This is a genomic window from Nonomuraea sp. NPDC052129 (assembly GCF_040680095.1).
Classification (GTDB): Bacteria; Actinomycetota; Actinomycetes; order Streptosporangiales; family Streptosporangiaceae; genus Nonomuraea.
In genome coordinates this window covers 112,273-169,943 of record NZ_JBFAVX010000027.1, presented here as the reverse complement: position 1 = coordinate 169,943, position 57,671 = coordinate 112,273, and the positions used below count along the sequence as shown (strand labels likewise).

The 57,671-nt window shown below is 69.9% G+C and carries 39 protein-coding genes and 4 pseudogenes (2 of these 43 only partly in view); 17 read left to right on the top strand and 26 right to left on the bottom strand.

Features of this window, described 5'->3' with window-relative positions; genetic code table 11:
• On the bottom strand, positions 1 to 858 hold the 5' portion of the coding sequence (locus AB0L53_RS41910) for a Gfo/Idh/MocA family oxidoreductase (RefSeq protein ID WP_364006835.1). Its footprint begins 228 nt before the window's first position; the window shows 858 of its 1,086 coding nt (coding positions 1–858); it begins with the start codon at positions 856 to 858; the stop codon falls past the left edge of the window.
• 148 nt (positions 859 to 1,006) lie between these two features.
• Between AB0L53_RS41910 and AB0L53_RS41905 the strand changes: the two genes are divergently transcribed.
• Positions 1,007 to 1,264: a hypothetical protein gene (locus tag AB0L53_RS41905; RefSeq protein ID WP_364006832.1), complete on the top strand. Its 258-nt coding sequence runs from the start codon at positions 1,007 to 1,009 to the stop codon at positions 1,262 to 1,264.
• Between the two features lie 135 nt (positions 1,265 to 1,399).
• Positions 1,400 to 2,413: a LacI family DNA-binding transcriptional regulator gene (locus tag AB0L53_RS41900; RefSeq protein WP_364006830.1), complete on the top strand. Its 1,014-nt coding sequence runs from the start codon at positions 1,400 to 1,402 to the stop codon at positions 2,411 to 2,413.
• Between the two features lie 49 nt (positions 2,414 to 2,462).
• Here AB0L53_RS41900 and AB0L53_RS41895 read toward each other — a convergent pair whose 3' ends face one another.
• Positions 2,463 to 4,493, bottom strand: coding sequence for a glycoside hydrolase family 44 protein (locus AB0L53_RS41895; RefSeq protein WP_364006827.1), 2,031 nt, complete (start codon positions 4,491 to 4,493; stop codon positions 2,463 to 2,465).
• Between the two features lie 393 nt (positions 4,494 to 4,886).
• On the opposite strand from AB0L53_RS41895, the pseudogene AB0L53_RS41890 reads away from it, so the two are divergent.
• Positions 4,887 to 6,140 (top strand): annotated as a pseudogene (locus AB0L53_RS41890) (alpha/beta hydrolase domain-containing protein); the annotation flags it as partial.
• A gap of 138 nt (positions 6,141 to 6,278) precedes the next feature.
• On the opposite strand, the gene AB0L53_RS41885 reads toward AB0L53_RS41890, so the two are convergent.
• The 4 genes from AB0L53_RS41885 to AB0L53_RS41870 all read right to left on the bottom strand — a co-directional run bounded on the left by AB0L53_RS41885 (position 6,279) and on the right by AB0L53_RS41870 (position 11,329).
• The gene (locus AB0L53_RS41885; protein ID WP_364006825.1) at positions 6,279 to 7,133 is read right to left on the bottom strand and encodes a carbohydrate ABC transporter permease; all 855 of its coding nucleotides are present in this window, start codon (positions 7,131 to 7,133) and stop codon (positions 6,279 to 6,281) included.
• Complete coding sequence (locus AB0L53_RS41880) at positions 7,130 to 8,089, bottom strand: sugar ABC transporter permease (RefSeq protein ID WP_364006822.1); 960 nt, start codon at positions 8,087 to 8,089, stop codon at positions 7,130 to 7,132. Before AB0L53_RS41880 ends, AB0L53_RS41885 begins: the two co-directional genes overlap by 4 nt.
• A gap of 67 nt (positions 8,090 to 8,156) precedes the next feature.
• Complete coding sequence (locus AB0L53_RS41875; RefSeq protein WP_364006819.1) at positions 8,157 to 9,431, bottom strand: sugar ABC transporter substrate-binding protein; 1,275 nt, start codon at positions 9,429 to 9,431, stop codon at positions 8,157 to 8,159.
• Positions 9,432 to 9,517: 86 nt separating this feature from the next.
• Positions 9,518 to 11,329, bottom strand: coding sequence for a beta-L-arabinofuranosidase domain-containing protein (locus tag AB0L53_RS41870; protein WP_364006871.1), 1,812 nt, complete (start codon positions 11,327 to 11,329; stop codon positions 9,518 to 9,520).
• 503 nt (positions 11,330 to 11,832) lie between these two features.
• Between AB0L53_RS41870 and AB0L53_RS41865 the strand changes: the two genes are divergently transcribed.
• The 4 genes and pseudogenes from AB0L53_RS41865 (at position 11,833) to AB0L53_RS41850 (ending at position 15,303) form a co-directional block, all read left to right on the top strand.
• A complete protein-coding gene (locus AB0L53_RS41865; protein ID WP_364006816.1) occupies positions 11,833 to 12,849 on the top strand; it encodes a LacI family DNA-binding transcriptional regulator in 1,017 nt (338 codons plus the stop codon).
• Between the two features lie 200 nt (positions 12,850 to 13,049).
• A pseudogene (locus AB0L53_RS41860) lies at positions 13,050 to 13,151 on the top strand (helix-turn-helix domain-containing protein); the annotation flags it as partial.
• Between the two features lie 58 nt (positions 13,152 to 13,209).
• Complete coding sequence (locus tag AB0L53_RS41855; RefSeq protein WP_364006813.1) at positions 13,210 to 14,097, top strand: helicase-related protein; 888 nt, start codon at positions 13,210 to 13,212, stop codon at positions 14,095 to 14,097.
• A 54-nt stretch (positions 14,098 to 14,151) separates the two neighbouring features.
• On the top strand, positions 14,152 to 15,303 hold the full coding sequence (locus AB0L53_RS41850) for a hypothetical protein (protein ID WP_364006810.1): 1,152 nt from the start codon (positions 14,152 to 14,154) through the stop codon (positions 15,301 to 15,303).
• Positions 15,304 to 15,591: 288 nt separating this feature from the next.
• On the opposite strand, the gene AB0L53_RS41845 is transcribed toward AB0L53_RS41850, so the two are convergent.
• The 5 genes from AB0L53_RS41845 to AB0L53_RS41825 form a co-directional block, all read right to left on the bottom strand.
• Entirely contained in the window at positions 15,592 to 16,032 is a 441-nt protein-coding gene (locus tag AB0L53_RS41845; protein WP_364006807.1) for a hypothetical protein, read from the bottom strand.
• 110 nt (positions 16,033 to 16,142) lie between these two features.
• Positions 16,143 to 17,468 (bottom strand): AAA domain-containing protein, encoded by a 1,326-nt coding sequence (locus AB0L53_RS41840; RefSeq protein ID WP_364006804.1) that lies wholly within the window; start codon positions 17,466 to 17,468, stop codon positions 16,143 to 16,145.
• Positions 17,469 to 17,484: 16 nt separating this feature from the next.
• Positions 17,485 to 18,312, bottom strand: a complete 828-nt coding sequence (locus tag AB0L53_RS41835; RefSeq protein WP_364006801.1) for an alpha/beta hydrolase — start codon at positions 18,310 to 18,312, stop codon at positions 17,485 to 17,487.
• A gap of 126 nt (positions 18,313 to 18,438) precedes the next feature.
• Positions 18,439 to 20,154 (bottom strand): ABC transporter ATP-binding protein, encoded by a 1,716-nt coding sequence (locus tag AB0L53_RS41830; protein ID WP_364006798.1) that lies wholly within the window; start codon positions 20,152 to 20,154, stop codon positions 18,439 to 18,441.
• Positions 20,151 to 21,971 (bottom strand): ABC transporter ATP-binding protein, encoded by a 1,821-nt coding sequence (locus tag AB0L53_RS41825; protein WP_364006796.1) that lies wholly within the window; start codon positions 21,969 to 21,971, stop codon positions 20,151 to 20,153. The genes AB0L53_RS41830 and AB0L53_RS41825 overlap by 4 nt, the downstream gene beginning before the upstream one ends.
• Before the next feature lie 482 nt (positions 21,972 to 22,453).
• On the opposite strand from AB0L53_RS41825, the pseudogene AB0L53_RS41820 reads away from it, so the two are divergent.
• Positions 22,454 to 23,539, top strand: a pseudogene (locus tag AB0L53_RS41820) (transposase); the annotation flags it as partial.
• A gap of 79 nt (positions 23,540 to 23,618) precedes the next feature.
• On the opposite strand, the gene AB0L53_RS41815 reads toward AB0L53_RS41820, so the two are convergent.
• On the bottom strand, positions 23,619 to 24,698 hold the full coding sequence (locus AB0L53_RS41815) for a hypothetical protein (RefSeq protein WP_364006793.1): 1,080 nt from the start codon (positions 24,696 to 24,698) through the stop codon (positions 23,619 to 23,621).
• 780 nt (positions 24,699 to 25,478) lie between these two features.
• Here AB0L53_RS41815 and AB0L53_RS41810 point away from each other — a divergent pair.
• Positions 25,479 to 26,201 (top strand): dienelactone hydrolase family protein, encoded by a 723-nt coding sequence (locus tag AB0L53_RS41810; protein WP_364006790.1) that lies wholly within the window; start codon positions 25,479 to 25,481, stop codon positions 26,199 to 26,201.
• 315 nt (positions 26,202 to 26,516) lie between these two features.
• Positions 26,517 to 27,104, top strand: a complete 588-nt coding sequence (locus tag AB0L53_RS41805) for a recombinase family protein (protein WP_364006787.1) — start codon at positions 26,517 to 26,519, stop codon at positions 27,102 to 27,104.
• Positions 27,105 to 27,528: 424 nt separating this feature from the next.
• On the opposite strand, the gene AB0L53_RS41800 is transcribed toward AB0L53_RS41805, so the two are convergent.
• Positions 27,529 to 28,104: a dihydrofolate reductase family protein gene (locus AB0L53_RS41800; RefSeq protein WP_364006784.1), complete on the bottom strand. Its 576-nt coding sequence runs from the start codon at positions 28,102 to 28,104 to the stop codon at positions 27,529 to 27,531.
• Between the two features lie 132 nt (positions 28,105 to 28,236).
• Between AB0L53_RS41800 and AB0L53_RS41795 the strand changes: the two genes are divergently transcribed.
• Complete coding sequence (locus AB0L53_RS41795) at positions 28,237 to 28,983, top strand: TetR/AcrR family transcriptional regulator (RefSeq protein ID WP_364006781.1); 747 nt, start codon at positions 28,237 to 28,239, stop codon at positions 28,981 to 28,983.
• Positions 28,984 to 29,282: 299 nt separating this feature from the next.
• On the opposite strand, the pseudogene AB0L53_RS41790 reads toward AB0L53_RS41795, so the two are convergent.
• The 4 genes and pseudogenes from AB0L53_RS41790 to AB0L53_RS41775 all read right to left on the bottom strand — a co-directional run.
• Positions 29,283 to 29,510, bottom strand: a pseudogene (locus AB0L53_RS41790) (Tn3 family transposase); the annotation flags it as partial.
• Between the two features lie 573 nt (positions 29,511 to 30,083).
• Positions 30,084 to 30,989 carry an NAD(P)H-binding protein gene (locus AB0L53_RS41785; RefSeq protein WP_364006778.1) on the bottom strand — a complete coding sequence of 302 codons (906 nt, stop codon included), beginning with the start codon at positions 30,987 to 30,989 and terminating at the stop codon, positions 30,084 to 30,086.
• Between the two features lie 191 nt (positions 30,990 to 31,180).
• The gene (locus tag AB0L53_RS41780; RefSeq protein ID WP_364006775.1) at positions 31,181 to 32,608 is read right to left on the bottom strand and encodes a coniferyl aldehyde dehydrogenase; all 1,428 of its coding nucleotides are present in this window, start codon (positions 32,606 to 32,608) and stop codon (positions 31,181 to 31,183) included.
• 93 nt (positions 32,609 to 32,701) lie between these two features.
• Complete coding sequence (locus AB0L53_RS41775; RefSeq protein WP_364006772.1) at positions 32,702 to 33,529, bottom strand: SDR family oxidoreductase; 828 nt, start codon at positions 33,527 to 33,529, stop codon at positions 32,702 to 32,704.
• Positions 33,530 to 33,602: 73 nt separating this feature from the next.
• Here AB0L53_RS41775 and AB0L53_RS41770 point away from each other — a divergent pair, with 73 nt between their 5' ends.
• Entirely contained in the window at positions 33,603 to 34,193 is a 591-nt protein-coding gene (locus AB0L53_RS41770) for a helix-turn-helix domain-containing protein (RefSeq protein ID WP_364006769.1), read from the top strand.
• A gap of 259 nt (positions 34,194 to 34,452) precedes the next feature.
• A complete protein-coding gene (locus AB0L53_RS41765) occupies positions 34,453 to 35,331 on the top strand; it encodes a recombinase family protein (RefSeq protein ID WP_364006766.1) in 879 nt (292 codons plus the stop codon).
• A gap of 355 nt (positions 35,332 to 35,686) precedes the next feature.
• Here the strand turns inward: AB0L53_RS41765 and AB0L53_RS41760 are convergent, their stop codons facing one another.
• Together AB0L53_RS41760 and AB0L53_RS41755 are read right to left on the bottom strand one after the other, a co-directional pair.
• The gene (locus AB0L53_RS41760; RefSeq protein ID WP_364006763.1) at positions 35,687 to 36,169 is read right to left on the bottom strand and encodes a hypothetical protein; all 483 of its coding nucleotides are present in this window, start codon (positions 36,167 to 36,169) and stop codon (positions 35,687 to 35,689) included.
• A gap of 159 nt (positions 36,170 to 36,328) precedes the next feature.
• Entirely contained in the window at positions 36,329 to 36,757 is a 429-nt protein-coding gene (locus AB0L53_RS41755) for a DUF4267 domain-containing protein (RefSeq protein WP_266435123.1), read from the bottom strand.
• A 487-nt stretch (positions 36,758 to 37,244) separates the two neighbouring features.
• Here AB0L53_RS41755 and AB0L53_RS41750 point away from each other — a divergent pair, with 487 nt between their 5' ends.
• Positions 37,245 to 37,931, top strand: a complete 687-nt coding sequence (locus AB0L53_RS41750) for a transposase (RefSeq protein WP_364006760.1) — start codon at positions 37,245 to 37,247, stop codon at positions 37,929 to 37,931.
• A gap of 21 nt (positions 37,932 to 37,952) precedes the next feature.
• Here the strand turns inward: AB0L53_RS41750 and AB0L53_RS41745 are convergent, their stop codons facing one another.
• Complete coding sequence (locus AB0L53_RS41745; RefSeq protein ID WP_364006757.1) at positions 37,953 to 38,528, bottom strand: TetR/AcrR family transcriptional regulator; 576 nt, start codon at positions 38,526 to 38,528, stop codon at positions 37,953 to 37,955.
• Between the two features lie 94 nt (positions 38,529 to 38,622).
• Between AB0L53_RS41745 and AB0L53_RS41740 the strand changes: the two genes are divergently transcribed.
• From AB0L53_RS41740 to AB0L53_RS41730, 3 genes are all read left to right on the top strand, one after another.
• Complete coding sequence (locus tag AB0L53_RS41740; protein WP_364006754.1) at positions 38,623 to 39,369, top strand: enoyl-CoA hydratase/isomerase family protein; 747 nt, start codon at positions 38,623 to 38,625, stop codon at positions 39,367 to 39,369.
• Between the two features lie 13 nt (positions 39,370 to 39,382).
• Entirely contained in the window at positions 39,383 to 40,267 is an 885-nt protein-coding gene (locus AB0L53_RS41735; protein WP_364006751.1) for an NmrA/HSCARG family protein, read from the top strand.
• A 287-nt stretch (positions 40,268 to 40,554) separates the two neighbouring features.
• Positions 40,555 to 40,803, top strand: a complete 249-nt coding sequence (locus AB0L53_RS41730) for a hypothetical protein (RefSeq protein ID WP_364006748.1) — start codon at positions 40,555 to 40,557, stop codon at positions 40,801 to 40,803.
• Between the two features lie 77 nt (positions 40,804 to 40,880).
• Here the strand turns inward: AB0L53_RS41730 and AB0L53_RS41725 are convergent, their stop codons facing one another.
• The 6 genes in view from AB0L53_RS41725 to AB0L53_RS41700 are tightly spaced (at most 17 nt apart) and all read right to left on the bottom strand, a layout consistent with a single transcriptional unit that may run on beyond the window.
• Positions 40,881 to 42,677 (bottom strand): hypothetical protein, encoded by a 1,797-nt coding sequence (locus tag AB0L53_RS41725; RefSeq protein WP_364006745.1) that lies wholly within the window; start codon positions 42,675 to 42,677, stop codon positions 40,881 to 40,883.
• Complete coding sequence (locus AB0L53_RS41720) at positions 42,670 to 47,898, bottom strand: hypothetical protein (RefSeq protein WP_364006742.1); 5,229 nt, start codon at positions 47,896 to 47,898, stop codon at positions 42,670 to 42,672. The genes AB0L53_RS41725 and AB0L53_RS41720 overlap by 8 nt, the downstream gene beginning before the upstream one ends.
• Positions 47,895 to 50,978, bottom strand: coding sequence for a hypothetical protein (locus AB0L53_RS41715; RefSeq protein ID WP_364006739.1), 3,084 nt, complete (start codon positions 50,976 to 50,978; stop codon positions 47,895 to 47,897). Before AB0L53_RS41715 ends, AB0L53_RS41720 begins: the two co-directional genes overlap by 4 nt.
• Positions 50,975 to 52,159 carry a kelch repeat-containing protein gene (locus AB0L53_RS41710; protein ID WP_364006736.1) on the bottom strand — a complete coding sequence of 395 codons (1,185 nt, stop codon included), beginning with the start codon at positions 52,157 to 52,159 and terminating at the stop codon, positions 50,975 to 50,977. Before AB0L53_RS41710 ends, AB0L53_RS41715 begins: the two co-directional genes overlap by 4 nt.
• Complete coding sequence (locus tag AB0L53_RS41705) at positions 52,156 to 56,703, bottom strand: DUF6603 domain-containing protein (protein WP_364006733.1); 4,548 nt, start codon at positions 56,701 to 56,703, stop codon at positions 52,156 to 52,158. The genes AB0L53_RS41710 and AB0L53_RS41705 overlap by 4 nt, the downstream gene beginning before the upstream one ends.
• Positions 56,704 to 56,720: 17 nt before the next feature.
• Positions 56,721 to 57,671, bottom strand: the end of a protein-coding gene (locus tag AB0L53_RS41700) for a S8 family serine peptidase (protein WP_364006730.1). 1,011 nt of this gene lie beyond the right edge of the window; 951 of the gene's 1,962 nt are visible here — the last part of the coding sequence; the start codon falls outside the window, past its right edge — the gene reads right to left on this strand; it ends in the stop codon at positions 56,721 to 56,723.

Sequence of the window (57,671 nt, the reverse complement as noted above, 5' to 3'; positions counted from 1 at the left end):
CGACGCAACGGGCGCCAGCGAACCGGCGAAGTCGCCCACGTGCAGAGCCGAGTCGAAGTCGTGCCAGCTTTCTAAGAGCAGCGAGCCGGTATCGCCGTGGAACTCCACGCCACGCTGCCGGGTGAGGTCATTGCCGACGTAGAAATCGCAGGTGAGGCGGAGCAGGGCGCCGCCGTCGAACTCCACGTTGGCCACCACGTAGCTGGGGGTTGAGATCGTGAAGGGCCGGCCGTCCAACCGCGTGCGCTCCGGCTTGACCACCGACGCGAAGGCCGTCACCGCCCGGGCCGGGCCAAGCGCGGTGGTCACGATGGTGAGCGGGTAGACGCCCACGTCGAACAGGGGGCCCACGTCGTAGAAGCCTTCGGGGTCGGGGTGCCAGCTCTCGATCCTGCCCCAGTTGACTTCGGCGAAGACCAGCCGTACCGGGCCGATCCGCCCGTCGCGGAGCAGCTTGAGGCAGGTCTGCTGTGCTTCCCCGAGGAAGGTGGCGGGAGCGCAGCCGAGGCGCACCCCGACTTCCTCGGCCATCCCCACGAGCTCCGCCGCTTCTTCGTGGGTAAGCGCGAGGGGCTTCTCGCTGTGGACGTGCTTGCCTGCCCGCAGGCAGCGGCTGGTGATCTCATGGTGCGCACGGTGCGCGGTCAGGTTCACCACGATGTCCACCGCGTCGTCGGCAAGCAGTTCCTCCAGCGAGGTGTAGACGCGCGCCCCGGAGGCGGCGGCCAGCGCGGCGCGCCGTTCGGAGGAGAGGTCAAAGACCCCTCGCAGGTTCAGGTCGGGATAGGCGGCAAGGTTGTCGGCGTAGGACTTGGCGATGTTGCCGCAGCCGACGATGGCCACGGTCTGGGGGTTCACGATGGCAAGCTCCTCGGGGTGAGGGGGGCATCCAGGAACCTGGTTTTCACTGCACCACAGGATTTTCAGTGAACTATTGCGCGACCGTGGACTCAGGTCAACCTCTCCGGACCCAAGTTCTGAGAGATTCGTGGGCTGTTGACGCCAAATGTCCGATGCATTAGCGTCCAGACTCGGGCGCTGTTTACTGAAGTTCAGTGAAAGGGCATCGCGTCAATGCGCGGACCGGATCTTCACCGAGGTCGAGCAGGGCGACGCCGGCCTGGACCTGCCGGCCTTTCCCGCGCTGGAGCGGGACGGCTACGCGGGCTGGCTGGTCATCGAACGCGACCGGCCCAGGCCGCCCGCGTACGAATCGGCCAGGATCCGCCGCGAACACCTCGACCCTGTCACCAGCGCGGCCTGAGGCGCGCCGCCATACCTTGGTGGCCCCCGGCCTCCACTTGATGGACAATCTCAGAGCCCTCACGGAAGGGCGCTGCAGCCTATGTTTCAGTGATTCGGCGGGAGGACGATGGGGCGGTCGGTAGAACGGCCTACCATGCGAGAGGTCGCGGAGCTGGCCGGCGTGTCGATCGGCACGGTGTCAGCGGTGTTCACCGGTAAGCGCTGGGTGTCCCCCGACACCGACGCCGGGGTACGGCAGGCGGCCGGGCAGCTCGGATACGAGCCTCGTGTCCGCAAGACCGCGGCTCCTCCCCCCCGCGAGCCTCGCATGGTCGGCTTCGTGTCCTGGGGCAGCGACATGTCCACCGGAGCCAGCCCGTACTTCGCCCCCGTCCTGGCGGGCGCGCAGCAGGCGTGCGCGGAGCTGAGGCTGTCGATCAGCTTCGAGACGGTCGACCCGGAGGCCGGTGAGCTGCCGCTGTGCGTGCAGCGGGGAGAGGTCAGCGGGCTGGTCGTGCTGAGCGTCGGCAGCGACCCCGGCTATCTGCGCCGGATCCACGAGGCGGGGGTCAGCTGCGTGCTGCTCGAGCACGCGGTCAAGGGCCTTCCCATGGACTTCGTCCGGCACGACGACGAGATCGGCGGCTACCTCGCCACCCGCCACCTGCTCGACCTCGGGCACACCAATCCCCCGCCGGCCATCATCACCGCCAAGGATCGCATCGCGCCCGCCGTAGAACGGCTCGCCGGTTACCGCAGGGCGCTGGCCGAGTACGGGCTGCGGGAGGAGCCGTCGTTCGTCCGGCGCAACGACTTCAGCATCGAGACCGGATATGAGCAGATGGCAGCGCTGCTGGCGCTCCCCGTACGGCCCTCGGCGGTCTTCTGCGGCAACGACGAGTCGGCGCTCGGCGCGCTCAACGCGCTGCGCGACCACGGCGTAGCCGTTCCGGAGGAGATGAGCGTCATCGGCTACGACGACATCGCGATGGCCGCGCACGCCTCTCCCGCGCTGACCACGATGGCGGTGGACAAGGAACTGCTGGGAGCTCAGGCGGTGTGGCATCTGGTACAGCGCATCCAGCGGCCCGCCATGACGAGCAGGGACACGAGGCTGGGCGTGATGCTCGTGCAGAGGCAGTCCACCGCCCCCGCCCGGCGATCCTGACCGAAGGGCATGACGATGCCCGGACCGAAACACTCGGTCCGGGCATCGATCATCCGGTGACGCAGGGCGAATCGTTGAGCCGGAAAGCGCCCGGCGGATCGTTGGCTGTGCCGGACCTGCCGGCGAGGAAGCCGAATTCCACGCTGCCGCCGTTGGCGGGGATGGTCGCGTTCCAGCTGGCGTTGGTCACGGTGGCGTCCGCGCCGCTCTGGACGTAGGTGCCGTTCCATGACTGGGTGAGCTTCTGGCCGTTGGCGAACGACCAGCCGAGCTTCCAGCCTTGGACGGGGCTGCCCGCCTTGTTGGCGATCTTCACGCTGGCCTGGAAGCCGCCCGGCCACTGGTTGACGACCTTGTAGGTGACCTTGCAGGACGTGTCCGGTGTGGGCGTGGGGGTCGGGTCAGGGCCGGAGCCGCCCGGCGGGATGACGATAGTGCTGATGGAGTTGGCCGGGAAGGTGCCGGTGAAACCCTTCGAATCCACCTGTACGTCGGCGGCGTGCTCGATGGCCGCCACGTTGGCGGCGCTGTAGCGGTAGACCTGGGCCGAGGAGGTCCCGGTACGGCCGGTGACGGCGACGTCGCTGGTCAGCTCCTCGCCGGTCTTGTTCACCACGACCAGGGTGAGGGCCTTGTCGGCGGCCCGCTCGGCCGCGTACACGGCCAGCTTGCCCTGGTCGGCGCTGGAGGCCCGGACGGCGCTCTCACCGAACGCACCGCCCTTGCCGTCGTAGTTGCGGTACATGCGGAAGGCGTAGGCGACCGGCTCGCCGGCCTCCGGCGCCGTCCACAGCGTGGCCAGGTCGAGTTTCTCCCGGCCGAAGATGCCCAGGACGTCGGCTTGGGCAAGGGCGCCGTTGATGTGGCCGTAGGCGCCCCAGCTGTACTCGGTCATGGCCACCTTGGTGCCCGGATAGTGCTGGTCGACCAGTTCGCGCATCCGCGGGATCATGCGTACCGCCTTGTTGATCCAGCTCTCGTCCACATAGGCGGGATCCCAGAGCTGCCGGGTCGAGCGCAGCCGCCGCTCCTGCGTGGCGGCGTCCCCGGCTTCCTTGTTGTTCACCCCGGCTTGTTGCGGATAGATGTGGATGTCGAAGTAATCCAGGATGCGAGTGCCATGCTGCTGCTCGTAGGAGCGCATCTGGTCCAGGTACCACGGCCCGAGGTCCATCCCGCCGTGGGCCGCCCGGTCGGGCGGGTTGTCCCAGCAGCCGGTCTGGGCGCAGGTCTGCTGGTCCAGGCCAGAGTAGAAGATCGAATTCAGCCCCCAGCCGACCGGGCCCAGCGTCTTGGCACCCGAGTCGGCGGCCTTGATCGCCGCGGCATACTTGTAGGTGCGCTCGCGCAGCTCGTCATAGCCTAGGCCGACGGGCCGCACGTCACGGTGGGTCGAGTGCCACAGGTCCGGCTCGTTGTCCAGGTTGTAGAACCGGACTCCCCCATCGGCCGCGGTCCCGTAGCGGCTCTTGAGATGCGTGATCCAGTCGGTGACGTACTGGAGGCCGGTCTCGACGCTGGTGTCGTGCGGGTCGTTACCGGTTACCAGCGCCTCGTCCGGTTTCCTGCCGTTGCCGCAGTCAGGCGTCCACGGGTCGGTGGACTGTTGCGGACCGTACTTCGCAACGCTGAAGCCACAGGCCTTGGCCCGTTCCTTGGCCACCCAGCCGAGCATCGGCACGTTGAGGATGGTCTGCGTCCCTGTGGCCTTGTCCTGCTCGACGAAGCGGTCGGTCTCCGAACCGTCCGGAAGGGTGGACGGGTCCGGATTGTCGTTGGGGATGTTCTCGAAGTACCAATCCGCGGCACGATTGGTGGTGTCGTTGCGGAAGTTGTAGCGAGTCGTGTGGTTGCCGCCCCAGCGGTGAACCGGCAGACGCAGATCCCGAGCCAGCTCCTCGCCGGCGAAGTTCATGCCATAGATGTACGGACTGATGAGGTGGCGCTCAGCCGTCATGTCGACAGCGAGCTCAGGGCCGGTGGCGGCGGCTCGAGCCAGACCGGTCAGCTGCCCGACGCCCAACCCTGCGGCCAGCAGACCGGCCAGAGCCGCCGACCATAACGCACTTCTTCGACGCACCGGCAATCCCTTCGCTGCGGATTTCCTCCCATGAATGGAGAGCTCCGACAGCGTGTGGCGGGTCATGAACGGGTGTCAATCACTGGCTCGGCGGCCTGGGAATTGTATGAGGTCGCCGTTGAAACTTTCGACATCGCGTGATGACGTGTGGCTTCGGACGGTGAGCCCCGCTCTCGTGGCAGTGGCCGCGAATCACTCGCGGCACACTCGCGGATTCTCATCACGCGAGCACGCCCCAAGGGCGGATCTGGATCTAACCGCGCGACCGTTCCGGCTCGGCCAGAGCCGGAACGGCGGCGACCAGGAACTCGCGGATCGCCGGCTCCAACCGCACCGATTCCCGGTCAAGGAGCCACTGCGCCTGCAGGCCGTTGATCAGCGCAATGGTTCGCGACGGGCGAGGAGGACGGCCGGCCGTATGCCACCCTCGTGCTGGTCCGGCGGCCCCGCGATGCCGCCCGCTTCAGCGGCACGCTCGTTGTCGAACCGCTGCACTTCTATCCCATCACGCCGATCTTCATGTACACCTCGCAGTACATCATGCGATCGGGACACGCCTGGGCCTGTGTGGTTTCGCCCAAGACCTCGCTAGATCTCAACGTCAAGCCTGCCAATCCCGAGCGCTATGCGTCGCTGCGCATCGAGGCGGAGCCACTGCCGCCCGAGGCCGCAGGGCTGAACTTCCTGGCCGTGCCGTCCACGGCGGATACGGGCGTCTACTGGTGGGAGCAGCTCGACCGGCAGAACCGGGCGGCGAACGCCATCCTGGCGCAGGTGGGTGCCGCGCTCGGCGCCTCCTCCGGCCCGTTCGAGGGGCCCGGGGTCCGCCACGTCCTGCTGGCAGGGCACAGCTACACCGGGTACGTCACCACGCGTTTCATCCGGGAGGCACACGACAGCCTGCGCCTCGCGGACGGCTCGCCCGTCTTTCACGGTTTCTTCCCGGCGGGATGGCCGACCGCGCCGTTCGGCGCCTGTGACGTCCCGATCGTGCAGGTCAACATGGAAGGCGATCTGTGCGCGGAGAACAGCGTTCCGCACCGTACACAGTACGCGGGACTCGCCTACCGCAGGCCCGACAGTGACGCGCCCGGCGATCGTTTCCGTCTGTACGAGCTGGCCGGAGTGGCGCACACATCCACTCAGCACCCTCCGATCAACGACCTGAAGTTCCTGGAGCAGATGCTTCCCCCTGAAGTGCTGCCGGCAGGTGCGCTGCCGCCGGGTGTCCGGATGAGCAACCTGCCCTTCGACGAGCTGTTCCAGATGGCCCTGCACCACCTGGTGCGCTGGGTCGCCGACGGAGTCACCCCGCCTCGCGCGGAGCGCATGGAGGACGCGCCCGGCGGCTTCTTCGCAAAAGACGAGCACGGCAACACCCGCGGCGGGGTTCGCTGCGCCCAACTGGACGTGCCACGGGCAAGATACATCTCCAATCTCACCAATCCAGACGGAACGGTCGCGTTCGGCCCGTACGGCTTCGAGGAGCCCTTCGACTCCGCGACGTTGCAACGCCTGTACCAGGACAAAGCCGACTACCTGCGGCGATTCGACCAGCGCCTCGACCAGCTCATCAGCGAAGGCTGGTTCCTCGCCGAGGACGCCCCCGAGCAGCGGGCCGCGGCGCGAAGGGCCGACATCCCCTGAGGGAGCGGCTGTCCCGGTTCGGCCATGGCCGGGACAGCCGCCAACAGGAACTCGCGGATGGCCGCCTCCATCCGCACCGGGTCCCGGTCGACTGACACATGTCGCAGGCCAATGCGGGGCGAACGTCACCAAATCTTCTTACTTGACGGCGCCGGTGACGAGGCCGGTGACGTAGTACCGCTGTAGCAGCAGGTACAGCACGATGCACGGGACGGCGGTGACGGCGACGCCAGCCTGCATGATGCCCCAGTTGAGTGTGCCCAGTTGGTTGGAGGCGAGCACGGTCAGGGTCACGGGCAGGGTGAACTTGGCCTCGTCGGTGACGAGGATAAGGGCCGCGAAGAACTCGTTCCAGGAAGCGAAGAACGTGAACAGGGCTGTGCTGATGAGCCCCGGGATCGCGACGGGCAGCAGCACGCGGACCATGGCGCTGATGAGCCCGCAGCCGTCCGTGAGGGCGGCCTCCTCGATGCTGGGCGGCAGGGCCGCGAAGCTGTTGCGCATGAGGAAGATGCCGAAGGGCAGCTGGAACGTCGTGTAGAGGAGCGTCAGGCCCAGCAGGGTGTTGCTCAGTCCCATGCCGTGCAGGATCGAGAACAGCGGCGTGATGATCGCCTGGAACGGGATCATGAACGTGGCCAGGATGAGGAAGAACAGCACGCCGCTGCCCCGGAAGCGCAGCTTGGCGAAGCCGTAGCCGGCCAGCGTGGCCAGCACCACGGTCAGCAGGGTCGCACCTGCGGCCACGATGAGGCTGTTGGCGACGTGCTGCCAGACACCGACCTGGCCGGTGTTGCCGAGCGCCGCGTAGTTCTCCAGCGAAAGCCCGTGCGGGTAGAGCGTGGGCGGGTTCTCCGTGGCCTCGCCGGGGTTCTTCAGCGACTGGGCCAGCATCGTGTACAGCGGGTAGAGCATGACGATGGAGACGCACAGGCACACCGTCCACCAGGCTGTCCGTGGCAGTGTCCGGCGGATGTCGGCGAGGGTTTTCATGAGTGGTCCGAGTTCCGCAGCAGGAGCATCTGCAGAGCGCTGACCGCCGCCAGAGCCACCATGAGCATGGCCGACAGCGCGGCGCCGTAGCCGAGCTCGAAGTTGATGAAGGAAGTGCGGTAGATCTGGTAGACGGCGGTGATGGTGCCGTTGGACGGCCCGCCGGAGGTCATGATGTAGAACTGGTCGAAGGCCAGCAGCGAGCCGGCCACCGAGAAGACCAGTACCAAGGCCAAGGTCGGCCGCAGCAGCGGCAGCGTGACGTGGATGAAGGATTTCCACCGGCCGGCCCCGTCGATGCGGGCCGCCTCGGTCAGCTCACCCGGAATCGCCTGCAGGCCCGACAGCAGCAGGAGCATCTGCATGCCGGTGACCTTCCACACCACCATCGCGGTGACCACGAGCAGGCCGCTGGTGGCGGTGGCGAACCAGTTGGTGTCCCGGCTGCCGATCCCGGTCCGTGCGGCCAGGTCCGCCAGTGGCCCGAGTCCCGGCTGGGCGAGGTAGAGCCACAGGTAGGCCGCGGCCGCGAAGCCGATCACCACGGGCAGGAAGAAGATGGACTGGAAGACCCGCGCCGCCCGGCCGCCCCGGTGCACCAGGAACGCCAGCACGAGGCCCGCCACCAGCAGGATCGGGGTGATGAGCGCGGTGTATCGGAGGGTGAAGCCGATGGCGTGCAGCCACTCGGAGTCGCCGAGGGCTCGGACGTAGTTCGCGAGCCCGACGAAGTGGTGCTCGCCGAGCAGCGGCCACTCGTTCAGGGACATCCAGAACGTCATGACGAGCGGGACGAGGAAGAAGATGGTCACGACGGCCAGGGCGGGCGACACCATCGCCACGCCCAGCAACTGACGGCGCCGTCTCGTCGACAGCCGGGGTCCGCGGGGTCGTGCCGGCGCGGTGGCGCTGGGCGGCCGGCGGGCCTCCACGGGCGGGCTGGTGGTCTTGGTCATGCGGCGCTCCTTCGGCCGGCATGGGCGCTCCCGCCGCGGCGACCCGGCAGCGCGGCGGGGTCCGCGCTCAGCCCTTGTCGATGATCTGCTGTGCGGCCGTCTTCGCCGCGGTCTGCGCTGCCTTGATGTCGCCGGTGCCGAACACCGCTTCGTTGATCATCTTGGCCCACGGGCCGTTGTTGTCGTTGATGATCCCGTTCTCGACCACGCTGTACGGGGTCTGCCCGGTGGACATGGCCTCGCCGAGCACCTTGTAGCGCGGGTCGAGCGGCGCGTAGATCTTGTCGATGAGATCGGTGCGGATGGGGACGATGGCGTTCTTGGCCAGGATGGTCTGCGCCTCTTCACTGGTGGCCCACTTGACGAAGTCGTAGGCCACGGCCTTGTTCTTGGCGCCCTTGGTGACCGCGATCTCGTCGCCGCCGGCGAAGGAGGAGGTGCCGCCGTCCTTGCCCACGATCGGCGTGGCCCCGAAGTCGATCTTCTTGTCCGCCACCAGGGTCTGGACGAAGAAGGCTCCGAGGTTGACCATGCCGACTTTGCCGCTCTGGAAGGACTGCGGCTGCACGCTGCCGCCGTCGGTCTTCGCCGATGGAGGCATGAGCCCTTCGGTCACCATCTGACGGTGGAAGGTGAGGGCGTCCGTCAGTTCGGGGCTGTCGAACAGCGCAGCCTTGCCATCGTCGGAGAGGATCTTGCCGCCGCTCGCCCACACATGCGGGGCGAACTCGAAGACGTTGCAGCCCCCGCACTGCCCGGCCATGGTGAAACCGTAGTAGTCGTTGCCGAGCTTACGGATCGCCCGAGCGGCCTCCAGCATCTCAGCGTAGTTCGCCGGCGGCTTGTCCGGATCCAGGCCGGCCTTCTTGAACAGGTCCTTGTTGTAGAAGGTGACCGACGCCTCGGCGGTGAACGGCAGGGCGTAGGTCTTGCCGTCGTAGAGCGCCAGCTTCTTATGCGCCGGGCTGAGGCCATCCTTCCAGGTCAGGGAGTTCAGCACGGAGGTGAGATCGTCGAGCACGCCCTTGGAGGCGAAGTAGGGCAGGTAGACCAGGTCGATCGAGGCGATGTCCGGGCCGGAGCCGGAGGCCGCGGCGGTGCCGAACTTCTGCACGAAGTTCCCCGACGGCACGACGGTGACCTGGACCTTGCCGTCGTGGGTCTTGTTGTACTGCTCGGCGAGCAGGTTGATGAATCCCTTCGCGCTGTCGCGCACCCACATGGTGGCGGTGCCGGTCGGCTTGTCGTTAGCCGCCGACGTGCCGCCTTCGCTGCCACCTCCGCATCCCGCGACGACGAGCGCGAGAGCGGCAGCTGCTGCTGCGAGCCTCGTAGTTCTCATGATGACTTCGCTTTCTGCCCGTGCCTCTGCGGGGGGGTGATGTCGCCTCCTGGCCGGGCGTGCCAGGACGGTGATGCGAGATGTGCTCAGAGCACGGGGATCCAGATGCGCATGGCTCCCGGGCCCCGGTTGGCCCAGGCGTGATAGGGGATGGCGGTGAAGGTGAGCGGCGTCCCTGCCAGGGATGCCGGGTCGTACGGCGCGTACAGCGACGTCTCGTGCGGCCGGGCCTCGCCGGACAAACGGAGCCGGACGGGCGTGATGTCGTCTTGTCCGCGCTCCTCGGTGATGGCCGCCGAGGCGTCCAGGCGCAGTTGCTCGACCAGGATGTCGTCGGGCAGGTCGGCCTGCTCGACGCAGTAGACGACGGGGCCGCGCATGACCGCCACACAGCCGCGGACGGCGTCGACGCGCTCGTCGGCGCGCACCAGGCGCGGCGCCATCGGCAGCGTCAGCCGTACGGTGGCGCCGTCCTCGCAGGACACGCGCAGGTAGGCGCCCGGGGTGGGTTCGGAGAGCACGCGTGCGCCGGTCACGGCGACGGTGGCGCCCTCAGCCCATGAGGGGACGCGCACGGCCAGTTCGCCGTGGCCGCTGACGGTCACCCGCAGGTCGCCGTCCCACGGGTAGCCGGTCTCGACCACGGCGCTCAGCGTCGCTCCGCTGAACGCCCCCGGGGTGAGCAGGTGGAGCTGGAGCCCGGACGCGTCCGACGTCGCCGCATAACCGTGCAGCGAGGCGAGCAGACGGGCGAGGTTCGGCGGGCAGCAGGCGCACCCAAACCAGGGCAGGCGCTCGCTGGGCGCGTCCTCGCTGGAGCCGTCGTGGCCGGTGCGCAGCTGCAGCGGGTTGGAGTAGAAGAAGGCGGCGCCGGTGTGGTCCATCGACGCGGCGATCGCGTTCAGCAGCGCGCGCTCCATCTCCTCGGCATAGCGGGCCTGCCCCGTGGCCAGGAGCATGCGCCAGCACCACTGCAGGGCGGCGATGGAGGCGCAGGTCTCGGCGTAGGCGCGGTCGGCGGGCAGCTCGTACGGGTCGCCGTAGGACTCGTCGCGGTGCCGGGAACCATGCCCTCCGATGACGTACATCTTGGTGCCGAAGGCGCTGTCCCACAGCCGCTCCATCGCGTGCAGCAGCGTCTCGTCGCCGTTCTCGAGGTAGAGGTCGGTGACGCCCGCGGCCAAGTAGAGCTGGCGCACCGAGTGCCCGATGGCCTCGGTCGCCTCCCGCACCGGCAGGTGATCCTGGTAGTACTGCGAGCCGAAGCGGCCCAGGGCCAGCGTGCGGTGCCCGCGCCGTTCGACCTGGAGTTCGGCCGCGCGCAGGTAGGACTCCTCCCCCGTCTCGCGGTAGAGCTCGACCAGCGCGGTCTCGACCTCGGCATGGCCGTCGATGAGCGGCTCGCCGTCCTCGCCGAAGGAGCGTACGACGAGGTCGGCGACCCTCCGGGCGACCGTGAGGAAACGCTCGTCGCCGCTGCCGCGGTGCAGCGCCACGGCGGCCTGCAGCAGGTGCCCGGCGCAGTAGAGCTCGTGGGTGTACTCGGGGTTGGCGAACGGCTCCTTGCCCGGGGTTCCCTGCACGTAGGTGTTGAGGTAACCGTCGGAGGCCTGTACTCGCTCCAGCAGGCCGGCCACCTCCGACAGCAGCCCGGCCCAGCGGTCGCCACCGGTGCGGCCGGCCTCCCAGCCGATGGCCTCCAGGGTCTTGTAGAGGTCGGAGTCGGCGAACCACGGCCCCTGGAAGGTTCCCTGCGGGCCGTCCGGGCCGGCCTCTGCCAGGCGGCGGAAGTTCGCGATGGCGCCGGTGCGCTCCACGTTGTCCACGCAGTGCGGGATGGTGGCGGCGGCGTTGAGCTCCTGCCAGCCGCCGAGCAAGGACGCGGGGTCCAGCCGCACGGCGCTCAACGGCAGCGGTCCAAGGCGCGCGGGCCTTCGTGGCACAGCCGGCCCAAGGATCTGGGTCTGGGCCGTCGCGTCTTGAATGCGAACGTTCACCTGCTGCCTCTCGTGGAAGAACGCGAGACGGTGGGCCGCGTCGCTGAAGACGCCGCTCCGCCGCTTCGCCGTGGGATCGGATCGATGAGGTGGACACGATGCGGTAGTCAGCACGGCCACCGATTGGGAAACATAAATGAAACGTTTTCCTTGAGGCGTCAACATAGGACCCGCCGCTGAACCGGTCAAGCCTCCATGGCCTCGCATCTCGCAAAAGTGCAGTTAATGATGATGTTCTGGACGTCTGATCGGCCGTCCGCACCCTTGCGCACCTTGGCCGCTTGCAGCCGTCGCGCGTCGTTGGTGTACCGTTCTAGGAAAATTTTCCCAGCCGCGATCACAACGGGTTCGCGTTTTCTGCATATGATCAGCCAGCAGCTGTCGCCATCGACAGGAACAGCACCATGACCGAGGAAACCGGCCTCCCGGCCGCAGCCCGCCGTGTCGGCATCGTTGACGTGGCGGCCAAGGCCGGCGTGTCCCTGGGCACCGCGTCCAAGGCGCTCAACGGCCGCGGCAGGCTCCGTGAAGAAACACGCGCTCGCGTGCGGGCCGCGGCCGAGGAACTGGGGTTCGCCCCTAGCAACGTCGCACGCAGCCTGCTGGCCGGACGCACGTTCACCGTGGGCGTCATCACGACCGACAGCTACGGCCGTTTCAGCATCCCGGTGATGCGCGGCGCCGAGGACTCCCTGGCCGCCGGCGAGATGATCGCCTTCCTGTGCGACAGCCGCGACGATCCCATCCGTGAGCAGCACCACCTGCGCAAGCTGCTCGAACGCCGGGTCGACGGCATCATCGTCGCCGGTCGTCGCACCGATGCGCGCCGTCCCGTGGGCGACGACCTGCCCGTTCCCGTCGTATACGCCTTCGCGCCCAGCAGCGACCCGCACGACTGCAGCGTCATCAGCGACGAGCGCGGCGCCGCCCATCTCGCGGTGGAGCACCTCGTCAAGACCGGCCGCCGACGAATCGCCCACATCACTGGCCCGCAATCGCACGCTTCGGCCCGCGAGCGCGCCACCGGGATGACCGAAGCGCTGGTCGGCCACGGCCTGGAACTCATCGGCGAGTCGTTCTTCGGCAACTGGACCGAAGCCTGGGGACGCTTCGCCGCCTCCCAGCTACTGCGCACACATCCCGATGTCGACGGCGTGTTCTGCGGCAACGACGTGGTGGCCCGCGGCGTGACCGACGGGCTGCGCGAAGCCGGAATCGCCCTGCCCACGCAGATCGGCGTCGTCGGTGTCGACAACTGGGGCCTCATCGCTGAGGCGGCCCGACCCCCGCTGACGACCGTGGATCTGGCCCTGGAGGAAATCGGCCGTCGTTCTGCCGAGCTCCTGCTGGCCGCCATCGGTGGCGATCCGGCGCCGGGGACCCATGCCGTGCCCGCCCATCTGGTCGTGCGCGAATCCTGAACACCGAACGCTCCTTCGCCCGGCTGCCGCCCGGATCCACCTGTCAATCCTGCGGTAGCAGGCAACCATCGAAGGTGGCGATAGGACCGCCTACCACCGCTGCGCAGGTCACTTAGCACGCGGCCATGAGCTGAAGGCGTGGCTGAACACCTGGCCTGCCCTTCAGCAGGTGGCGTCCTGGGAGGGCATGCGAGGGTTGGCGGCCCCGGATCGTGCTGGCCTGTGCCGAGGGCGGCAGCAACGTGGCGGTGGCCGCGCGGTTTCGGCTCGGCCTCAAGACCGTGCGCCGCTGGCGCGGCCGCGGAAGTGGGCCCGTTACGCGTTCTCGGTGATCTGTGCCGGGAAGGACGCGTCACGATCGTGGCGGCACGTGACCTGCTCGGCCTCAAGCATGCCCCCGAACCCGCAGGATCTCAGCGCGCCGTGTGGGACGCGCTACGCGACTACGTCAAGGTCGTCGGCCTGTATGACGAGGAACTGCTGCCCGCCGAGTTGATCGCAGCCATCGGGGCGGCCGAGGACAGCGTCTGGGTGTGGAGCCCCTGGGTCGGTCAGCGGGTCTACGACATCCTGCCCGCCCTGAAGGCCACCTCCGACCGAGGCGTTGACGTCAGGGCCGTCGTCCTGCCGCCACGTGATAAGGAAGGACGCTACGAGCCCTCCTCGGGGAAGATGGAGCGGTTGGCCGAGATCGCTCGGGAATGCCGCGCCAATGAACAGAAGCTCCTGGTGTTCAGTTTCTTCCGTGACGCACTCGTCTTGGCCGATGCGATCTTGGGATCCGACTGCTTCGTGCTGCATGGAGACGTACGCAGTCCCGAGCGAGCTCGGCAGCTCTCGGCCTTCGAGCGTGCACCTGGCTTCGCCGCACTCGTCGCGCAGATCACCGTCGGCGGTCAGGGCTTGAACCTGCACAGCGCCTCCGTGATCGTCATCCTGGAACCGCAGGACAAGCCCAGCACGGAATGGCAGGCCGCCGGACGCGCGCACCGGATCGGCCAGACACGTCCCGTGACGGTCTACCGGCTCATCGCCCTGGACACCTTGGAGGAACGGCTCGTCCAGCGCGGGCACGTCAAAGCCGACATCTTCAACCGGGTAGCCCACCCCAGCGACCTGGCCGAAGACATCGAAGCCCATTTCGTCGGCCGGGGCGTCAACCTCGATGCACTCCTCGAAGAGGAACGACAGCGGATCCGTACCCGAAAGCCCTCCCGCCCGGACGAGCACGCTGAACCCTTGAGGTGAAGGGCGCGAGGCCCTGTCGACTCGAACCCCGCACCCTAACCCGTCTGCGCCATCATGGAGGCCCGGCTGCCGCTGGCCCCTGCCTGGAGCAGCGGCCCACCCCGTGCTCGGTCCATCTTCGCTCAGGCCCGTGAAGCCGGCACCGATCCCGCCGAGGTGTTCATCGAGGTGGCGATGCCTCGGCCGCCCATCGATTCGCAGATCACCCAGGAGGTGCGGGCCGCCTTCCGCGACGATGCCGACCCTGAGGCCCAATGTGCGGGCACCACCTTGAAGAAGGACCGCTGCACCAAGACCATCGTCAAGGGGATCGGCTCGACGCACTGCAGCGTTCACCTGACTCCCGCCGAACGCCAGCGCCGCGACGTGCTGCGCGCAGCGCAAGACCGGCAGATGCACGCCGTCCAGGATGCACTCGAGGAGCAGCGCCTCGCCTTGGCCGCCACCTGGATCAACCGTTACGGAAGCCGCCCCCACCGGCTGGACCTGCCCAGCCCGCCGAGCCGACCGCACCGCGTCGCCGCCCTTGACGGTGCCCTCGGGCTGCGGCCCGGCAAGGAGGAGCAGGCCATGCTCGCCCTGTATGACAGCGGCTGGCTGGAGCTGTGCCCGCGCGCCGCGGAAATCATCGGCGTCCTGCTGGACTGCCCGTGCGCCACCACGGCCCGCCTCGCCGAGCTCGCCGCTGGCCAGGCGCCGGATCGCTGGCCGAGCGCCGAGCAGTGGCTTGAATCGAGCATCTGGGACGGTATCCGACCGCCCATGCTTGCTCTGCCCCCCGTCGGCCATTCTCCGGACCTCGATGAGTACCCGCCTTTCCACATGCTGCGCCACCACATGGACGAGAACCTGGGCGCGTGGGAGAGGTGGAGCGCCGGATTTTCCGCCCTGGTGGAGGCCTGCGACGACCCGCCCGTGGACACCATGGCCGAACTGCTCGCCTTCTGGCAGGACGTCGGCATCCTGGTCACCTGCGGCAGCGACGGCGACCACCCTCTCTGGACCGTCGACGCCTCGCTGTCCTCGCCGTGGCGCGTGGTGTATACCAGACGGCCTCTCGTCCCCGTCCCCGCCCTCGCTGCCGCGCTCGATTGGCTACTCGAGGAAAACGTGCCCCTGGACGACGAACTCCCACCACGCGAAGTCTTCAACCTGATTGTCACCTCACCCGGGCACAACACCAACGCCGGCATCATCGCCAGCTGAGCCCCCGACGCAGCGTCGCCAAGGACCTGCTTGCAGCTGCCCTCGAACGCCCCGCCGCGCAGTGCGGATCATTCACGCGGCCGTTGCGCACAACGCCGATTATCGGCGTACGGGTTCACGTGCACAGCCGCGTACGAATGACCATCCGTACGCGGCTCCGCACCTAGACGAGTAGTTCCGAAGTCCGGTCGGGTTGTTGGTTCTGGCCCGGGACGACGGCGAGGGCGTCCAAGTCTCTCCGGCCGATCATCGTGAAAGGAAGACCTACCATCTTGGGCACGGGCGGGGTCAGCCAAGAGCAGGGCTCATAAGGTCGAGCACCAGCCGATTCCCCCAATCGTTGGTAAAGACGGCGCTCATGCCCTGGTATTGCACTCCGACGAACGGGTTGGAGTGGAACATCACGGCGACCCACTGCAACGAGCGGTCGGCGTTTAGACGGGCGAGGTAGCCGATATTCCCCATCCCGCCGCCCCCACCGGACATCCATCCTGCTCCGTCCGGTAGCGGGCTCTCGAAATATGTGTCTACCTCGTCGATGCCGTGCTCCTCAATGGCCTGGGCCACATCGAACGGCCCTCCGATACGGAAGGGAATCGGCTGCCCAGCATCCGGGTGGTACGCCCCCGGACCGTCAACATGCAACTCCAAGCCAGTGTCGTCCGGCCGGTACAGGCCATCACGGAGCGGCATCTCCCTGGCCTTCCAGAGCCCTTTGACCATTCCCATAGCCCACCCACCGTCAACTACCAAGACCAGGTGCGATCGGACGCGGCGCTGCTGATGGCCCCCAAATCGAGCGCGCCTGTTCGTCGGCAACCCTGATCACCTCGACCCGTTCACCACCTAAACGACCGAACGATGGACGGGCCTGACCTACGACCCTCGCCACAACGCTGTCGCCGTACTGCCCGCTCACCAGTGGGACGGTCACTATCATGGCGGGGCCCCAAGGCTTGGTCGCGTTGTGCCAGGCCGCACCTCAATGCGGTGGTGCGCCAGTCGGTCTCGTCCCATCGAGCAGCACGGTCGGGTACGCCGAGCCGGTGCAAAGCGTCCAGCGCATTGCTGCAGTGCACATCGATGGCCTCGACTTGATCGGCCGGAAGCGCTGCTAGTTGCTCACCGAGCGGAGTCGGCGCGGGTTCGTGCTCACCTGCCGTCGCCGCGACGAAGGCGCGGAATTCGACCGGCGACGGCAGATCACTCTCGTCGGGCAGAAACTCGCCCGACAAACGGAGCCGATCCGGATCCGCGCCGTGCAGCAGGTTGGCGAGTTCCTGTGCTTCCGCCTCCGCCAGGGGAGGATCCGGCGACGCCGGGTCCGGGAGTGGATCGATCCAGTCGAACGCGGAGGCCTGCTGTCGCACGGCTTCGACGATGTCGGCTCGCGTGCCCTCATATCCCAGGGCTGCGGTGAAAGGGAGCGTTTCGCTCTCACGCAGTTGGAAGACCTGCTCTTGGAGATGGGCACGCTGGTGGAGCGCCTGAGCCCGCTGATCATGCAGCTTGGCGATGGAGTGGCGGATCTCTTCTGCATCGCTGCTCGCCCCCCGGTCCGACAACGCCGAAATGGTCCGTACCAGCACGTCGGAGCCCTTGGCGTAGCGGTGGGAGAACTGCACGCACAGGTCCTGAAGAGCGGACGGGAGCTGGTCGCGCACGACCTTCAGGGCCTGGTCCTTCGCGCTGGTGACCAGGACGCGTTTGCCGCGTGCCAGCAACGTGGCCATGAGGTTGGCGATGGTGTGCGTCTTGCCGGTTCCGGGAGGTCCTTGAACGACGACCGCGGTGTCGTGCCGCAGGCGTTGCAGCACCGAGCGCTGGGCTGCGTTGGTGGGCAGCGGGAACAGCGGATCATCTCCGAGCAGGAAATCGGCCCGTCGGCCAGAACTGGTGTTCCACGCGATGCGTTCGTCCTTCTCCAGGTCGAAGACCAGCTGGGCGAGCCCGAGGGGAGCGGGAATGTCAGGTTTTTCCAGCGTTTCGAGGATGTGCTGGTAGCACTCGACGAGGAGATCATTGTCGCGCTCACGGATGATCAGCGCGGGCGCGACGGCGGTGATGGGGGCCTCTTCTTCCGGGTCTGGCTTGCTCCAGGTCCGGTCGAACTGGGCTGAATAGCCGAATGCCCGGGAATGCCATGGCATTCCGGCAGGCAACACATGGCCAGTCTAGGCATCAGGGATCACGGGTCGTCGTCGGCCCCGCCGCCGTGAAGTCCAGCAGCAGTTTGCCGATCGTCTCGGGCGCTTCCAGCAGGGGTAGGTGCCCGACACCGGGTAGCAGCTCGACCCGCGCGCCCGGCACCGCGTCGTATCGGCGCGCCGACGACGGCTGCCAACGGGGATCGGCAGCACCGAAGATCACCTGCACGCGGACCCCGAGGGCGGCGAGCCGCTCGGGCACGCTCCGTTCGGCGATGTAGGCGGTGTTCTGGCGCAGCACCGTCCTCATCACGCGGTAGGTGATGCCCCGTACGTCGGCGACCACGTCGTCCGGGAGGTTCACGGGGCGAACGGCCGTCGCGCTGATCCCCTTGCGGATCATCGCATCCGAACGCCTCGGCCACATGAGCGGGCCCAGCGGCGGGGCCAGCAGCACCCGAAGGATGAACGGCTGCCGGAGGAGCGCATCCGGACTCGGGCCACTACTGATCAACGTAAGCGAACCCACGAGGTCGGGACGTTGCTCGGCCAGTGCGGTGGCGACGTAGCCGCCGCTGGAGTGCCCGGCCACGGCGACGTGACGAAGCCCGAGGTCGTCCAGCAGCGCCGCCACCTGACCCGCCTGCGCGGGCACGTCATACGACGGCGCGGGCGGGGACTGGCCGCAACCCGGGAGGTCGACCCGGATGACGTGATGGTGACCGGCCAGCGCCGGGACCACCGGACCCCAGAAACCGCCCGAGGCCCCCGACCCGTGGATGAGCAACAACGGTGGCGCCTGCCGCGGGCCGTCATGGACCACGTGGATCCCATGCGAACGTTCAATGTCGTATTCACTCATGCGGAGACTATGCACGCGCGGCCGGCCGCCAGTCTTGGACATATGTTCCCGCGCAGTCGAAGACCGGCGGCCATCACCATAACGGCCGTACCGAGGTCCCGAGGCCGGAACACGGGCCCGGCGGGCTCATTCCCGCGCGGCGGGAGCCATGGAGATGTTCCAAAAGCCGGCGTAGCGGCCGCCATGGTCGAGCAGTTCGTCGTGGCTGCCTTCCTCCACGATCCGGCCGCCGTCCAGAAAGACGATGCGGTCGGCGCGCCGGACGGTCCGCATCCTATGCGCCACCATCACCACCGTCCGCCCCGCCATCAGGCGCTCGATGCCTTCGTGGATGGCCGCCTCGTTGACCGGGTCCAGCGCCGAGGTCACCTCGTCCAGCAGCACGATGGGCGCGTTCTTCAGCAGCGCCCGCGCGATCGAGACACGCTGGCGCTCACCACCTGACAGCAGTGCACCGCCCTCGCCGACCTTCGCCGCCCATCCTCCGGGCAGTCGGTCGATCACTTCGTCCAACCGCGCCGCGGTCGCCGCCGCCCGCACCTCGGCCACGCCTGCGCCGGGACGGCCCAGGCGCACGTTTTCCTCGATCGTGCCGTCGAAGAGATAGACATCCTGGAAGACGATGGCGATCCGCGCCATCAGCGCCTCGGTGCTGATCGCCCGCACGTCCACGCCTCCCACGCGCACCGCGCCGGCGTCCACGTCGTAGAAGCGCGCCAGCAGCTGCAGCAGAGTGCTCTTGCCCGCGCCGGACGGTCCGACGACCGCGAGCCGCTGTCCTTCAGGGACGGTGAGCGACACCTCGTCGAACACCGTGAGCGCTCTGTGCCGGAAGGCGACGGCGTCGAACTCCAGGCCGTGGTGCGCCGGCTGGATCGGCTCGCGAGGTTCCCGCAGCGGCTCGGTGCGCAGCACCGTCTCGAGTCTGGCCAGCTCCGAACGTGCGCCGCGCAGTTTGCCGCCCATGTCCGACAGCGACAGCAGCGGGTCGGCGCAGCGGGCGGCCAGCACCAGGATCGCCAGGATCTCCGCCGCGCCGATGTTCCCCCCGAGCGCGAGGTAGGCGCCCAGGACCAGCAGCCCGGTGAAGATCGCCTGCACGGTGACCGTCAGCCCCACGGCGCTGGGCAGCGTCGCCAGCACGGTACGGCGGGAGGCGCGCTGGGCATTCCGAAGCGAGTCGTCGAGCAGCTGGAAGCGTTCGCCGGTCCGGCCGCCGGCCCGCAGCACCGGCTGGGCCTGGAGGAACTCGATCACACGCGCGCCGGCCTCCTGGTCGCGTTCGTGACGCTCAACGTCGGCGGCGGCCGTCGCGCGTGCCGTCCAGACCTGGATCGCCGCCACGACGGGTGCGGCGAGCAACGCGGCCAGCCCCATCCGCCAGTTGAAGGCGGTCATCACGGCCACGATGGTCAGGGGCGTGACCAGGGCGGAGATGAACGGTGCCAGCAGATGCGCGGCCACGCCCATAGCTTGCAGGAGGCCACGGCCGGCCAGGGCGGACACCTCGCCGATGCGACCGGCGTTGAACCAGCCGAGGGGGAGGCGCGCCAGATGCTCGCCGAGCCGGCGATACATGCCGCGCAACATGGTGGTCCCGACCCGCATGCCGGACAAGTCGCTGATGTAGCGCAGCACGGCGTAGAGGGCGACCGCGGCCCCGAACGCGACCAGCCAGGGCACGGCATCCGCGGGTGTGCTGCCGAGCAGCGCCCGCAGCACCGGGACCAGCAGCGCGTAGGACAAACCTTCGACCACCGCGGTGATCGTCATCAGGATCACGGTGCGGCGCATCGCCCAGGCGTACTCATCTCCGAGCACACGCAGCAGCATTCGGATCATCGGGGCTCGTCTCCTCGCAGTACGCCACCGTGGGTTTTGATCTCGTCGGATTGGTGGGATCGCCAGAACGCGGCGAACCTTCCGCTTCGTGTCAGCAGGTCGGCGGGCCTGCCGCGTTCGACGATCGCTCCGTCCTCCAGCACCACGACAGTGTCAGCGTCGGCGACCGTCTCCAGCCGGTGGGCGATGACGACGATCGTGCGGTCGCCGCCCAGCATCGCCAGGGCCCGGCGGACCGCCTGTTCGGTCTGCGGGTCGGCGAAGGAGGTCGCTTCGTCCAGCACCAGCACGGGAGCGTCGGCAAGCAGCGCGCGGGCGATCGAGATCCGCTGCGCCTCGCCTCCGGACAGCTTGGCCTCTTCACCGAGCACCGTGTCGTATCCGTGCGGCAGCTGGAGGATGCGGTCGTGGATGCCGGCCAGCCGGGCGGCGCGGATTACGTCATCGCGGCCGGCCCGCGGCACCGCCAGCGCGATGTTGTCGGCGACCGAGACACGCAGCAGACGGACATCCTGGAAGACGAAGGACACCTGCCGATGCAGCTCCCGGCCGCCGATCTCGCGCAGATCGACGCCGCCGAGGAGGACCGAGCCGTGGCTGGGGTCGAAGAACCGCGGCAACAGCTGGACCAGCGTCGACTTCCCGCTTCCCGACGGTCCGACGACCGCGGTGACCGTCCCTGGCTCCAGCACCAGGTCGATGCCGCGCAGCACCTCGTGGCCGGCGTCGTAGGCGAAGCGGACGTCACGCAGCTCCACCCGGTGTCCCCGCGGCGGACGCGGGTGGGCGGGCTCGGGCAGTGGCCGGACCGCGAGCACGTCTTTGATCCGGCCGACCGCGCGGCCGGCGGCCTGCAGGTCGTCGAAGCCGTGGCCGAGCGCCGCCACCGGAGCGGTCAGCCCCAGGCCCAGCAGCAGGAACGGCAGCAGGTCCGCCGGCGCCAGGCCGCCGGAGGTGATCAGAGCCGTGCCGCCGGTCAGCACGACCAGCAGCACGAACGGCGGCGACAGCGCCAGCTGCATCCCGGCGGCGACCACCGACATGCCGCGCACCCAGCGGGAGAAGATGCTGACGAAGTCGTCGGCGGCTGTCAGGAACGTGCGGTGGGCACGCTCGCCTCCACCGAACGCCTTGACCACCGAGATGCCTTGCACGAACTCGACGACGGAACTCGCGATCCGTCCCATGGCCGCGTCGTAGGCCTCCTGCTCGCGTGTCCTGGCCGGCAGCATCAGCAGCGGGACCAGCGCTATCGCCAGCACCACCGGGATCAACGTGATCAGCGTGAGCCGCCAGTCGACAGTGAACAAGTAGATCAGCGACACCAGCGGCACCACGAACGCCGCGACGAGCTCGCCGGGGGCGTGGGCGATGAACGGATGCACGGCACTCACGTCCTCGCCCACCACCTTGGCCAGCTCACCGGTGCGGCGTCGGGAGAACCAGCCGATCGGGACGCGTCCCAGCGACGCGGCCAACTGCCGGCGCAACGTCAGTTGCACCCGGCTGTCGAGAACATGCCCGATCCCCGACGATGCGGCGGTGAACAGCAGCCGGACGAACAGGCCGGCCGCACCCGCGATCACCACAGTCCAGACGTGAGCGTGATCGATCGGGCCGGGCGACAGCAGGGCACGGCCCAGTTCGACGACCGCCAGCAAAGGGGCCAGACCCGTGAGCGCGCCGATGGCCTGCAAGATCACCACGGCCGCGAAGCTTCGCAGATGGGGACGCAACAGCCGGGTCATGCTCTGTCCCGCCGCGGAACCGGCATGCGAGTGCTTGGTCGCCCGAGCGAGGTCGCTGGTGGTGGTCATCGTTCTCCGGTCTCGTCGATCTCGTCACGACCCGGCCCGTGGCCGAGTCGATGGTGGATGAGGGGCGGCGTATACGGGGTCGGCGTATGAGAGGGCGAGGACCCGGTCGAGCTGGCCTGGCAGGCCGGCACCCAGGAGCGGCGTGACTACGCCCCTACCAGCGCGGGCACCGCCCTGCCCACCGCCCAGGCCTTCACCCGCACCCACCCGTCACGGATGCCGGACGTGGCTGACCGGGTCTGCCTGTGGCACTCCACAGACATGCAGACTGACGCCCGCCAGCGGCACGCCCTCACCGCCCTACTGGCCGCAGGCGCCCCCGTCTACGAAGACCCCGCCCTCTCCAGTCGGCGGCTCTCTCGACCGCGGCCTTCATCACGCGGCTCGATGTCGTACTCATTCATGCGGAGACTGTGCACGGGCGGTCGACTATCAGTCTTGGACAAATGTTCCCGCGGAGTCGAAGGCCGACCGTCCGCCACGTGCGGGCCGAGACGCACGCCGCGGCGAACGCGATCCTGATCGAGGCCCAGCGCGGCGTGCCGATCGTGAAGTTGTGGGGCGGCGGGCTGCTCGCCTCGGTCGACGGGCTGCGGTTCGTCGTCCCGGTCCAGACGATCAACGCCGCTCCCTCGCCGAAGTACTTCGGCTACAAACGCGGCCTCACGCTTTTGAACGCAGTCAATGATCAGGTGATGGGGATCGGGCAGATGGTCGTGCCGGGCACCCCGCGTGACTCGCTGTACATCCTGGACTGCCTGATCAACATCGACGCCGGCCCGCAGCCCGAGGTCGTCACGACCGACCAGGCGTCCGATTCTGACACGGTGTTCGGCATCTTCTCCATGCTCGGCTACCGGTTCGCGCCCCGCTTCGCAGACCTGGGCGACCAGCGGTTCTGGCGCGCCGAGCTGCCCGACGGAACGGCGCCGGCGTACGGGCCGCTGGAGGCGATCGCCCGCAACAAGATCAACCGGCAGAAGATCCACACCCAGTGGTCGGATATGACCCGGGTCGCCGGATCGCTGGTCACCAACCAGGTCCGCGCCTACGACCTGCTGCGCATGTTCGCCCGGAACGGGCGCCCGACCCCGCTCGGGCAGGCCTTCGCCGAGTACGGCCGGATCGACAAGACCCTGCACCTGCTGTCCATCCTGGACCCGATCGACGACACCTACCGCCGCAAGCTGAACAAGCAGCTCACCGTCCAGGAGTCCCGGCACCGGCTCGCCCGTAAGATCTGCCACGGCGCAGGCGGGCAGATCCGCAAGGCGTACCGCGAAGGGCAAGAAGATCAACTTGCGGCTCTGGATCTGGTCGTCAATGCGGTCGTGCTGTGGAATTCGAAGTATCTGTCGGCCGCGGTCGACCGGCTGCACGCCGACGGCGTCCCGGTCAAGGACTCCGACGCCGCCCGGCTGTCCCCGCTCGGCCACGCCCATCTCAACGTCTTGGGCCGCTACTCCATCTCCTCCTCCACGCCGGCCGAAGGACTGCGCCAGCTCGGTGAGATCCCTGACCTGCCCGACTTCCCCGACGCGGGCGACCTGGAGGAGGAAAAGGCGTAGACCTCCCGGGCTCGCGGGGGCCAACCGGCCCCGCGAGTGTGGCCCGTTCCCGGGTGTCACCCCTTCCTGCCCTTTCTGGTCAGCCTGTCTCGATGTGCAGGCAGGGGCTCCGCTGGCTGTAGCCGCCTGGCACCTCGGCTCCCACCGCGTCCCAGAAGGGAATGGCCTCGCGGAAGTGGCCACCGAGGGTGTGCCAGGACAAGCCCGGGTAGTCCGAGCGCAGTACGGCCAGGGCCGTGCGGGCCAGGCCAGAGCGCTGGAACTCTGTCTCGGTGTAGGGCTCCTCCACCCAACCCAGGCCGCATGCGCGGCAGACCTGGTAGTCGACGGCGAAGGCGAAGGCGTCCGTCGAATACGCGGCGCGGGTGCGCCAGGTGGGCCGGTTGAAGGAGGGGGTGTCGGTCCAGGGCGCGCCCTCGGGCAGCCGGTAGCGCAGGCTGCGGTAGCGGCGATACAGCCGGCGGCCGCTGAGCCGGTAGATCAGCTCGTGCCACAGATCGCGATCGGGTGCCCACGCCACCTGGTCGGCGCAGGCGGTCAGCTCGGCGATGGCCGCCCGGTCGGCGAGCGGCTCCCGCTCGATGTCCAGCAGTCCCGCAGCCGGGTCCTGCAAGTCCTTGTCGGTGATAGGGGAGGTGGCCGCGTCGTTCGGCGACGGGCCGGGATCCGTCGCGGGTGCGGCGTCGATGACGGCCAACTCCTCGATGAGGTTCTGGGCGCTGCTCTCGGCGACGGTGGGGATCGAGCCCAGCGCCATCATCGTGGTCTCGTGCCGGCAGGAGGCGACCACACGCCGGCGTGCCTGATCGTCACGATGTCCGCCGGCGCCTTCGACCATGGCGGCCGCCAGGGTGCACAGGTCGACCGCGCGAGACCAATCCTGTGCGCGTTGCGGGCTGTCTGGGGCTCGGCGGGCCGCTTCAGCTTCGCATTCGCGGGCTGCGGCCAGCAGCCGGGCGTGGTCACCGTCGCAGTCCACCAGGACGTTCATCGCGTAGCCCTGCTGCCAGGCCAGGGACCGGGGGACGAAGTGCGGTTCGGCAGCGGTCCCCACGTTGAGCTCGGCGGGGCCGGGGTCGTTCTCGTACAACAGGCAGTTCCTGGCATAGACCCATGCTTCAAAGGCGTCTTGCTCGACCGGGGTGCGCTGTCTGGTCACGGCACAAGCCCTTCAGGCCACACGGTGGAGTTGGCTTTCACCGTAGCTGGCGAGTCCGACGGTTTCTCCTGTCTACGGCCTGCCGGGGGCTGACGTTCTGGATCGGTATGTCTCGGCTGCTATGGGACGCCCAGGGCTGGACCCGGCCCCCCGGGGGGATGTGTTCAGGGGCCCGCGCAGTACGCGCGGGCCCCTGAATCGCGGCTGGGGCTGCTGCGGTTATGCGGTGGCGGGCTGGAGAACTTCGATCTCGATCGCGAGCACGCCGAGCGCTTCCTTCTCCGGGCCGTAGATGCGGGTTGGCCAGCTGCTGTTCGCGAGGGCTGTCGGGGTTGACGTTGGCCGGTCCTTCGATATCGAGCATCTCCTCGAAGGAGGCGTAGCGGGCCACGCGCTTGACGCGGGTCAGGGCGTCGTCGCGGTGGCTATGAAGGTGGATCCGAGAGCCATGTGTCGGTCGGTTTGAGAGCCACTTGCTGATCAACTGCCTTGGGTGTTGGTGAAAACGAGAGCCATGCCCGTGGGTCTGGGGCATGGCTCTCGTGACGCTGTGTGAGGGATGGGCCGGAATATGCCAGAAACCTGCCGCGAGGGTCAGTCTCCAGCACCGTGGCCAGGGCAGATGATCCGATAACGCTGCCGCGAGAACGGGGTTTGTGACGGACCTTGTGAGCCATCGCCGCATTTCAGAGGCACACCCGCGCTGTTCTGCCAGCGGTGAACTCTGCCAGCGGTGAACACCGGCCCGACCGGGCTCGACGATCACTACAGTCCAGTCTCATGACGACAGTGACAACCCGCACGGTCGAGTACCCGGCCGACGGCTTGACGATGATCGGGCATCTTGCGTTGCCCTCCGGCACCGGGCGCCGCCCCGCGGTGCTGCTCGGACCAGAGGGCCCAGGGCTCAGCGACGTCGAGCGCCGCCGAGCCGATGCGCTCGCCGAGTTGGGATACGTGGCGCTGGCCTTCGACCTCCACGGCGGGCGCTTGCTCACCGACCCCGAGGAGATGCTGGCCCGTTGCATGCCGCTGCTCTCCGACCCCGACCGGATGCGGGGCATCGGCCACGCGGCGCTCGACGTGCTGCGCGCCGAACCGCGGACCGACCCCGACCGGATCGCCGCCGTCGGCTACGGCACCGGGGGCGCCATCGGGCTGGAACTCGGGCGCGACGGCGTCGACCTCCGCGCCATCGGGACAGTCAACGCACTGACCACGGGCCGACCGGGCGAGGCGGCGCGCATTCGCTGCCCGGTGTGGGCCGGGGTCGGGTCGGAAGACCCGATCATGCCGCCCGCGCAACGGGACGCGTTCACCGCCGAGATGCAGGCCGCGGGCGTCGACTGGCGCCTCGTGGTCTACGGCGGCGCCTTGCACGCCTTCCACCACCCGCCGGTCGACCACACCGTGGTCCCCGGCGTCGGCTACCACCCACGGCACGCGCAGCGAGCCTGGCGCGACGTCGTCGACCTGCTCGCCGAGTGCCTGCCCAACGGCTGACCACCACGCTGTGTGACTTTTGCAGCTCCAGGGCGCGTGAACACACGACACTTGATTACGCGAGGTCGCCAGTTTTGCCCCCTACAGATACGGGGTTGAGGAACAGCGGTACAGCCATAAGCGCTGAGAACGATCTTGATTGCTGATTGGGGCTCTGCCTTCGCCGTTGATCTTGTGCGGAATTGAACGTTTCTGAGACATCCCTATGGACGCCGCGCTTTCGCACCTGCGGTCACGTGATCATGTCTCATAATCCGCGTGCGGAAACTATGAATCAATAGCTCTCCGCGTCGCCGTTTATGAGACACTTAGGCGGTGAGCAGGATCGGCTACGGGCGGGTGTCCACCCGCGACCAGAACCCCGATAGCCAACGCGATGCCCTCACGACAGCAGGCTGTGACCGGATCTTCGTCGACAAGGCCTCAGGGAAGATCGACCGCCGTCCCGAGCTCGACAAGGCGCTGGACTACCTCCGGCCCGGTGACACCTTCGTCATCACTCGCCTTTCCCGGGCGGCCCGTTCGCTGCGCCATCTGCTGGACCTGGCGGCCCAGCTCGGCGCGCGCGAGGTCGATCTCCTGGTACTGAAACAGGGCATCGACACCTCGACACCGTCGGGGCGGCTGCAGTTCCACATGTTCGGCGCGTTCGACGAGTTCCTCCGCGAGCTCATCGTGGAGGGCACCCTTGAAGGGCTGGCTTCGGCCCGGGCACGCGGCCGCGTCGGCGGACGTCCCCCCGCCCTGGATGAGCACGGCGTGGAGATGGCCCGCGCGCTGTACGAGGTGAAGGGCGAGGACGGTAAGCGGCGCTACACCGTCCAGCAGATCGCCGACCGGCTCGGCGTCAGTCGTGCCACGATCTACCGCCACCTTGACCCCGACAAGCCGGTCTCGGCGTAGGAGGAGCACGGTGCTGCCCCCCCATCACCTACTACGGCGGCAAGGCCAAGCTCGCCGAGCAAATCGCCGTCATGCTGCGCGAGCACACCCACTACGTCGAATCACGCTCCGGCCCAACCCACGTCACCCGTCCCCCGAAAACAAGACGAACCAGAACCGCGCCACGAGAGAAGAGTCCCAGCTCAGAGGTTAAGAGGGGCTGTTGAGGCTTGGCTGCAAGGGAGCCGCTATGTCGCCCGGGCCGCCTACAGATCAACACGTCCGTCGGCCGAGAAGAGCCACCGAACACCACACAGGATTAGCCGAAGTCACCTCAAAGAGATTGACGGGTAACCGCACCAGTTCGTACTCGGTGCCCATCTCCGGGAAGCAGAGGCGAAGCGCCGCTGGCCTCAGCGCTGGCCTGGGTCGGTGACCGATCGGCTCAGCGGCGGATGCGGTAGCGGATGTGGGTGGCCTCCGGTGTGTCGATCACCTGAACGATCTCCAGTTCGATCTCCGACGGCAAGACGTCGAACAGCCGGCGGCCGGCGCCCAGCAGCACCGGGATGTGATGGATCTGCACCTCATCCAGTACCCCGGCCTCGAGTGCCTGTTGCACCGTGTAGGCGCCGCCACGCACCTGGACGTCCCGGCCCCCGGCGGCGGCCTTCGCCTGCGCCATCGCGCTTTCGATCCCGTCGTTCACATATGTCACCAGCGGATGACCCCAACGGGCGGCCGGGCTGGGCGGCCGGTGACTGGGGACGAAGATCGGGAGACCGTCGTGATCGCCTCCCCAGTGATCCATGAGTTCGGCGGTCCGCCGCCCTGCGAGGACCGCACCGGCCGCCTTCCATTCGCCTTGGAACTGCTGGATCGGCCCAGACGACGGACCGGCCTGCGGGCCCGCGTCAGCCCACTTGTGCAGCCGCTCGCCATCGTCGCCACCGAGATAGTCGTTGGGATCGGCGACGTACCCGTCGAGCGACATTGACATGTCGAGCACTGATTTGGACATAGTCCGCTCCTTGTCTGCGACGGTGCAACTCCTCAACCACGCCGCCTGCTCCCGAGTTCGGCGACTAACTGTGTCTCCATAACACTGTGTACCATAGATACAGTTTTTAGGGTGGGCAAGTGGGAGGCTGCGATGTCGGCTAACGAGGATCCGATGGCACTGGCCGAACTGTTGTGGGGCCTGCGGAAGCCGCGCACCAGGGGCCCCAGGCCCGCCTTCGACCTCGCCCAGGTGGCCGACGCCGCTGTCAAGGTCGCCGATACCGAGGGACTGGAGGCGGTCTCGATGCATCGGGTAGCCGCCGAGCTCGGCCTCACCAAAATGGCCCTGTACCGCTATGTCAACGGCAAATCTGAGCTGAGTGCAATCATGATCGAGGCGGCGGTCGGCACACCCCCCGACTTGAGCGGCGTGACCAGCTGGCGGACCAAGCTGGAAGAGTACGCCCGCCAACTGTCCGCCGCCTGGCGACGCCACCCCTGGCTGCCGTCGATCACCGTGGGCGACCGCGTCATGGGTCCATGCGAAACTGGATGGCCCGAAAGAGCCCTCAGCGCTCTGGCCGACACGCCCCTGACCGAACGCGAACGGCTGGACGCGGTCATGCTGGTCTCCCACCACATCCGCGCCACCCACCCAGCCGCCACCCAAGGCACTCAGACCTGGACGGACGGCAGCGCCGCCCCCATCATGCGCGACCTGCTACTCCGCAACGCCGACCGTTTCCCGCTGCTGGCCACCACCATGGCCATCCCCTCGGCCACCACGACCCAGGAGTTCGGCCTGCACACCCTCCTCGACGGCCTCGAACACACCATCACCCAACGCACTCGAAACAGCGGCGACGAATCAGCAGCTTCGAGTCCAGCTCCTCTGTAAGGAGCAGCGGCGCCCGACCGGGATGGATGGAGTGGTGCGGTCGCTAAGCTTGTTGTCGGACAACGACGGGGGCCTGAACTACTGCGTTCCGCTCGGGGACGCGCGGGAACCGATGATGATCGCTATCAGAACTCCTCATTTCTGAGAACACGAAAAATAGCGATGATTACACAGTGCTACTTTGGGACTGGTCGCGCCGACCCGAGTGGTGGGCCCAGTAGCTGCCGGTGGAACGACGGGGGCGGACTCGAAGCCACGTCATGGGCCTGCTGGGCGGCCTGCTCGGGGCCCTGGGGGTCTTATTGGTCGGTGTCGTCGCTCTCAGCTCGGGCTGGATCGCGCAGGGGCCGCAGCCCGTCTGTGGGCTGGGATGCGGTGAAGCTATATCGGCCCAGGGCGTTGATGTGCTTGTGCCCCAGCGGAGAGAGCCGGGCGACGTCCTCATCCAGGACCTGGCGATCCTTGGGCGGGCGGGAGCGCAGGTGGGTAACGGCGGCGTCCTGGTAGCGGGTGTTCTGGCGCATGATGACCAAGCTCGCGCCGGTCTACCGGACCTACGAGGCCAGGAGTCGCAGGCAGATCCCCGTGGTCCTCCTAGAGCGCATCTGACCGAACCGGGCAGACGGCATCCACCCCCGCGCCGGCTCGTGGCCCACCAGCCGCCATGGCTTGTCCTCGACGTCCTCTGCTGTGTACGGATCACGCAGATCAAGGATCGCGCCGGGGCGACCTCCGGCAGCAGAAAGCTGTAGGCGCCATGCACACCAGCGAACGCGGTTTGATCGTCTGCGATAAGCCCGTCTCTGCGGCCATCGCTCGGTGCGCCGTTCGTCGAGGCCCACCATTCGGGTCCGTGCCACCAGAGGTCTAAAAGTAGCTCTGTAATCACGTCCACGGAGCGTGCCTTCAGGGGTCGTTCAGGTATGTTTCACAAGCGAACGCCTATGAAACAGCCGCATGCGGACGGCTGTCCCGCGGCGGGGCCGCGGCGCCCCCCAGGACGGGACAGACGTGTCGTCCACGGCAGTCGCGGTCGGACGCGCCGTTGACGTGCCTGGCCGCGGCTTCGGTGATGCCGTCGCCTGGGATTGCTGCGGCAGTCAGCCGAGGTAGAAGTCCTTGCGGGCGGCGACGAACTCCTCGACGGTCAGGGGCCGTTTCCCGGTGATGCGTTCGACGTCGGTGGTCGCTCTGTCGTAACGGTTCGCGTGGTGCAGTTGTGCCATGGTCGCGATGTGCTGCTCGGTGTGCTGTGGCAGACCCGCCTTGGCGAGTACCTCGGTGCGCCACTGTTGCAGGGGGACGTCCCGGTAGGTGACCGTGCGGCCGAGCGCTTTGGAGAATTCCTGGGCTACTTCGGTCATGTCGAGTGTTCGTGGTCCGGTCAGCTCGTACACCTTGCCGGCATGGTCGCCGGGATCGCGCAGGATGGTCGCGGCCACCTGGGCGACGTCGTCGGCGGCGACTGGCGAGGTGCGTCCGGTGCCGAACGGCAGCGCCAGCGTACCGTTCTCGCGGATCGACCGCGCCGCGAGGGCGGTGAACAGCGGGTTGTCGAGGAAGGTCGTCGGGCGTACGTGCACCACGGGCAGGCCTGACCAGTCCAGCACCTGCTCGGCCAGCCAGTGCAGCCGTTGCTGGTGGGATTCGGTGGTGCTGGTGGCGGTCATCTGCGACACCGTCATCTGCGACATGTCCACCAGCAGGTCGAGTTCGCCGTGTGCCTTCGCGACGGTGGCCATGATGGTCGCCGCGAGCAGGTGGTCCGGGGACACGCTGAGCCCGAAGTACGTCCGTCGGACGCCGTCGAGCGCGGCCGCCACCGTTTCGGCCCGGGTCAGGTCCCCGGTGACGACCTCGGCGCCCAGTGCCCGCACCTCGGCCGCGCGGTGGTCCTCGCGGCGGATCAGAACGCGGACCGGCACGTTCTGCGCGCGCAGCCGCTCGGTGACGAGGCGGCCCACGCCGCCGACGCCGGTGACGAGAACGAGGTCGTGATCAGTCATCGGTGGGTTTCCTTTCAGAGGGTGTTCGCCGCGGCCAGGCCCGGTCGCGGCACGGGTGGTAGTGCGTCCTGGTGCGCGCCGTCGCCGCTCGGGATCTCCGCCGAGCCGCCGATGGTCTCGACCAACGGCCGGCCGCACTCGTGGGGGTGGGTGTGGTGTTCAGGACCTGCGGGGCGCCGGTGATGGCTGTGTCAGCGGAGGAAGAAGTTGAGGAGGGCATCGGTGCGCTTGTTGAAGGGGGCGCGCAGCAGGCGGGCGGCGTTCCAGCGTCCTTGTGTGTAGATGCCCTTGGGGTGGCTAAGGGTACGGAAGCCTTCGATGCCGTGGTATTTGCCCATACCGCTGGCGCCGACGCCGCCGAAGGGCAGGTCATCCTGCGCGACGTGCATGAGGGTGCCGTTGATGGTGACGTTGCCGGAGGTGGTGCGGTCGAGGACCTTGCGCCGGTCGGGGCCGTCGTCGCCGAAGTAGTAGAGCGCGAGCGGCCGGGGTCGTGCGTTGACGTAGTCGATGGCGTCGTCGATGTCGCGGTAGCCGAAGATCGGCAGGATGGGGCCGAAGATCTCTTCGTGGGCGATGCGCATGTCGTCGGTGACGCCGAGCACGACAGTGGGTGCGAGGGTGTGCGGGCGGCGGGCCGCGTCGCCCGGCCGGTGTCCGACCTCGATGACCTGGGCCCCGTGAGCGCGGGCGTCGTCGATCAGGCCGGTGAGGATCTGGTACTGCTTGTCATCGACGATGGAGGTGTAGTTGTCGCTGGTCGGGCCGTCGGGGTAGGCAGCCTTGACCAGTCTGTCGTAGGCGGTGATGAAGGCGTCGATCTCGGATTCGTGTACCAGGGCGTAGTCGGGGGCGATGCAGGTCTGCCCGCCGGACAGCAGTTTGCCGAAGACGATGTCGGCGACGGCTTGATCCGTTACGTGTCCCTTGGCCACGATGGTCGGGGATTTGCCGCCGAGTTCGAGGGTGACGGGGACGAGGTTGTCGCTGGCGGCCTTCATCACGGCCCGGCCGACTTCGGTACTGCCGGTGAAGACGAGATGGTCGAACGGCAAGGAGGAGAACGCGGAGCCGTCGCCGCTGACCATGGTGACCTGCTCCGGCGGGAACAGTTCGGCGATCATCGACGCGAGCACCGTGTTCGTCGCCGGGGTCAGCTTCGACGGTTTGAGCATGACGCGGTTGCCGGCGGCGATCGCGGTGACGACGGGCATCAGCGACAGGTTGACGGGGTAGTTCCATGGCGAGATGACGCCGACCACGCCGAGCGGCTGGTACTCGATGTGGTTGCTGCCGAAACGCAGCAGCAGGTCGATGTGGCGGCGGGTCGGGCGCATGAACCGGCGAAGGTTGCGCTGCAGGTAGTCGATGCCCTGTACGACGCCCACGATCTCCATCATCGCGGTCTCGTGTCGCGAGCGATGTCCGAAGTCGGTGTTGATCGCCTCCTCGAGGGCGCCGCGCCGGGCGATCAGCGCCGCCTTGAACCTGGCCAGGTCGCCGCGCCGCGCCGCCAGCGACGGCGCGCCGTCGCGCAGGTAGGCGGCACGCTGAACCTGCAGGATGTGCTGGAAGCGCTCGGCGTCGGTGGGCTGGGTGGTGACGTCGGTGGTGGTCATGACGGTGCTCCTTAGCTGGTCGATGAGCCTGGCCGAGCAGGCCGGCGATGTGGGTTTGGTGCGGATGGCGGCGGGCTGGGGGTGTCGGCTTCCTCAGCGGTTGGTGCGGGCGGCGGCGGCCGGCTGGGTGTGCTGGCGGCGGGCCATCCAGCCCATGAGCCGGACCATCGTGCGGCGGGGCAGGAGCTTGCTGGCGACGGCGAGCGGGCGGCCGTTGGTGATCATCGACGGGGGTGCGGAGCGGCGGTCGAGCGTGTCGAGGGCGATCGTGACGACATGCTCGGGGGTGGCCCGCTTCGTGCCGTAGTCGGCGGACTGGCTGCCGGCGACGTCGTAGAACTCGGTGCGGGTGGCGCCGGGGCACACGGCCAGCACGCGCAGGCCGGTGCCGTGGGTCTCCTCCCACAGTGATTCGGTGAAGCTGAGGACGAAGGCCTTGGTGGCGCCGTAGACGCTCATGTAAGGGGTGGGCTGGAAGCCCAGCAGGCTGGCGACGTTGATCAGGACGCCGGTGTCGGTGGCGGTCAGCGGGTCGATGTAGGCGCGGCTGAGGTCGACCAGTGCGCTGATGTTCAGCGCGATCATGCTTTGCAGGCGGTCGGAGTCCTCGTCGGTGAACGCGTCGTGGGTGCCGAAGCCGGCGTTGTTGACCAGCCCGGTGGCGTAGATGCCGCGGGACTCGAGTTCGGCGCGCAGCCTGCGGCCGGCGTCGGGCAGGCCGAGGTCGCGGGCGACGGCGGTCACCGTAACGCCGTGCGCTCGGGTGAGCTCGGCGGCCAAGCTCTCAAGCCGGTCCGCCCGGCGGGCCACCAGCACGAGGTTGGCGCCGCGGCGGGCGAGCTGGCGGGCGAATTCGGCGCCGAGGCCGGAGCTGGCGCCGGTGACGATGACGGTCTGGCGGCGGTAGTCGATTTTGCTCATGGCATTCACTCTACGCACGTGTTTGCACTGCGTGCAAGTCGCTGCATTGTGTGAGATGAAGTACCATCGGTGCATGGCTCGGAAACCGACACCTCTTCGGGAACAGACCCGCTCCGTGGTCCGCTCACTGCTGGCCCGGACCGCCATCGAGCTGTTCGCCGACAAGGGCTACGACAACACAACCCTCGAAGAGGTCGCCGCCGCCGCGGGCGTCTCCCGGCGGACCCTGTTCAACTACTTCCGCAACAAGGAAGACCTCGCGCTCAGCAGCCTGGCCGAACAGGGTGAACTGATCGCCGCGCGCCTCGCCGAGCGCCCCGCCGACGAGGATGCCTGGGCGGCGCTGCGTGCGGCGTTCCAGGTGCTCGAGGAGATCGACATGACAGCCGAAGGGCGCCTGGAGTTCATCACGCTGCTGTTCGGCAACGATTCCCTACGCGCCGGACACGCCGAGAAGCAAGCCCGCTGGCAAGACCTGTTCGCACCGCTGATCGAGCCGCGGCTGCCCGACTCCGACCGCCGCACCCTGCAAGCCCGCGCGATCGCGGCCGCGGCGATCATCTGCCTGCAGGCAGCCAACGAGGAATGGGTTCGCCTGGGCGGACAGGTCGACCTGTTCGACCTCTACGACACCGCCGTACAGGCCATCCGCCGGCCCACCTGAAACCGCCGCATCCAGCTCCACCACGCCTCCAGCCCGCCACCGCATAACGCAGGAAACCCCACAACGGATCAGGGCCCGCGCACCGTGCGGGCCCTGATCGCGCCCCGGGGTGTGCCGCAGCGTGCAGACCACTTCGCGCATCCGTGCAGACGACTTGGGCAACCGACATCTCAGAGTGGAGGCGTCCAGGGCCAACGCCGTTTCATGAGTCGGTGCAAACGGGTGGCTGTCTGAAACACTCCTATGAAACCATCTCGGGATGCACGACGACGACTTCCTCCGCGTGGAGGCCCACGACTGCCCGATGAGCTCCTGCGCCGCCCCCGCCGGCTCGCCCTGCCGGACCGGCAAGGGCAAGGTGGCCGTCCAGTACCACGCCGCCCGCTTCCGGCTCGTGCCCGCGCTCGCCAAGGCGCTCAACGTCCCCATCCCGGCCCTCCGCAAGCCGGGCACGGCCTGGATCGAGCTGCCACGCCCGGCCGCGGCCGACGCCGAGCCGGCCGGGCACGTGCGGATCGGCTACGCCCGCGCCTCCACCATCCGTCAGTCCCTCGACAGCCAGCTCGACGCGCTCCAGGCCGCCGGCGTCACCCGCGTCTTCGCCGAGAAGATCTCCACCCGCGCCACCATCCGCCCCGAGCTCGACAAGGCCGTCAGCCTGGCCAGGGAACTGCGCGCGGCCGGGGTGGCGGTCACACTCGTGGTGCACGAGCACAAGCGGCTCGGCCGCGGCCTCGATCTGGCCGCCCTGGCCGAGCAGCTGCGCGCCGCCGGCATCGCTCTGGAGTTCCTCACCGGCGAGCTGCAGGGCTCCCATGATCCCTCGGGCGTGGTGTTCACCGTGCTCGCGGCCCTGTCCGGGATGGAACGCGAGTACATCCGCGACCGCACCCTGGAAGGCCACGAATCCGCCCGCGCCCGCGGCAAGGCCATCGGCGGCGCCGCCGTCACCGACGAGCACATGCTGTCCATGGCCCTGCACCTGCGCGGTCAGAACCTCAGCCTGCGCGACATCGCCGCCCGGCTTGTCATCACCAGCGGCGCGAAGAAGGGCCGTCACCCCTCGGCGGCGACCGTCCTGCGCATGCTCCGCGACCACGACGCCAGCGTCGGCGCGCCGGGCGCGGCGGCCCGGTGAGTTCGCCCGTTGTCCCGGCCCGCCCACTCCCGGCAGGGGACGATGGGACACATGCCGGAGCGAAGCGAGCCGATGTACCCGGCGTATGAGCCGGTGTATGAGGTCGTGAAGGTCGTCCGCCTGCCCGTACCCAACGAGATCCGCGACCCGGACTGCATGATCGGCCCGAAGGTCTGGCTCAGGCGGAGGATCCGCCACCTGACGCCCTGGCTCGTGCCCCGCCAGACCCCGCGGACGTGCTGCTGGCACCACCAGGTGGACTGGCACCAGGCCGCCGCCGCGATCCGTCTGGTCCGCCAGGCCCAGGCCGCTGGCGTGCGCGGCGAAGGCATCAGCGACTACGTCATCGACCGTCTTAACGAGCAAGATCTCGGCGACCGGGAACAGGACGCAGTCCTCGCCCTGGCCTGCACCGGCGGAATCGAGCCGAACACCGAACCCAACGCCAAATGGCGTTACTACGAGGGATCGTGTCCGCGGCCAGCTCATCGGCCAACGCCAAGATGACCGCGTTGCTCGCCGCGAACGCCTCCACCGCCGCCACGTACTGATCGACCTTCGCCGCCTCGGCCGCGGTCAGGTCCTGGGCCCGCCAGCGCTCGCCCGTCTCGACCCACAGCCACATGTCGTCGCGCTGCACCTCGAACACCTGCTTGATCCGCTCAACCGTGTGGTCGTCCAGCAGATGCGGGGCCCGTCGCGCCGGCTCCAGGGTCAGCAACTGATCGCGGTTGGCACCCAATTGCTCCAGCACGATCGCGGTCATCATGTCCACGTCAGTCACCGGCCGCCACTCGGGCTCGCCCCTGCCGTCCCTGCCGCCATCACCACGCGCCATGCCGCAGATCGTCCCAGACCGGCACCGGACGCCCACCGCACCTTCACCACATCGAGACCGGGGCCGCCTCCCGCACCATGATCATTCTCAGCGCCAACCGCTGCTCCTGGGTTCCTCAACCCCGATGTGGCCGGGCCACCCCTTGGGGGCATGCAGCTGTCAGGCGGGCTGTGCGGCGGGCGCCGGGGCGGTGGCCTTGTGAGCCTTACTGGTCTCCCGGAGGGTCAGCAGGCCGGTGATCGCGATCAGCGCCGAGGTCAGGCCGTGGATGCCGAACGCGGCGGCGAGCGGGCCGTGGTGGGCCAAGACGTTGATCATGTCGCCGAACGGGGCGACGGCCTCCATCAGCAGGACCCAGCCCAGGGCGCGGCGGTGGCCCGTCAACAGGAGGATGCCGATGACCAGGCCCATCGAGAATTCGCGGGTGCCCTTCATGATGAGGAAGCCGTCGCCGTTGCCGGCGGGCCAGGTCGGCAGGCCAACGCCTTGAGTGGATGCCTCCGGGGCCAGGATGAAGGACAACCCGAGGTAGAGGACGAACAGGGCGCAGACGGTGGCCAGGACGGTGTTGACGTTCTTCAGCGACATGGTTCTTCTCCTTTGACGTTCAGCCTGGGGTGGGGCAGGGGTTCAGCGGCGGATGCGGCGGGCATAGCGGGGGCAGTCGATGACGTGCCAGATGACGCGGACCGGCGCGGGTGGGGGGCAAGATCGCCTTACTCGGTCTCTGACCGCGCCGGCCTGCCGGTTCGTCTTCGTCGATGCCGGTTTTGCCGCGATCCCGCCACCTCCAGTGAAGCCGTGATCCGCTGGGCCGCCATCGGCCTCACGACCCGGCGCCGCCTGGGGTGAGGATTTCCATGAGATGTCCGTCGGGGTCGCGGAAGTAGGCGCCCCTGCGGCCCATGGTGTGCTTACTGCGATAGATCTGCCCGATCTCTTGGCATGCAGGATCGCCGTAGTGGGTGATCCCGCCGTGCTGGATGCGGGCGAGGGCGGTCTGAAGGCTCGGTAACCGTCACCCGGTGGTGCCGGACCCGACGGTGGGCTGGATGCCGGTCTGCCGACGCGCTGGGTGAGCGGTGATGAGGTCTACGGTCAAGACCCACGCCTGCGCACGCTGCTGGAACGGCGCCAGATCGGCTACGTGCTGGCCATCGCGGGCAACCGGCGGGTGAACCTGGACGGGGTCAATCGCAACGCGGCCGACATCGCCGCCAGCGTGGCCGATCGGCGCTGGCGCCGCTACCGCGCAGGTCAGGGCGCCAAAGCACCGCGCTGGTACGCCTGGGCCTGGGCCCGCATCGACGAGGCCGAGCCCGAGGGGTATCGCTGGCTGCTGATCCGCCGCAACCTGGCCACCGGCGAGCAGGCCTTCTACCGCTGCTACGCGCCCGTCCAGCAACCGTTGATGAGCCTGGTCAGCATCGCGGGCATCCGATGGGCAGTGGAAGAGTCCTTCCAAGCCGCCAAGGGCCAGGTCGGGCTCGACCACTACCAAGTCCGAGGCTGGACCGCCTGGCACCGCCACATCACTCTGGCCATGCTCGCCCTGGCCTTTCTAGCCACCCTCGCCGCAGCTCAACCCCGCTGCGACGAGGACCACATCGCCCTGACCATGCCCGAGATCCGCCGACTGCTGGCCATCCTCATCTTGGCCCGCCCCCGCACTACGGACCAGGTCCTGCATTGGTCACAATGGCGCCGCCGCCATCAAGCCACCGCCCGCCGTTGCCACTACCAGCGAAGATCCCAACCATGATCGCGTAGTGTCACTGGAGTATTAGGACGTTGAGGTGGCGCGCAGCCCATCGAGAAGGAGATCGAGGAGCCGGCCGACCTGCTCGTCCCGGTCTGGTTCCGTCTCCGTGGCCAGGGCGATGGCGTTGACGAGTTTGAGCAATTGCCGCACCGTGACGTCCGGGCGGACGGCTCCCGCCTGCTGAGCTCGGGCGAGCAGCGCGGAGGCCGAGGCGAAGACGGCGTCACGGCACCAGGACTCCTCCTGTGTCCCTATCGCGGCCATGAGCGAAGCGGCCAGGCCGCGGGCGGTGCTGCCCTGGGCGACGACGGCTTTGAGCCATGACATCAGCGCCTCGCTGGGCGAAGGTGCTGCAAGCAGTTCCTTGGCCTGGCGGCACAGGGCCTCGATGTGGTCGCGGTGCACGGCTTCAAGCAGCGCCTGCCGTGTCGGGAAGTGGCGGTAGAGCGTCGCGTTGCCGACGCCCGCCCGCTGGGCGATGTCGTCAAGCGGCGCCTGGGAGCCCTGCTCGGCGAAGGCTGCTCTCGCCGCGGTGAGGATGCGCTCGTAGTTGCGCACTGCGTCGGCCCGCATGGGCCGGGCCGGTGGCCGCGTCACGGTTCTCCCGGATTGCGAAAACGGGGATAGTCCCCATATCGTATCGAATAGCTAACCGGGGAAACTCCCCGGTTAGTGGTGAGTGGAGGTCAACGTGCCCGAGCTGGAGGAGTACGCGGCCAGGTACGCCAAGCACTTCGTGATGGAGCGGCATGACGGCGTCCTGCTGCTGCGGATGCACACCGGCGGCGGTCCCGCCGTCATGTCGTCGTCCCTGCACCAGGCCTGGGGACAGGTCTTTCACGAGGCCGGAAACGACCCGGGCAACGAGGTCCTGATCATCACCGGTACCGGCGAGTCCTGGATGGCCGGGCTGGAGCCAGAACTGCGCGAGCGGCGGCCGCCCACCTGGCAGTCCGGCGGGCGCTACCAGATCTACTACGACGGCATCAAGCTGCTGGAGAACCTGGTGTTCGCGGTGGACGTTCCCACGATCGGCGCCATCAACGGCCCCGGCTACCACCACGAGCTCGCACTCATCTGCGACCTGACCCTGTGCACCCCCGGAACAGTCTTCGACGACAGTCATTTCCGTGCCGGCGCGGTGCCGGGCGACGGCCAGCACCTGGCCTTCCAGGAACTCCTCGGCCTCAAGCGCAGCGCCCTGGCCCTCTATAGCGGCGCGGGCATCGGCGCCGCACAGGCGCTGGAGCTGGGCCTGGTCAACGAGGTCGTGCCGGCTGACCGGCTGATCCCACGCGCCCAGGAACTGGCCGCGACGATTATGGCCGCCCCCCGAACCACACGCAGGCTGACCCACGCCGTGCTCCAGCGCCCCTGGAAGCGGCGCCTGGTGGACGACCTGGCCTTCGGCCGAGCACACCAGCTATTCGAAACGTGATCAAGGAGAATCCATGAAGAACATCATTGCGGTGACCGGTGCCACCGGCACCCAGGGCGGCGCGGCAGCTCGCGCACTACTGGCCACCGGATGGCGCGTGCGGGCCCTGGTACGAGACCCTCGATCGGCGAACGCTCGCGCGCTGGCCGAGGCGGGCGCCGAAGTGGTACGCGCGGACATGGACGACCGCGCCTCGCTCGACGCCGCCCTCCGCGGCGTGTACGGGGTCTTCAGCGTCCAGCCCACCATGGGCTACCCGGGCACACCGCCGGACTTCACCATCGAGGACGAGCTGCGGCTCGGCAGGAACGTCGCCGAGGCAGCCGTCAATGCCCGCATCGAGCACTTCGTCTACGCGTCGGTCAGCGCCGCCGACGCCGACCACGGCATCCGCCGCTGGCAGAGCAAGGCGGAATTGGAAGCGTACGCCCGACGGCTTGGCCTGCCGACCACGGTTCTGCGGCCGGTCCGGTTCATGGAGAACCAAGTCGATCCGCGTTTCGGCACCCGCGACGGTGCGATGGCCGACGTCGTCTTCCCCGATGTGCCGGTGCAGCTCATCGCGGGCACCGATATCGGCGCTTTCGCGGCCCTCGCCTTCACCGATCCCGCACAGTACGTGGGCGAGACGCTCGAACTGGCGGGCGACGAGCTCACCATGACCGAGATCGCCCAGATCATGGAGCGCGCGCTGGGCCAGCCGATCACCTACCGAGCCATTCCGCGCGAGGCTCTCCTGGACAAGGGCCATGACGCCCTGGCGGGCTATGAGTTCGCCAACTATGGGGGCGGCTGGCACGCAGACATCCCGGCCCTGCGCGAGCGGCACCCCGGCCTGATGACCTTCGCCACCTGGCTGGAGCACGAGGGCGCGGAGAAGTACGCCGCGGCCCAGTAGCGCGCCCAGCTCAAGCCATCGCCCGCCGATGCCACTACCAGCGCAGATCCCAGCCATGATCTCAATGTGTCACTGGAGTACTTGGACAACGTCCAGCTCTCCCCCTCAGTGAGCACTGGCTGTTCGCCCGCATGCGGCGCCGCAGGCGATGCCTGGCGAGATGCGGTACCGAGCTATGGGTCGGTAAGACTCGCGTTTGCCGCCGACCGGACCCCGCGGGGCCAAGTCCGGACGCGAGGCTGTAGCTGAACGGGCTGGCCGAGGCGCAGTAGTTCAGCCTCGTCTGGTTGGAGACCGAGCCGACCTTCAGCCCGCCGGGGAACGACGCCGACCGGCCCTGCTTGACCAGGACGGGCATGGGGGCCGGCGAGTTGGTCGGCACGAGGCAGACGAAGCCCGCCGGGCAGGCGGCCGCCGCCTGCGTGGTGGCGGCGGCCGGGGTGGTCGTGGTGGCGGCCAGCGAACGGGGAAGGACTGTCCACCCCGGTAACCGGCTGAGCACCGGGAAACGACTTGTCCGGGCGCTTGCAGAATGAGTCGCGTCCGCCGGGCCGGATTTCCGGGAAGCGTCGCGGAACGGCTTGCCGGGCGCGACCGTCCTGCGGCCCGTACGTCACTGGGGTGCGGTGTCGGTCAGCAGGTCGAAGGCCAGACCGCTGGAGCGCCCGCCGCGGCCGGTGTCCCGCCGCACGGTGAGCCAGACGATCACCTGGCCGGTCCGGGTGCGGGTGCGGTTGTACGCGGCGGTCAGGCGGGTGCCCGTGAGAGGGACCTCCTCCTCGTTGATGAAGTACGAGTTCCCGGCGTCGAACCCCTCGCGGAGCAGGGCGGTCCTGGCCGGTACGGGACTGCCGTCCACCTCGCTGGGCATCGTGGCACGCTGCAGTTGCACGCTGCGGTTGTCGCCGGGGACGTGGACCGGGATGAACGGGATCCAGTGCTCCGGGACCGAGCTCATCACCCGGTACGCGGGCGCCGCCCGAGGGTTGTCGAGCCGGGTCGGGGGGTGCAGCCGGCGGCGGAAGGCGAGGGTCTCGGCGGCGGCCTCCGCGCCGGGGCGCGGGTCGCCGGTGGGCATGCGGACGGTCTGCTCGATGCCCCACACCATGTTGGCGTTCTCGTCCCGGGCCAGCTGGACCTCTTCCAGCGCCGGGCCGTCGGTCACCTTCGGCGTTCCGGGCGGCAGCAGGAGGCCGGGCGCGTCGCCGTGGACGTACATCGACCATTGTTGCCAGTCGTGCGCGGCGCCCGCGCCGGCGGGGGTGATCCAGCGGCGGGCGCCGAACACGTCGGTCACCGCGAGCCCCTGTATCGCCGCGAACGTGCCGGTCGGCACGTCGCACGGCAGGATGTACCAGTCGTTGCTGTAGACCAGCGCGAACTCGAGGAAGATCAGCCGGGCCAGGTCGGTGCTGTCGGGGGTGACCGCGGCGAAGTTCGTACGGCCGTCCTCGACCGCCCACCAGCGTGGCAGCGGCATGCCGGTGAACCGGGCGGGCGTGGGGAACACGGTGCGGTTCAGCGCGGCGGGAGTGGCACCGGCGCCGCCGAGCGTGTCGTCGTGGGCCGTCGAGAACGCGTGCCAGTCCAGCTCGCCGCCCGGGTACTCGGGCGCGGACAGCACCGTCTCGCCGCCGGGCCCGGCCGCGGCGACCGAGAAGCGGTGCTCCAGCCGTCGCGGGTCCCAGGGGCTGACCGCGCCCGGCTGGTCGATGAGCTGGTCGAACCAGGCGATCAGGCGGGGGCCGAGGGCGTTGAGCGCGTCGCGGTCCTGCCGCCGCAGCCCGGTGATCCCGTCGGCGGCCGTTCCGCCGCCCTTGACGTGCTGGTACAGCAGGTAGCCGTCCATCCGGCGGCCGGCCACCGCCTGCGTGCCCGCCCAGACCTCCGGGTGGGCCACGCGCTGGGCGTCGGCCTCGGCGTTCGGGTCGGGGAGGGTGATGCGGTAGCGGGCGACGTACTGTTCGGCGACCTCGCGGTTGTGCTGGAGCGAGGCCCGCGCCACGAGCTTCAGCCAGCGGCGGCCCAGCGACAGCCGCAGGTCGAACGAGATCGGCTCGGTCCCGAACGCGAACGGCAGCGGCCGCCTCTCCGCCACCGTCTCCAGGGGACGCCCGGCGGGTAACGCGCCCGGCGGGCTCACCGGGTCGGTGTCGGGGCGGAAGCGGGTCAGCGGGCTGGCCACGACCGAGTAGGTGGCCGTCACCGGCGAGCCGCCGTCGGTGGCGCGGAACTCGCCGAGCTGCCACTGCCGCGCCAGCAGCCACAGCGGGTCACGGACCTCGGCACGCAGCGCCCTGCCGAAGTCGGTGGTACGGGGACGCCCCTCCAGGCGGTTCCACAGGCCCACCGTCGGAAAGTCCCGATGGGCCAGCGCCGCGGGGAGGTCGGCGATACGGGGCTCACTCATGGTCGGCCTTCCATCGTGCGTTGGCGACGGCGAGATCGGTGCTGATGGTGATGGGCTGGCGGGTCGCGGACAGGAGGGTCGCGGGCAGCAGCTGGGCGTACCCGGTGCCGTCGAGCTGCGAGGGCTCCACCAGCCGCGTACGCGCCAGGTCGAACGTCTCGGTGACCGCCGCGACGAGGTCCTCGGCCCGCCACGACCCGGTGGTCACGGGCGGCACGACCAGCAGCATGCTCTGCGGCGGCTCGGAGTCGGGGCTGTCGGCGTGCACGGCGATGCCGGTCGTCTCCCGGTCGGTGGGCAGCACCTCGGTCCACTCGTCGAACAGCAGGCCGCTGGCGGGCCCGGACCCGTCGGGCGGGTCGTCGGCGTAGTGCGCGGTGAACAGCAGCCGGTCCTGGTCGATGGTGGCGCCCGACGCGAGCTCCATGGCCAGCCAGTGGTCGCCGTTCACGAGCGGCAACTGGATCGGCCGCAGCCGCGGCTCCCGGTCCTCGATGTCGTCGAGGTCGTCGTTCCTGAGCGCGTCGCTGAGCAGCGTCACCCGCTCCCACAGCCGCGGCATCTCCCGTACGCGGGCCAGGCCGTGCAGCCAGTCGTCGACGGGGAAGTCCCGGGAGATCGGCGCCCGGGTGAGGTGCTTGACCAGGTCGTCGCTGTCGTCGAACGCGTCGTGCAGGTCGTCGCCGAGATCCTTCGGCAGCGTGTACTCCGGCACGACCAGCGCGTCCGGGCCGAGCAGCGCCCGCAGCGCCTCGATGGTCGCCTTCGTGCGGTCCGGCGCGGTGACGGCGTTGTCGGCGCTGGTCAGCGCGGCGGTGGCGGCGGCGAGGCGGGCGGTGATCTCCTCGCGCAGCGCCCGCGTCCTGGACAGCAGCTCCGCGCCGAACGCGACGACCTTGTCCAGCACCGGGGTCAGGTCCAGCCCGGCCGGGTCGAGTCCGGTCAGCGGCAGCAGGTCGCCGACCTGCTCCAGCAGCTCGCTCAGCTTCGTACGGTCGGTCTTGGCGACGTCCTCCAGATCGTCCTGGCGCCGGGCGAAGATGTCGCGCTGGCGCCCGATGGCGTCGCGGAACCGGTCGGGCCGGTCCGGCGGGTCGGGGTCGGGCGCGGTCGTGAGCAGCGGCTCCACCTCGTGCAACCTGCGGAAACGCTCGTCGTCCGGGGTGCGCCGGGGCAGCGCGTCGTAGGCGGCGAGCAGCGCGTCGGCCTTGGCGAGCGTGCGTCCCATCCTGGCCGCCGTCACGGCCGCGGCCGCCAGCACCTCGGAGAACACGCCGCGCCGCCAGGCGCTCACCTCGCCCCAGCCGCTGCGCACCATGCCGAACCCCGCCGCGGTGGTGACCAGCCGGGCGTAGCGGGTCAGCAACGTGTCGATGTCCTCCACGATGTCGTCGCGCCGCGGCTGCGCGGGGGCGGGCGGGTACAGGCGGCCGAGGTCGTGCAGCAGGTCGTCCACGTCGTCGCCGAGGTCGTCGAGCGACTCGCGGACCGCGACCGGGCGCTGCCTGGGCACCGACACGGCGTCGTCCAGCGTACGGTCGAGCGTGACGGGGCCGGAGGCGGGCACCAGGTCGGTCGGCTTGAGCGGCCGGCCCGTGGTCAGCAGCGTGCGCAGCGCGGTGATCAGCGGCGACAGCTCGAAGAAGGTGACCTTGCCGTCGATGCGGTCGGTGTAGCGGATGGTGAGCTCGGCGTCCGGGCGCGGGTCCTCCCTGTTCACGACGACGCCGATGATCCGGTCGTCCAGGTCGGTCATCGCCGCCTGGTCGGTCGGCCGTACTGTCCACAGCAGGTCGATCGGCGCGAGGTCGACGTCGTCCTGGGTGACCACGCTCTCGTGGGCGCGGCCGTTGACCGGGTCGGTCCAGGTGACGCGCGCGGCGACGGATTCGTCCCGCGGCAGCAGGCTCGGCAGCCAGTCGTCCACGGCCGGTTCCGCCTGCGCGCGGGGAGTGTCGTCGTTCCCGGGGTGCAGTCCGGCCTTCAGCCGCAGCCCGAACCGGTGGGTGAGGGTGGTGCCGCTGCGCGGCGACCTGACCACCTCGGGGTCGGGCGGCAGCCCTTCCTTGGCGTAGGCGTCGAGGGTCGCGGACGCGCGCTCGGGGTTGCCGCCCAGCGCCTGGTGCGTGGCCTCGGCGACGGCGAGGTCGGCGACCGCGTCGTTGGCGGCCAGCAGTCGGTCGGCCTCCTCGCTGATCGCCGTGGTCTGATCGGCGTCCGCCTCCGGCAGACCTTTCAGACCGAAGGGGTACGTACGCGACGCGCCGCTCCTGGTCAGATGGCGGGCCAGGGCCAGGCCGTCGATCACGTTGCGCGCCTCGACCTGCCCGATCTCGTCGGGCTTGTCCTGATCTGCGGCCACGGACTGCGGGATCTTGCCCGACCGCAGCGGGAAGGCCAGCCTGAGCCCCGCTATGAACTTGTCCACCTCGGTCCCGTGGCCGCTCCGGTCGTGCAGGCCGCGCTCGAAGCGGTAGCCCAGCATCGCGCCGAGCGACTGGCCGCGCCGCATCCCGTCGAGGATCGTCAGCGCGAGCCTGACCCGGTCCGCGCCGAGGTTGACCGCGAAGGGGCCCGGGTTCTGCCGGTCGGCGTTGGCGACGTACCCGGCTCGCAGGACGGCCGCCGTACGGGCGTGGCCGGGCGACGGCGCGTGCACGAAACCCTCGTTCTCCGGGTCGTGCAGCAGCGGCTGGGCTCCGGCGAACACCGTCGCCAGCGGGCCGGTCAGGGGGACGGGTTCCAGCCGGTCGATGGCATGCGGCCGTACGTTCTCCAGGTAGCCGTATGCCCCCAGGTGCAGGCCGGGCCGTACGGTGCCGTCGGGCGCGAACCGCAGTTCGGCGAGCCGTTCGGTGGCCAGGCCCAGCCGCCACGCGTCCAGCCGGTACGTGGCCAGGTCGAGGTGCTCGGCCAGCAGCCGTTCCAGGCGGGCGGTCGGCAGGGTGGCCAGGACGTCCAGCGCGCGGGCCTGGTCGGCGAGCGCCGCCGTCGGGCCCGGCTGGTCCGGCGCCTGCTTGCTCAGCGCCGACGGGATGAAGTTGACCAGCAGCTGATCGGGACTGCCCGTGACGAGCGGGGCGGGCGAGTACAGCAGCCGGAAGCGGCTCTCGCTGGCGGCGTCCTCGCCGGGGCCGGGCAGGTGCACGTGGATGAACGGCGGGTCGACCGGCGGCCCGGCGGACTGGCCGGCCGCGGCCGTGAGCGCGCGGGCCGCCTCGTCCCAGCCGAGCAGGATCGCGTGCCGCAGCAGCAGGTACAGCAGCGTCGCCGGGCGCCGGTCCTCGGCGAAGCCCGACTCCAGCCGGATCCCGTTCAGGTTGGTACGCGTCAGCGCGGCCAGCCAGGTCAGATAGTCGCGCCCGTCGGTGGTGTACGGCCGGATGCGGGCGCTCTCCGACAGCGGCCGGTCGTCCACCAGTGGTGCCAGCATCGGCTGGTGGAAGTCGGTGAACAGCCGCCGCAGCAGGTCAGGGTCCCGGCCGGGGCCGGTGTCCGCGCCGAACCGGCTGAGCAGGGCGCGCACCGGGGCGGCCAGCCCGAGCTGCTCCACCGTGGACACGACGGTGCCGCCGAGCCCGGCGAGGTTCTCCCGGTTGAACAGGTCCTCGAGGCTCTGCGCGTACCGCTGGTGGTACTCGGTCGACGTCGGGTGCAGCGCGACCAGGTCGAGCAGTTGCTGGTGCGCGTCGCTCGCGCCGTCGCCCAGGTGCGGCACTTGAGCGGCGGCGGCGGCCCAGTCCTTGCCCGCCTCGGTGAGGACCCGGTTGAGCGCCCGGCGGTGCCCCGCGGAGTCCGGGAAGGCGAGCCGGGAGAACGCGGTGGTGGGCAGGATCCCGTACGGCTGCCGCCCGATCTTCACCACGGGCAGCGGGCCACGGCCGGAGACGTACTTCTGGAAGAAGTCGCGGGTCTTGGCGACGGCGTCCGGGCCGAGCAGCGGGTGCAGTGTCGTCTGCAGGAAGGAGCCCCACGTCGCCGGCCACAGCGCGGTGTTGGCCGCGCGGGCGTCGCGCTGGTCCGTTCCGTCCGCGTTCGGCATGCCGGACAGGACGCCGGGGTCGATGCCGAGCAGGTCGGTGAGCTGCCTGCCGTCGGTCCTCGTCGTCCAGTCCGGCGCCGCCGCGGCGGCGATCCCGCTGGAGGAGCGCAGCGCGGCGGCGGCCTCGTCCTCCTCGTCCTGACCGGCCGGCCGGACCTCGGAGTTGTTGGTCGGCGTGCCCTGCGGCAGCAGGGCGAACCCGTCCGGGCCGCGCAGGTGGCGCTTGATCAGCTCGGTGAGGTCGGCGGCCGTCTTCGTGGGCGCCGCCTGCTCGCGCAGGCCCAGCACGACGAGCCGTTCCACCCCGCCGCGGATCTCGTCGGTGAGCGGGATCCGCACGCCCATGCCGACGGCCACGGCCCGGTCGAAGTCGACGAGCCAGCGCAGCGCGTCCGGCACGTGCAGGACGCCGGTCTGCTCGTTGACGGAGATCTGGTCGCCGGAGCCCGGGTCCGGGCTCACCGCGAGCGTGGCCGGCACCGTGGCGCCGGTCACCGACACCACCTGGCGGGTGCCGTTGAACCCGAGTACCTGGAACCGGTCGGGCAGCAGACCGGCCTTGGCGCCCTGCGTCCAGGCGTCCGTCGCCGTCGTACCGGGAGCGGGCGGCTTCAGCACCAGGAACGCGACGAGCACGTTGTCGCTCGGGCTCGTCAGCGCGCCGTCCAGCCCGAACGGCCGGTTGGCGCGGATGGTGTTCGCCCTGGCGGTTCCGACTGAGGCGAGCAGCGCGGCGTCGGCCTGGCGCAACCGCAGCCGGTCGCCGTGCGCCCGCCACACCGCGCTCCAATAGACGATCGACGGCTGCCGGTTGTTGGCGGCCGGGGCCGCGGCGGACCGGACGACCAGCACCACAGCGTCGTCGGCCGCCCCGGTGGGCTCTTCGGCCGGGTTCTCCGGGGTACGGCCGCGCAGCAGCCACGCCGCGCGGCCCGCCGGTATCCGGGTGGCCAGCTCCTGCCAGGCGGCCTGAAGCCGCGCGGCCCGGCCGCCGGCCGCCCAGCGGGCCGTCCAGTACGCGTCGATCGCGGTGATCTCGGCGTCGGTGGGCTTGGACTCGAACTTGTCCACGGCCCACTCGTCCGGAAAGACCCGGACCAGCAGTTCCGTGGCGGTGAAGCGGGTCTCGACCCGCACCGGCGCGAGCAGAACCGGGAACGCGTCGCTGAGCGCGGTCATCGGGGCACCATTTCCTGAGCGTGAACGGCGACCATGACGGGCACCTGGAGGAGGATGTAGGCGAAATCGGCCGAACCCAGCCCGCTGAACCACAGCGGCAGGTTCTCGTCCTCGCCGTGCTGGTCGAGCTTGCCCGCGTCGTCGGATCCGTCCAGCCCGGCAAGCGGCACGGTGACGGCGGGGTCGAGCGTGAGGAACCCGCGTCCTGCGGGGTCGACGTCGCTCCAGGTCAGGTCGTTCCAGACCTCGATGGGCCCGGCGGGCGCGCCGGGGTCCCGGTCGTCCAGGCCGAAGCGGGGGTCGCCCGGACGTTCCTTCAGCACGAAGAACCAGCCGGGGTCGTCGGGACCGCCGATCGCCTGGTCGGCGGTGAGGCCGAACCCGATCAGGTAGATGTCCGGGTCCACGGTGGCCTCGAAGCGGGGAAGCTGGATCTGCTCGGTCGTCGGCTGACCGGTGATCGTGACCAGGCGGCGCTGCTGCGACTTGTCGGGCAGGCCGTCAGGGCCGGGCGGCCATTCGGCCCGGTGCGCGTAGATGGCGGTGGTCGGGTACTTCTTGAGCAGTTCGCCCCTGACGACCAGGACGATCCCGTCGTGCGGGTTGGAGTTCTCCCCGAGCCTGGCCGTCAGCGGCCAGCGGTGCATCGGCGGGATGTCGTAGTCGCGCTCCCGGCGGTCCGCGGGCGACACCCCGGGCTCCGGCAGGGCGGTGACCGGGTCCCAGAACTGGCGGAACGGGGTGCCGCGCTGGTCGGTCGGGAACTCCCGCCACAGCATCTCGCGGGCCATCTCGTGGTTGAGCCCCGCCATGTACGACTCGATGAACTCGTGGTTGTTGTCCAGGAGCGTCAACGTGTTCTGCGGCAGCAGGTTCAGGTGCGGTACGAACGCGTCGACCCCCAAGCCGAGCAGTGCCCGGAACATCGGCGTGTCGAACACCGGGTACGCCATGGCCTCGGTGAACGCCTCCGCGAACGGCCGCAGTCGCTCCGGGAGGCTGACGGAGCCGTCCAGCAGCGCGCGCGGCACGGTCGTGTCGGAGCGCAGGCCGGTGAGCGTGGCCGTCGTGGTGGTGCCCAGGTCGAGCGGGACCGGCGGCGGGGTCTGACCGACCGCCACACCGGTGTCGATCGCCTGGTGCAGCTCGCGTAGCGCGCTCTTGAACCGGGTCGCCTCGGCGCTGTCGGCGGTGCCGGGGTGCGGGGTGACGGGGTCGCCGGGCGTGCGGAGCACGAAGTCGGGGCTGTGCGCGAGGATGTCGACCGGGTCCGTGCCGGGCGGCCGGTCGGGGTGGAGCACGGCGTTGACGTCGGCCGGGGTGACCAGCGCGCCGGGAGTGATCTTGACGGGTACGGCGACGACCGGGTTGACCGCGTCGTCCATGCGGAACAGCAGGGCGTCCGGCCGTGGGCCCTCCGCGAAGTCCAGCGAGCGGATCAGTCGCGAGCCGGGGCGGATGATCCGCCGCATGGCGGGCGAGACGGGCGCGGCGGCGACCCGGCTTCCGGCCACGTGGAACCCGACGGCGACCTCGCTGTCCTGCCCGGCCACCAGCGAGTTCGCGGCGGTGACGGGGGTGGTGACCCGGGAGTGGGCCGGGGCGGTGAGGGTGAGCGCGCGTCCCGAAGGCGCGGCGGCCGCCGCGGTCCGCGCCGTGCCCGCCGGCAGTTCGAGGTGGCGGGTCTGGAGCGCGTGGCCGACCTCGCGGGCGAGCTGGGCGGCCCGGATCCGGCCGTTGGCCGCCAGCACGTCGCCGACCTGCGCCCAGGCGGCCGCCATCAGCTCCTCGTCGTGGTCCTTCACCACCTGCGCGCCGAGGTTGGCGGCGACGCGGAAGCGCGGGTCCAGGTTCAGCCGGTGCACCCAGTTGTGGTTCTCCTGCGTGGACACCGGTGTGCCGTCCCGGTCGTACAGCAGGCGCGAGGTGCGCGCGTGCCATCGGCCGTACAGCGGCGGCGTGAGGAACGGGTCCGGTCCCGACGTCGGCTGCTGGAAGTCGTCGGCCCGGTTGATGAGGCGGGCCAGCTCCTGCTCGAACGGGTGCGGGTAGAGCGGGGACGGCGACGGCGGGTCGGCGAAGTGGTCCCAGTTCTCCCTCGGATCGACGCTCTCCGGCACGCGCAAAGCGCCGCCGAGCGGCAGCACGCCGCCCTGGTCGGGGATGCCGGGCAGGTCGAAGCCGGGGCCGGCGTGCACGTCGATCTCCCGGACGCCCACCCGGGCGTCGGCTCGGCGGGGCTGCAACTGGCGTACGAGGAACTCGAAGTCTCCGGCCGTACCGGTGCGGAACGCCCAGCGGTGGTAGTACGGCATGCGGTTGCCGACCGGGCGGTTGGCGTAGGGCGGGCCCCAGCTCGAGTACAGCGCGCCCGGCGCTCCGGCCGGGTCGAAGCCGAGTCCGGCCAGCCGCCCGGTCTCGAAGGCCGGCACCAGGAACGCCTCGTACGCGGTCTCGGGCCGCAGGTGGCGCGGGCAGATCAGCCGCGAGCAGGCGCTGTCCGGGTCGGTGGTCAGCACCGTGTCCAGGGCGGCCAGCGGGGCGGCCGTGCTGTCGGTGACGACCGGGCCCGCGAGCGAGCCGTTCACGTGGACGTGCGCCCAGGCGCCGAGCTGGTCGGCGGGCGGCATCGTACGGACCGGGTCGATGATGTCGATGGCGGGCAGCGGGTCCGTGCCGGGGGCGTCGGCGAACTCGGTGCCGACGGCCAGCACCACCAGGGCGAGCCACGGGGTCAGGCGCGCGGTCGACGGGCCGGACGGCGCGGGGCTGTAGCGCCAGGCGAAGTCCTCCTCCACGAACTCGATGTGCGCGAGGAAGTTCGGCTCCACGTTGGCGGTGCCCGGCCGCGGCTCGGTCCGCGAGATCGCCCGCGGGTCCACGCCGACCACGTCGCCCGGCCCGTACAACTGCACGGGACGCCCGGCGTCGTGGGTGATCGTGCCGCCGTCGAGCCCCTCGCCGGAGACGTTGAGCGGGATCTGGACGCTGGCCCGCGCGGCCGTGCCCGGGTCCGCCGTGATCCGGGTGTTGATCCCGGCCCGCAACCACGGCAGGAAGGTGTAGGCGTTGGCGGTCACGAGGTCTCCCCGAACACCTCGGAGGTCGCGGTCAGCTCGACGGCGGCCGGATCTGCGGCGGCCAGCCCGGAGCGGGCGACGCCGCCCGCGACCAGCACCCTGTCGTCGGCCAGCACGACGGCCGCGAACGACCAGCGGCCCGTCACCAGGCCCGGCACGGACGCCCACGCGTCACCGGTGACGTCGTAGGCCAGCACGCTGCGGAAGCCGGACTCGTCGCGGTCGCCCGCCGCGCCGCCCGCCACCATGACCTGGCCGCCGGGCAGCAGGACGGCGCGGTGCAGCGCGCGCCCGGAGGGCATCGCGGTCACCTCGGCCCACTTGCCGGTGTCCAGGTCGAACACCTCGGCCGTGCGCCGGCTGAACGGGTCGTACGGCGCGGTGCCCGGCGAGCCCGGCGCGGTGCCGCCGGTGATGAGCACGCTGGTGTCCGACAGCCGGACCGCGCGGTGGTGCCTGCGGGCGCTGATCAGGCTGCCGGTGGGCGTCCACTTGTCGCGTGCCTGGTCGTAGAGCTCGCAGAACGCCAGCGCCGGGTCGTCGGGGGCGCCGACCGGCGCGGTGCCGCCCGCGACCAGAACCATTCCGCCGTGTAGCGGTACGGCCGTGTGGGCGGTGCGCGCGTCGCTCATGGAGCCCGCGGAGCGCCACTTCTCCTTGCCGGGGTCGAACCGCTCGGCCGAGCGCAGCGCGACCGTGCCGCCCGAGGGGCGCGAGGCGCTGCCGCCGGCGATCAGGACGCTGCCGTCCTCCAGCAGGGTCGCGCTGTGTCCCCAGCGGGGGGTGATGAGGCCGCCGGTCGGGCTCCAGTGTCCCGTCGCCGGGTTGTACAGCTCGGCGGAGCCCTGTTCTGTGCCGCCGTTCAGGCCGCCGACGGCGAGGACGCGGCCGTCGGCCAGGCGGGTGAGCGAGTGCAGGCGCCGGGGCGTGCCCATCGGGTCGGCCCGGTCCCAGGTGTCGTGGTCGGTGCCCTGCTTCTTGCCGAACAGGGCCGCGTCGGCGAGCGAGCCGCCTGCCGCGTCGGCGCCGCCGGCCACCAGCACGGTGCCGTCGGCGAGCGGCACAGGCCCGTCGTGCTGGCCGTGCCAGGCGGCCGGGGTGGGCAGGTCGCCTGCGGTTTTCCAGGTTCCGGCGGGTGGCTCGGTGGCTTTGGGCATGATGGTCATTCCTTTGTTGGTCATGGGATCAGCACCTCGCCGGTGCCTGTGGGGTCGGTGCCGGCCACGCCCGCGGCGGCCAGCACCCGGTCGTCGGGCAGTTCGGCGACGGCGTGGGCGCTACGGCCCAGGAGCAGGCCGCCCAGCGTGCGCCAAGTGCCGGACCCGGGGTCGTAGGAGATGACGGACCGGAAGCCGGCGCTCCGCTCGGGCGCGGCGGTGCCGCCGGTCACCAGCACCTCGCCGGAGCGCAGCAGGATCGCGCGGTGGCCGGAGCGGCCGCCGTCCGGCATCGGCCGCGCCGGGCTCCAGACCTCGCTGACCGGGTCGTACAGCTCGGCGCTCGCGAGGCTGTGCGGGTCCAGCGTGCCGTCGGCGGCCACGACCGGGTCGCCGCCGGTCACCAGCACCCGGTGGTCGGTGAGTAGGACGGCCTGGTGCCCGGCCCGCGCCGTGCCGAGGCTGCCGGTGGTGCTCCACTGCCCGCCGGCCGGGTCGAACACCTCGCAGTAGGCCAGCGGCTCGGCGCGGCCCGCGCCGGTGGGCAGCAGGCCGCCGGTGACCAGGACCCGGCCGTCGTCCAGCAGGACCGCCTGGTGGCCGGTGCGGGCGCTGCTCAGCGTTCCCGTGGTGGTCCACGTGGCGCTCGCCGGGTCGTACAGTTCGGCGGACGCGAGCGCGCCGTCCTCCTGCCCGTCCCGCGCGCCGCTGCCGCCGGCCACCAGCACCCGGCCGTCGCCCAGCACCGTGGCCGAGTGCCCGTGGCGGGCGACGGCCATGCCGGCAGCCGGGGCCCACCGGCCCGCGGCCGAGTCGAAGAGCTCGGCGGAGGCGAGCGGCGCGTGCCCGCTCCCCTGCCCGCCTGTGACGAGCACGCGGCCGTCTTGCAGGCGTGTGGTGGCGTGCCGCCTGCGCGCGGCCCCGAGCGCGGGCCCGGTGGCCCACGAGTCGCCCGCCGGGTCGAACAACTGGGTGACCGGTACGGGCGAGCCGTCGGGGGCGGTGCCCCCGGCGATCAGGACGCGGCCGTTCTGCAGTGGCACGAGATCCACCTCCGACACCGGTGCGGGCAGCACGCCCGCGGGCGACCAGGTGCCGGGCACGCCCGGTGTGACGGCCGCCTCGGCCGCCGGAATCACGTGCAGCTGCCCTGCAAGGTTCGGGTCGAGCGTCACGAATCCGGCGAGCGCGTCCTCGGCCGTCGCGCGGCTGCGGAACGTCGAGGGCACCCGGCGCGTGGTCGTGCCCGGGCGGCTCGGGGGGAAGGCCTGGCGGTTGCTCTTCACGTACGCGACCACGAACCGCTGCTCGTCGACCCGCACGGTGTCCTCGGCCAGGAACGGCTGCCGCTGCCTGGCCTGCCTGGCCGACAGTCCCGAACGGCTGGTGCTCGAACCGCGCAGCAGTTCGTCGAACACCGGCTCGCTGACGCTGTGGAAGCGCTGCACAGGCGCGCCGGCCGCGGCTGCGAGCGCGACTCCGGCCGGTTGCGCGGCGGCGCTGTCGATCAGGTGCAGTTCAAAGCGGACCGCGCGGCGCACGACCCGGGCGGTCGCGAGATTGCCCTGGTCGGAGGTGAGTTCCAGCCCGGCGTCCTGCGTCTCGAACGAGGGCCGCGACAGCTTGGCCGCGTCGGACATCTTCTGGAACTGGGCCATCGCGAACTTCTCGCCGGTGACCGACTTCTCGACGAATCCGCCGTTCTGCGGCGTGGTGAGGCTGAAGCGCCGCCCGTCGGTGATCGGCTGCCCGCCGATCTGGTCCACCCGGACGCCCAGCGGCAGCGCCCGCTGCCGGACGACGAGCGTGCCGAGCGGGTGCAGCACCAGGTCGTCGCCCGCCGGGAGGCTGCGCAGGGAGACCAGCGTACGGACGCCGCCGCTCGGCAGCCGGGTCTCCCAGCTCTCGTTCTTGGCGATCTCCGAGACCAGCAGCGGCAGCCCGAGAACCGTCGGCACGAACAGCGCCAGCTCCTCGCCGAAGGAGAAGTCGAAGTCGGCGGAGATGGAGAAGAACAGGAAGCCGATCGAGCCGCGCCCGTGCACCCGCCACGGGGCCGGTCCCTCCAGCGTGAGGTCCAGGCTGAGGCTGAACACGCCGACCCCGAACGCCTTGAGCGAGACGTGCCCCGAGCTGTGCGCCTTGTAGCGGAACGGGTCGCGGTTGATCAGCCCGTCGAGGGTGAGATGGCCCTCGACCCCGAACGAGCTGAACCCCAGCCGCACCTCGACACCGCCGCCGAACTGCACGGTGTTGGGGGTGAGCGCGAAGTAGCCGGTCACCCGGATGAGCTGCTTGCCCCGGTTGAGCAGGTCCACCGCGAGCCGGCTGGGCGTGGGGAACGGCAGCGGCGGCGGGTGGAACCCCGGGTGGAAGCCGCCGATGGTCACGATCAGCTCGCGGTCGCCGCTCCAGGCCACCAGCAGGCCCATCCCGCCCTCGACGGTCATCCCCACGATGCGCGACTCGACGAGCTTGGCGAAGAACCACAGCCGTCCCTTGTCCCGCTCCAGCGCGCCGAGGAACTGGGCCTGCAGGAGCAGCAGCGGGTCTTCGGGAGAGGGCAGCGCGGCCCGTACGACGCCGAGGATCGCGATGTTGCCCGGCACCTCGATGATCAGGCCGACCGAGGCGGTGATGAGGGGCGGAGTGCCCCACCCGATCTTGGCCATCGGGCCGATGAGGAACGTTCCCTGCTGAACGGGGAAGAACCGGCCGAGGTCGGACAGGATCCGCGGCGCGTTCGCGACCACGTCCTTCGGGAACGCGACCGACTCGATCGCCCCGGTCCGCACGCCCTCGATCAGCGCCTGCAGGTCCATCCTCCGGTTGAGTCCCAGGAGCCCGCCGACGGCCAGCAGCGTGAATCCGGCGCCGAGCTGGATGCCGGAGGGGAACTCCGCGGTGAGCACGATGAGCAGCGAGAAGCCCGGTGAGCCGTCCGGCTGGCGGGTGGTGATGAGCCCGATGCCCTTGACCGCGATGAGGTCGACGATCTCCAGTTCCAGCGCGCCGGCGTACTCGCCGCGGCCGGGGTCGAAGGACAGGAACCCGCCGCCGGACGCGCCGTTCGCGTTGATCTTCAGCCCGACCCCGGTGGGCGGCTTGAAGCCGACGTCGAGGTCGAGGGCGCCGTCCTCGCGCGACAGCTTGATGACCGCTCCCACCCTGTCGGCCACGGCCGCGATCGGGCCGAGCTGGGCGCCGACCGTGCCCGACACCTCCAGGGCGACCCCGTCGTCGGTCAGGCGCAGGCCGAGGTGGAGCGAGCGGATCTCCACCGGGCCGACCTGGAGGTCGACAGGGATGTCGGCCTCGACCCCGCCCGTGCCGCGGAAGCGCAGGCCGGTCGCGCTCGACCAGGACAGTCCCACGTCGGCGTCGAGCTCGATGGAGCCGAACGGCAGGATCGTCCCGAGGAAGCCGTCCGCGTCCGCCAGGTTCAGCACGATCTTGCCGCCCTCGACGGCGGCCTCCAGCACCAGCTCGCCCTCGGCGCGGCCGGCGGCGGCGTTCCAGTCGAGGTCCGCGCCGCCCGTGATACGCAGGGAGCGCGCCTCGACGCGGGAGCTGCCCGCGGTGCCGAGGATGACCAGCGGTGGGCCGCCGGCGGCGGGCGGCGCCTGGACGCCGAACCGCACCGAGCCGCGCACCTCTCCGGACGGCGGCACGACCCGCAGGTCGGCGGGCGGCAGCAGCTCGACGGCCGCCCCCGCCTCCATCGCCGCGTCGGCCGTCGCGACCAGCGCCACGGAGTCGTTGACCGGCACGATGAGCTCGAGATGGTCCTTGGCGTCGAGCCGCAACGTGGCCGCCACACCGGGGATCTGGTCATCGGTCCTGCCGATGTCCACGCCGGCGACCCGCAGGAACGGCGGCGGCCCTGGCTGCGGGAAGGCGAAGTGCGACACCGTGGTCAGGAAGATCGACAGGCGCTGGAGCAGCAGGTCCCAGTCGAAGTCCGGGCCGCCCCAGCGGTAGAGCTCGGTCAGGGTGGCGACGGGGTCGCGCAGGAAGCCGCTCAGCCGGTCCAGGCGCAGCACCCGGCGCACGTGCGTGGGCGCCGCGGGGGTCGCCGCGATCGGCGTCGACTCCAGGACGCCGATCAGCTCCAGCACGTTCGCCACGATCGGCTTCCTGTCCTGGAGATAGGTGATCAGCGCGAAGCCGAACAGCCGCTCCGGCAGCTCACCGGCGAACGCCTCCACCTCGGCCCGGTTCGGCCCGGCCGCCGCCGCGGCCGCCCGGATCGCGCCGGCCACCACGCCGACCGCGTCGGCCACGGTCGTGACCAGCTTGCTGATCGCGGCCACGCTCTCCGCGATCCGGTCCACGTCCTCGGCCTCGATCGCCGCGGCCAGGTCGGACAGCGAGCGCGGCAGTCCGCTCAGCGCCGTGGCGGCGCCGTCCACGGCGTTGCGTACGGGTTGCGCGGCCAGCACGACGCCGGGCGCCGGCAGGCCGATCTCGGCGAACAGCAGCGGGATCTCGTCACCGCGCAGCCGCTGCTCCAAAGGGGCAAACGCCTTGCCCACCTCGAGCATCAGGGATTCGACGGACAATGCCATCGCGGGATACCTCCGGTCTAGATCACGCCGCCGGATATGACCAGCGCGTAACCCTGGGTTTCAAGATTCACGTAGGGGCGGAGCCGGATCATCCATGGACCGATGACGGGGCTCGGCAGGACGACCATCTGGACGTTGTTGGTGATGTCGGGCGGAACGGGCGGGCTGGTCTTGCGCTGCCGGGAGAAGCCGCTGGGCACGTCGAAGTCGTTGCCCGAGTAGAGGTTTCCTGCCGGGTCCTCGACCTCGAACCTGATCGCCTGCACGGTGGGGGTGGTCTGGCCCTCGGACGGCGGCCGGTTCACCCACACGAAGGTGATCTTCAACGGCTCTCTCGCGTCATGGACGTTGAAGCGGTACGTACGGGTCTCGGCCAGGCGCAGACCGGCTCGGCTCGGGATGTCGATCGCGATCATCGAGCGGGCGCCGTTCTCGAAGAACAGGGTCTGGTCGAGCTGGATGAGCCCCCAGCCCTCGGTGTCGGTCGGGTAGCCGGGATGACCTTTCATGTCGACGGTCGCGTTCAGCAGCACCGCCCTGATCAGCGCTCCTGACGGGCTGGGGATGCGGTTGCCCTCCACCGGCCGGCCCTTGGGGTAGAAGCCCTGGTTGAAGTACTGGCGTACGAGGGCTGCCGCGGCCGAGACGTTCGGCGTCGCGAAGCTCGTGCTGCACCGGGTCTGGACCTCGGTGTCGCTGTACAGGCCCGTGGACGGCGTGGGCGGCAGGACCGAGGTCCTGATGCCGCAGCCGACGGCCATCACCTCCGGCTTGCGGCGGCCGTCGAACGAGGGCCCGTCCACGCCGCTGCCCCGCGACATGTGGTCGGGGTGGGCCCTGGCCGCCGCGACGCAGAGCGCGTTGAACGCGACGCTGGGCGAGGCGTTCTTCGGGTTCACCCCCGTGTTCTCGCCGGCGGCGATCACCACCTGTTCCTCGCGGGCCAGGCAGAACGCGTCCAGGTCCCG

What these genes read in the sequence shown, in the direction of transcription:
- AB0L53_RS41785 (WP_364006778.1), bottom strand. Translation starts at nt 30,989, where the DNA reads ATGACTGATCACGACCTCGTTCTCGTCACCGGCGTCGGCGGCGTGGGC.
- AB0L53_RS41705 (WP_364006733.1), bottom strand. Translation starts at nt 56,703, where the DNA reads ATGGCATTGTCCGTCGAATCCCTGATGCTCGAGGTGGGCAAGGCGTTT.
- AB0L53_RS41880 (WP_364006822.1), bottom strand. Translation starts at nt 8,089, where the DNA reads ATGACCAAGACCACCAGCCCGCCCGTGGAGGCCCGCCGGCCGCCCAGC.
- AB0L53_RS41775 (WP_364006772.1), bottom strand. Translation starts at nt 33,529, where the DNA reads ATGAGCAAAATCGACTACCGCCGCCAGACCGTCATCGTCACCGGCGCC.
- AB0L53_RS41765 (WP_364006766.1), top strand. Translation starts at nt 34,453, where the DNA reads ATGCACGACGACGACTTCCTCCGCGTGGAGGCCCACGACTGCCCGATG.
- AB0L53_RS41800 (WP_364006784.1), bottom strand. Translation starts at nt 28,104, where the DNA reads ATGTCCAAATCAGTGCTCGACATGTCAATGTCGCTCGACGGGTACGTC.
- AB0L53_RS41720 (WP_364006742.1), bottom strand. Translation starts at nt 47,898, where the DNA reads ATGACCGCGCTCAGCGACGCGTTCCCGGTTCTGCTCGCGCCGGTGCGG.
- AB0L53_RS41810 (WP_364006790.1), top strand. Translation starts at nt 25,479, where the DNA reads ATGACGACAGTGACAACCCGCACGGTCGAGTACCCGGCCGACGGCTTG.
- AB0L53_RS41845 (WP_364006807.1), bottom strand. Translation starts at nt 16,032, where the DNA reads ATGGGAATGGTCAAAGGGCTCTGGAAGGCCAGGGAGATGCCGCTCCGT.
- AB0L53_RS41875 (WP_364006819.1), bottom strand. Translation starts at nt 9,431, where the DNA reads ATGAGAACTACGAGGCTCGCAGCAGCAGCTGCCGCTCTCGCGCTCGTC.
- AB0L53_RS41725 (WP_364006745.1), bottom strand. Translation starts at nt 42,677, where the DNA reads ATGAGTGAGCCCCGTATCGCCGACCTCCCCGCGGCGCTGGCCCATCGG.
- AB0L53_RS41835 (WP_364006801.1), bottom strand. Translation starts at nt 18,312, where the DNA reads ATGAGTGAATACGACATTGAACGTTCGCATGGGATCCACGTGGTCCAT.
- AB0L53_RS41755 (WP_266435123.1), bottom strand. Translation starts at nt 36,757, where the DNA reads ATGTCGCTGAAGAACGTCAACACCGTCCTGGCCACCGTCTGCGCCCTG.
- AB0L53_RS41760 (WP_364006763.1), bottom strand. Translation starts at nt 36,169, where the DNA reads ATGGCGCGTGGTGATGGCGGCAGGGACGGCAGGGGCGAGCCCGAGTGG.
- AB0L53_RS41885 (WP_364006825.1), bottom strand. Translation starts at nt 7,133, where the DNA reads ATGAAAACCCTCGCCGACATCCGCCGGACACTGCCACGGACAGCCTGG.
- AB0L53_RS41865 (WP_364006816.1), top strand. Translation starts at nt 11,833, where the DNA reads ATGACCGAGGAAACCGGCCTCCCGGCCGCAGCCCGCCGTGTCGGCATC.
- AB0L53_RS41710 (WP_364006736.1), bottom strand. Translation starts at nt 52,159, where the DNA reads ATGACCAACAAAGGAATGACCATCATGCCCAAAGCCACCGAGCCACCC.
- AB0L53_RS41830 (WP_364006798.1), bottom strand. Translation starts at nt 20,154, where the DNA reads ATGATCCGAATGCTGCTGCGTGTGCTCGGAGATGAGTACGCCTGGGCG.
- AB0L53_RS41905 (WP_364006832.1), top strand. Translation starts at nt 1,007, where the DNA reads ATGTCCGATGCATTAGCGTCCAGACTCGGGCGCTGTTTACTGAAGTTC.
- AB0L53_RS41780 (WP_364006775.1), bottom strand. Translation starts at nt 32,608, where the DNA reads ATGACCACCACCGACGTCACCACCCAGCCCACCGACGCCGAGCGCTTC.
- AB0L53_RS41795 (WP_364006781.1), top strand. Translation starts at nt 28,237, where the DNA reads ATGTCGGCTAACGAGGATCCGATGGCACTGGCCGAACTGTTGTGGGGC.
- AB0L53_RS41900 (WP_364006830.1), top strand. Translation starts at nt 1,400, where the DNA reads ATGCGAGAGGTCGCGGAGCTGGCCGGCGTGTCGATCGGCACGGTGTCA.
- AB0L53_RS41850 (WP_364006810.1), top strand. Translation starts at nt 14,152, where the DNA reads ATGGAGGCCCGGCTGCCGCTGGCCCCTGCCTGGAGCAGCGGCCCACCC.
- AB0L53_RS41735 (WP_364006751.1), top strand. Translation starts at nt 39,383, where the DNA reads ATGAAGAACATCATTGCGGTGACCGGTGCCACCGGCACCCAGGGCGGC.
- AB0L53_RS41825 (WP_364006796.1), bottom strand. Translation starts at nt 21,971, where the DNA reads ATGACCACCACCAGCGACCTCGCTCGGGCGACCAAGCACTCGCATGCC.
- AB0L53_RS41770 (WP_364006769.1), top strand. Translation starts at nt 33,603, where the DNA reads ATGGCTCGGAAACCGACACCTCTTCGGGAACAGACCCGCTCCGTGGTC.